This is a genomic window from Streptomyces sp. NPDC004732, from assembly GCF_040609235.1.
Classification (GTDB): Bacteria; Actinomycetota; Actinomycetes; order Streptomycetales; family Streptomycetaceae; genus Streptomyces.
The window spans coordinates 169,498-216,391 of record NZ_JBEXJR010000002.1 but is presented as its reverse complement, the minus strand read 5'-3'; the positions used below and the strand labels follow the sequence as shown (position 1 = coordinate 216,391).

The 46,894-nt window shown below is 68.5% G+C and carries 49 protein-coding genes and 1 pseudogene (1 of these 50 cut by a window edge); 8 read left to right on the top strand and 42 right to left on the bottom strand.

All coding sequences use genetic code 11. The features are described from left to right. The 4 genes and pseudogenes from ABZV77_RS05435 to ABZV77_RS05420 all read right to left on the bottom strand — a co-directional run. A pseudogene (locus ABZV77_RS05435) lies at positions 1–1,059 on the bottom strand (hypothetical protein); the annotation flags it as partial. Beyond that, positions 1,056–1,682 carry a WhiB family transcriptional regulator gene (locus tag ABZV77_RS05430; protein ID WP_356250579.1) on the bottom strand — a complete coding sequence of 209 codons (627 nt, stop codon included), beginning with the start codon at positions 1,680–1,682 and terminating at the stop codon, positions 1,056–1,058. The pseudogene ABZV77_RS05435 and the gene ABZV77_RS05430, both read right to left, overlap by 4 nt. Positions 1,683–1,828: 146 nt before the next feature. Then, a complete protein-coding gene (locus ABZV77_RS05425) occupies positions 1,829–2,518 on the bottom strand; it encodes a hypothetical protein (protein WP_356250577.1) in 690 nt (229 codons plus the stop codon). A gap of 5 nt (positions 2,519–2,523) precedes the next feature. Then, positions 2,524–3,438, bottom strand: coding sequence for a helix-turn-helix domain-containing protein (locus ABZV77_RS05420; protein WP_356250575.1), 915 nt, complete (start codon positions 3,436–3,438; stop codon positions 2,524–2,526). Positions 3,439–4,529: 1,091 nt separating this feature from the next. Between ABZV77_RS05420 and ABZV77_RS05415 the strand changes: the two genes are divergently transcribed. Both ABZV77_RS05415 and ABZV77_RS05410 read left to right on the top strand, forming a co-directional pair. Beyond that, the gene (locus ABZV77_RS05415) at positions 4,530–5,927 is read left to right on the top strand and encodes a helix-turn-helix transcriptional regulator (protein WP_356250573.1); all 1,398 of its coding nucleotides are present in this window, start codon (positions 4,530–4,532) and stop codon (positions 5,925–5,927) included. A gap of 92 nt (positions 5,928–6,019) precedes the next feature. Further along, positions 6,020–6,427 carry a thioesterase family protein gene (locus ABZV77_RS05410; RefSeq protein WP_356250571.1) on the top strand — a complete coding sequence of 136 codons (408 nt, stop codon included), beginning with the start codon at positions 6,020–6,022 and terminating at the stop codon, positions 6,425–6,427. Positions 6,428–6,477: 50 nt separating this feature from the next. Here the strand turns inward: ABZV77_RS05410 and ABZV77_RS05405 are convergent, their stop codons facing one another. From ABZV77_RS05405 to queC, 26 genes are all read right to left on the bottom strand, one after another. Next, complete coding sequence (locus tag ABZV77_RS05405) at positions 6,478–6,846, bottom strand: VOC family protein (RefSeq protein WP_356250569.1); 369 nt, start codon at positions 6,844–6,846, stop codon at positions 6,478–6,480. 123 nt (positions 6,847–6,969) lie between these two features. Continuing rightward, positions 6,970–7,437: an NUDIX domain-containing protein gene (locus ABZV77_RS05400; protein WP_356250567.1), complete on the bottom strand. Its 468-nt coding sequence runs from the start codon at positions 7,435–7,437 to the stop codon at positions 6,970–6,972. A gap of 118 nt (positions 7,438–7,555) precedes the next feature. Then, complete coding sequence (locus ABZV77_RS05395; RefSeq protein WP_356250565.1) at positions 7,556–8,806, bottom strand: MFS transporter; 1,251 nt, start codon at positions 8,804–8,806, stop codon at positions 7,556–7,558. After that, positions 8,803–10,008, bottom strand: coding sequence for an NUDIX domain-containing protein (locus ABZV77_RS05390; RefSeq protein ID WP_356250563.1), 1,206 nt, complete (start codon positions 10,006–10,008; stop codon positions 8,803–8,805). The genes ABZV77_RS05395 and ABZV77_RS05390 overlap by 4 nt, the downstream gene beginning before the upstream one ends. Before the next feature lie 31 nt (positions 10,009–10,039). Next, positions 10,040–10,942, bottom strand: a complete 903-nt coding sequence (locus ABZV77_RS05385) for an NUDIX domain-containing protein (protein ID WP_356250561.1) — start codon at positions 10,940–10,942, stop codon at positions 10,040–10,042. 130 nt (positions 10,943–11,072) lie between these two features. Beyond that, complete coding sequence (locus ABZV77_RS05380) at positions 11,073–12,257, bottom strand: M15 family metallopeptidase (RefSeq protein ID WP_356252303.1); 1,185 nt, start codon at positions 12,255–12,257, stop codon at positions 11,073–11,075. A gap of 74 nt (positions 12,258–12,331) precedes the next feature. Further along, positions 12,332–13,807, bottom strand: coding sequence for an NUDIX domain-containing protein (locus tag ABZV77_RS05375; RefSeq protein ID WP_356250559.1), 1,476 nt, complete (start codon positions 13,805–13,807; stop codon positions 12,332–12,334). 59 nt (positions 13,808–13,866) lie between these two features. Beyond that, complete coding sequence (locus ABZV77_RS05370; RefSeq protein ID WP_356250557.1) at positions 13,867–14,955, bottom strand: NUDIX hydrolase; 1,089 nt, start codon at positions 14,953–14,955, stop codon at positions 13,867–13,869. A gap of 165 nt (positions 14,956–15,120) precedes the next feature. Continuing rightward, a complete protein-coding gene (gene fxlM / locus ABZV77_RS05365) occupies positions 15,121–16,425 on the bottom strand; it encodes a methyltransferase, FxLD system (protein ID WP_356250555.1) in 1,305 nt (434 codons plus the stop codon). After that, positions 16,422–18,386: an ABC transporter ATP-binding protein gene (locus ABZV77_RS05360; protein WP_356250553.1), complete on the bottom strand. Its 1,965-nt coding sequence runs from the start codon at positions 18,384–18,386 to the stop codon at positions 16,422–16,424. Before ABZV77_RS05360 ends, fxlM begins: the two co-directional genes overlap by 4 nt. Positions 18,387–18,409: 23 nt before the next feature. Next, the gene (locus ABZV77_RS05355; protein ID WP_356250551.1) at positions 18,410–18,877 is read right to left on the bottom strand and encodes an NUDIX domain-containing protein; all 468 of its coding nucleotides are present in this window, start codon (positions 18,875–18,877) and stop codon (positions 18,410–18,412) included. 617 nt (positions 18,878–19,494) lie between these two features. Further along, a complete protein-coding gene (locus tag ABZV77_RS05350; RefSeq protein ID WP_356250549.1) occupies positions 19,495–20,127 on the bottom strand; it encodes an HAD family phosphatase in 633 nt (210 codons plus the stop codon). Between the two features lie 14 nt (positions 20,128–20,141). After that, positions 20,142–21,194, bottom strand: coding sequence for a Gfo/Idh/MocA family oxidoreductase (locus ABZV77_RS05345; RefSeq protein WP_356250547.1), 1,053 nt, complete (start codon positions 21,192–21,194; stop codon positions 20,142–20,144). Positions 21,195–21,211: 17 nt separating this feature from the next. Beyond that, positions 21,212–22,327: an aminotransferase class I/II-fold pyridoxal phosphate-dependent enzyme gene (locus ABZV77_RS05340; protein WP_356250545.1), complete on the bottom strand. Its 1,116-nt coding sequence runs from the start codon at positions 22,325–22,327 to the stop codon at positions 21,212–21,214. A gap of 56 nt (positions 22,328–22,383) precedes the next feature. Continuing rightward, positions 22,384–22,965 carry a PIG-L family deacetylase gene (locus tag ABZV77_RS05335; protein ID WP_356250543.1) on the bottom strand — a complete coding sequence of 194 codons (582 nt, stop codon included), beginning with the start codon at positions 22,963–22,965 and terminating at the stop codon, positions 22,384–22,386. 26 nt (positions 22,966–22,991) lie between these two features. After that, positions 22,992–23,867 (bottom strand): 5'-3' exonuclease H3TH domain-containing protein, encoded by an 876-nt coding sequence (locus tag ABZV77_RS05330; protein WP_356250541.1) that lies wholly within the window; start codon positions 23,865–23,867, stop codon positions 22,992–22,994. Further along, entirely contained in the window at positions 23,867–25,003 is a 1,137-nt protein-coding gene (locus ABZV77_RS05325; RefSeq protein ID WP_356250539.1) for a glycosyltransferase family 4 protein, read from the bottom strand. The genes ABZV77_RS05330 and ABZV77_RS05325 overlap by 1 nt, the downstream gene beginning before the upstream one ends. Next, on the bottom strand, positions 25,000–25,548 hold the full coding sequence (locus tag ABZV77_RS05320) for a phosphoribosyltransferase family protein (RefSeq protein WP_356250537.1): 549 nt from the start codon (positions 25,546–25,548) through the stop codon (positions 25,000–25,002). Before ABZV77_RS05320 ends, ABZV77_RS05325 begins: the two co-directional genes overlap by 4 nt. After that, on the bottom strand, positions 25,545–26,495 hold the full coding sequence (locus tag ABZV77_RS05315) for a radical SAM protein (protein ID WP_356250535.1): 951 nt from the start codon (positions 26,493–26,495) through the stop codon (positions 25,545–25,547). Before ABZV77_RS05315 ends, ABZV77_RS05320 begins: the two co-directional genes overlap by 4 nt. After that, a complete protein-coding gene (locus ABZV77_RS05310) occupies positions 26,492–27,526 on the bottom strand; it encodes a glycosyltransferase (protein ID WP_356250533.1) in 1,035 nt (344 codons plus the stop codon). Before ABZV77_RS05310 ends, ABZV77_RS05315 begins: the two co-directional genes overlap by 4 nt. Beyond that, positions 27,523–27,978, bottom strand: coding sequence for a DUF6884 domain-containing protein (locus ABZV77_RS05305; RefSeq protein ID WP_356250531.1), 456 nt, complete (start codon positions 27,976–27,978; stop codon positions 27,523–27,525). Before ABZV77_RS05305 ends, ABZV77_RS05310 begins: the two co-directional genes overlap by 4 nt. Continuing rightward, complete coding sequence (locus ABZV77_RS05300; protein ID WP_356250529.1) at positions 27,975–28,559, bottom strand: formylglycine-generating enzyme family protein; 585 nt, start codon at positions 28,557–28,559, stop codon at positions 27,975–27,977. The genes ABZV77_RS05305 and ABZV77_RS05300 overlap by 4 nt, the downstream gene beginning before the upstream one ends. Positions 28,560–28,564: 5 nt before the next feature. Beyond that, positions 28,565–29,296 carry a reverse transcriptase domain-containing protein gene (locus tag ABZV77_RS05295; protein ID WP_356250527.1) on the bottom strand — a complete coding sequence of 244 codons (732 nt, stop codon included), beginning with the start codon at positions 29,294–29,296 and terminating at the stop codon, positions 28,565–28,567. 202 nt (positions 29,297–29,498) lie between these two features. After that, a complete protein-coding gene (locus tag ABZV77_RS05290) occupies positions 29,499–30,260 on the bottom strand; it encodes a 7-carboxy-7-deazaguanine synthase QueE (protein WP_356250525.1) in 762 nt (253 codons plus the stop codon). After that, positions 30,257–30,652: a 6-carboxytetrahydropterin synthase gene (locus ABZV77_RS05285; RefSeq protein WP_356250524.1), complete on the bottom strand. Its 396-nt coding sequence runs from the start codon at positions 30,650–30,652 to the stop codon at positions 30,257–30,259. Before ABZV77_RS05285 ends, ABZV77_RS05290 begins: the two co-directional genes overlap by 4 nt. After that, entirely contained in the window at positions 30,649–31,347 is a 699-nt protein-coding gene (gene queC, locus ABZV77_RS05280) for a 7-cyano-7-deazaguanine synthase QueC (protein WP_356250522.1), read from the bottom strand. Before queC ends, ABZV77_RS05285 begins: the two co-directional genes overlap by 4 nt. Positions 31,348–31,588: 241 nt before the next feature. Here queC and ABZV77_RS05275 point away from each other — a divergent pair, with 241 nt between their 5' ends. Further along, complete coding sequence (locus ABZV77_RS05275) at positions 31,589–33,058, top strand: peptide deformylase (RefSeq protein WP_356250520.1); 1,470 nt, start codon at positions 31,589–31,591, stop codon at positions 33,056–33,058. A gap of 140 nt (positions 33,059–33,198) precedes the next feature. On the opposite strand, the gene ABZV77_RS05270 is transcribed toward ABZV77_RS05275, so the two are convergent. The 9 genes from ABZV77_RS05270 to ABZV77_RS05230 form a co-directional block, all read right to left on the bottom strand. Beyond that, the gene (locus ABZV77_RS05270; RefSeq protein WP_356250518.1) at positions 33,199–33,402 is read right to left on the bottom strand and encodes a DUF5999 family protein; all 204 of its coding nucleotides are present in this window, start codon (positions 33,400–33,402) and stop codon (positions 33,199–33,201) included. Between the two features lie 65 nt (positions 33,403–33,467). After that, a complete protein-coding gene (locus ABZV77_RS05265; RefSeq protein WP_356250516.1) occupies positions 33,468–33,950 on the bottom strand; it encodes a DUF6082 family protein in 483 nt (160 codons plus the stop codon). A 78-nt stretch (positions 33,951–34,028) separates the two neighbouring features. Further along, a complete protein-coding gene (locus tag ABZV77_RS05260; protein WP_356250514.1) occupies positions 34,029–35,996 on the bottom strand; it encodes a tetratricopeptide repeat protein in 1,968 nt (655 codons plus the stop codon). A 170-nt stretch (positions 35,997–36,166) separates the two neighbouring features. Beyond that, positions 36,167–38,056: a glycoside hydrolase family 15 protein gene (locus ABZV77_RS05255; protein ID WP_356250512.1), complete on the bottom strand. Its 1,890-nt coding sequence runs from the start codon at positions 38,054–38,056 to the stop codon at positions 36,167–36,169. Positions 38,057–38,190: 134 nt separating this feature from the next. Further along, positions 38,191–38,790, bottom strand: a complete 600-nt coding sequence (locus ABZV77_RS05250; protein WP_356250510.1) for a DUF6624 domain-containing protein — start codon at positions 38,788–38,790, stop codon at positions 38,191–38,193. Then, positions 38,787–39,521 carry a DUF6624 domain-containing protein gene (locus tag ABZV77_RS05245; protein ID WP_356250508.1) on the bottom strand — a complete coding sequence of 245 codons (735 nt, stop codon included), beginning with the start codon at positions 39,519–39,521 and terminating at the stop codon, positions 38,787–38,789. The genes ABZV77_RS05250 and ABZV77_RS05245 overlap by 4 nt, the downstream gene beginning before the upstream one ends. A 242-nt stretch (positions 39,522–39,763) precedes the next feature. After that, on the bottom strand, positions 39,764–40,195 hold the full coding sequence (locus ABZV77_RS05240) for a hypothetical protein (RefSeq protein ID WP_356250506.1): 432 nt from the start codon (positions 40,193–40,195) through the stop codon (positions 39,764–39,766). Between the two features lie 199 nt (positions 40,196–40,394). Beyond that, positions 40,395–40,778: a hypothetical protein gene (locus tag ABZV77_RS05235; RefSeq protein WP_356250504.1), complete on the bottom strand. Its 384-nt coding sequence runs from the start codon at positions 40,776–40,778 to the stop codon at positions 40,395–40,397. Next, positions 40,775–41,413 carry a hypothetical protein gene (locus tag ABZV77_RS05230; RefSeq protein ID WP_356250502.1) on the bottom strand — a complete coding sequence of 213 codons (639 nt, stop codon included), beginning with the start codon at positions 41,411–41,413 and terminating at the stop codon, positions 40,775–40,777. Before ABZV77_RS05230 ends, ABZV77_RS05235 begins: the two co-directional genes overlap by 4 nt. Positions 41,414–41,461: 48 nt before the next feature. On the opposite strand from ABZV77_RS05230, the gene ABZV77_RS05225 reads away from it, so the two are divergent. Together ABZV77_RS05225 and ABZV77_RS05220 are read left to right on the top strand one after the other, a co-directional pair. Next, positions 41,462–42,859: a Tat pathway signal protein gene (locus tag ABZV77_RS05225; RefSeq protein WP_356250500.1), complete on the top strand. Its 1,398-nt coding sequence runs from the start codon at positions 41,462–41,464 to the stop codon at positions 42,857–42,859. A gap of 75 nt (positions 42,860–42,934) precedes the next feature. Continuing rightward, positions 42,935–43,420: a TrmO family methyltransferase gene (locus tag ABZV77_RS05220; RefSeq protein WP_356250499.1), complete on the top strand. Its 486-nt coding sequence runs from the start codon at positions 42,935–42,937 to the stop codon at positions 43,418–43,420. Between the two features lie 65 nt (positions 43,421–43,485). On the opposite strand, the gene ABZV77_RS05215 is transcribed toward ABZV77_RS05220, so the two are convergent. Further along, positions 43,486–43,893: an ATP-binding protein gene (locus ABZV77_RS05215; protein WP_356250497.1), complete on the bottom strand. Its 408-nt coding sequence runs from the start codon at positions 43,891–43,893 to the stop codon at positions 43,486–43,488. Between the two features lie 245 nt (positions 43,894–44,138). Between ABZV77_RS05215 and ABZV77_RS05210 the strand changes: the two genes are divergently transcribed. From ABZV77_RS05210 to ABZV77_RS05200, 3 genes are read left to right on the top strand one after another with little or no spacing between them, the layout of a single operon-like run. Further along, positions 44,139–45,017, top strand: a complete 879-nt coding sequence (locus ABZV77_RS05210; protein WP_356250495.1) for a helix-turn-helix transcriptional regulator — start codon at positions 44,139–44,141, stop codon at positions 45,015–45,017. Between the two features lie 14 nt (positions 45,018–45,031). After that, positions 45,032–45,235 (top strand): DUF397 domain-containing protein, encoded by a 204-nt coding sequence (locus ABZV77_RS05205; protein WP_356250493.1) that lies wholly within the window; start codon positions 45,032–45,034, stop codon positions 45,233–45,235. Between the two features lie 7 nt (positions 45,236–45,242). Beyond that, complete coding sequence (locus ABZV77_RS05200) at positions 45,243–45,470, top strand: DUF397 domain-containing protein (RefSeq protein ID WP_356250491.1); 228 nt, start codon at positions 45,243–45,245, stop codon at positions 45,468–45,470. A 73-nt stretch (positions 45,471–45,543) separates the two neighbouring features. On the opposite strand, the gene ABZV77_RS05195 is transcribed toward ABZV77_RS05200, so the two are convergent. After that, positions 45,544–46,692 carry a protein-L-isoaspartate(D-aspartate) O-methyltransferase gene (locus tag ABZV77_RS05195; protein ID WP_356250489.1) on the bottom strand — a complete coding sequence of 383 codons (1,149 nt, stop codon included), beginning with the start codon at positions 46,690–46,692 and terminating at the stop codon, positions 45,544–45,546. Positions 46,693–46,807: 115 nt separating this feature from the next. Then, positions 46,808–46,894, bottom strand: partial view of a DUF5753 domain-containing protein gene (locus tag ABZV77_RS05190; RefSeq protein WP_356250487.1) — the 3' portion only. 729 nt of this gene lie beyond the right edge of the window; 87 of the gene's 816 nt are visible here — the last part of the coding sequence; the start codon falls outside the window, past its right edge; it ends in the stop codon at positions 46,808–46,810.

Sequence of the window (46,894 nt, the reverse complement as noted above, 5' to 3'; positions counted from 1 at the left end):
GGTTTCGGTCCCCGTTTCGAGGTCGGTGTGGGGACGGTCCCCTTCGGGCTCCGTCCCTGTCCCCGATTCCGTACGGTCCCCGTCCCCGTGGTTTTGGAGACCGTCATTGGGGACCGCGCTCCCGCGCAGACCGCCCTGCTCCTCGTCCGCAGGCAGGGGCACCGGGGACGGGACGAGAGGGGACGGCTTCGCGTGACCGGCTTCCTGCCCGAGCACGTCCTGCACCCAGGGCGACGGCAGATCGACGGTGGCCAGGGCTACCGCGTGCCGGCGGGCCGCCAGCTGCTCTAGGAGAGCCTGACGCTGTCGAGGATCGGTGCCGACCCCGGCTCGGGTGAGAGCCGACTGGAGCCGACGCGTGATCCTGGTGGCCTTCTCACGATCCGCCGGCGACATCGCGGCCAGCCGGGAGGCCAGCGCCACTGCCCGCCGCGTCGCGCGGTCCTTGGTGATCTGCGCGGCATCGCGGTTGCGGGTGGCGACGCCCAGGCGGGAGAGGAGCCGCTCCCGTGCTTCTCGTCCGAGTGTGGCCAGGAGCCCCTGCGAGGTGGCGTTCGGCTTGTGCAGCCGCAGCTCGATGCCCATGGCCAGGTGCCAGAGCACGGCCGCCATGACCGGGCCGACGAAGGCCCGCACGGTGCCGCCCACCGAGCCGGACTCGGCGTACGCCGGGATGACCTGCACCCCGGTGATCACCCAGACCAGGGCGCCGGGCAGGCCGGGCGCTCCGGTCGTCTTCAGGTTCTGCCGGGCCATCAGCGCAGTCGCGAACAGCGCCGCTTCACCCGCGCTGAACATCATGGCCCGCTCGACGGTGCCGGCCATGTCGAGATAGTCGGCGGCAAACCGCCAGCTGGTGTCGCCCGAGTAGATGGTGCAGTTGAGGGCGGCGAGGGCCGAAACCCAGACCGCGGGAGTGCCGACGCGCTTGCTGTCTGCCCGGTTCCGGTTACGCCGGATCGACCAGCCGGCCAGCGCGAGGGCGAGCAGCCCCACGACGCCGACCACGTAGACGGGATCTATGCCGTACGGCAAGGACAGGGCGATGGGGTGAGTCATGCTGCCTTTCGGAGGGCGGCGATCAGGGAGTCGGTCTGCACCTGGCGGGGCACCTGTACCGGCGAGGCGACGTCGTCGTCCTCGGCGGTCTCGTCGTCGGCCGACTCGGTCTCTTCGGCCTGGTCCCAGTAGCGGTCGCGGTCGGCGACGGCGTGTGCGGCGTTGCGCATCAGGTCGCGCGCCCAGTCGAGGTCGAGGCGCAGCGTGTGCGCGAGGCGCTCGGGACTCCAGCCGCGGACGTAGGCGTGGCGGGTGACGGCCTCGCGCTCGGCGTCGCTGAGGTGGACGTCGCGCCCCTCAAAGGCAGCCTTCACCCGGCTGTAGTCCAGGCGCTTGGCTACCTTCCGGTGCCAGGGGCGGCGCTCGGTCTCGGTGAGCCCGCCCCACATGCCGTGGCGGATCTCGTTGTCGAGGGCGTAGTCGAAGCACGCCTTCTTCACCGGGCAAGAGCCGCAGATCGACTTGGCCTCGTCGATGGCCGCGCGGTCGCGGGCGGCGTGGAAGAACAGCTCGTCGATGTCCTTGGCCGGCATGTTGTGGCACAGACCGCGGGCCTGCCAGCTGTGGTCGGCGATGCCCCGGAGGGTCGGGGTCGGGGTGTCGTTGGTGGTGATGTGGCGCAAGGCAGTCTCCGGAAGTCGCCTCGGCGGGCACGGGTCGCTCGGCACCGGTGGTGGCTGGGGTGCGGCGGGGCGCTGCGAGGCGGGCTCGGGGTACGGCGGCGGGCCGTACGCAAGGCGGAACGTTTCGGTGGAGAAGCGGGCTGCGGTCAGGCGGCGGGCGCCTGGGCCTGCGCCGCCAGGGCACGGTCGATGCGGCCGGGGTGGGCGGTGCCGCGCGGAGCGTTGCCCCGGGCGGACCCGTCGAGGGTGATGCGCCGGCGGCGGCAGGGCTCACCCGTGTCGGCGTGACACCACTCGCACGGCACAGCCAGGACATCGGGGCCCCCGGCGGCGATGGCGGCTTCACGGGCGGCGCGGGCCGGGCGGTAGGGGGCCAACTCGGCACGGACGGCGGCCGGGATGTACGAGCCGACGGCGGCCAGCTGGTCCTTCAGCCCCGGCCGGTGACGTCCCGCTGTGAGTTCGCGGTGCGCCGAGGGCGCGGCATGCCCGGCCGCCACGGCGTCGCGTGCCGCCAGCAGCTCCGCCCGCCAGGCTTCCGGGTTGTCCGGGTCGGCCCTCGGGGTCGGGTCGGTGTGCCGAGCCAGACGCTCGCGGCGGTGCGCGTGCCACTCACGGGCCACGTCGGCGGGCAGGATCGGGTACGGCGAGGCGACGATGCGCTTGCGGACGGTCTCGCGCACATCCCAGCCCTGACCGGTGGTCAGGGGCACGTCGGCGAGCAGCTCGTGCCACATGGCGAGCTGGTCGCGGGCCTCACCCGCATCGGTGCGGATGGTGCGCGGATCCAGGCGGCCGACGTAGGTGAGCACGGCAGCAACTTCACGGCGGTCCAAGGTAGTTACTCCGTTCCAGTCGGTTCGTCGACGGCGGCCAGCAGGGCGGCCATGTGCAGGTCGGCCTTGGTCATGCCGACCTGTGGGGCGGGGCTGCCGCCGGGCAGGGCGTACAGGTTCGGGCGCTGGGGTGTGGGGGTGTGCTCGCGGGCGATCCAGGACTTCCAGTCGGCAGCCCAGGCCGCGGCGGGCCGAGGGCCGCCGGCAGAGCGGTAGTGGCGCCACTTCGCGTCGGCGGCCTGCAAGCCCTGCTCGCCGAGGCGATCGAGGTGTCCCTGCTGCTGGGCCCAGGCCAGGCTGGCGTCGTCGACCTGCCAGTCGGTGGCGGAGGTGACCCCGGCAGCACTACTGCTGCTGTAGCTACCGTTCACCTTCGGTTCACTACAGTTCTGGGGGTCAGAATCTGCACCGGTAGAGGGTCCATTTCTGACCCGGGAGGGGGGCAGATTCTGACGAGGGGGGTCAGATTTTGCCCCGGTCAGATCCTGGACAGGGGGGTCAGATTCTGACGCGCCCGTGTGTCGGATGCGGTGTGTGCGCAGCCGCTCCTTGTCGATCTTTGGGACGGGGTCGGCGTCCGTGAGGGGCTCGACGTCCTCGGTGCGCAGGTCGGGGTCTGCCTTCTTGGCGGCGGCGACCTTCGCGAGCCAGGCGGCAGGGCGGGGCATGCGGTATACGGCGGCGCCCATAGGCCCCTCGTAGTCTTTGAGCGCCTCCAGGTCATGCGCGTCGCACAGCGAAGCCAGCGCGCTGCGCACCGCGTTGCGGCTGGCATTCGTGCGCTCCATCAGCTCAGCGAGTGAGGCGTAGGCGACGCACTGCGCGTCGGGGATTCGGTCGGCGATCGACAGCAGGACCAGGCGCGCCGTGCCGCGGCTGGTGCTGCTCTCCCACGCCCACTTCCGCGCCTGCCCGCTCATCGGGACACCGCCGTCTTCAGGCGTGTGCCCGCAGAGGGCAGCGCCGCGACGGTGGCCGGCAGCGGGTGGGGCGACGAGTGGCGGGCCGGTTGGGTGGCTGCCGCGCTGGCCGGGGAGACCGGCCTTTTGCGCAGGGCAGGCGGCATGTAAGACTCTCCTCCGTAGTGAAACCCGCTCCGGGGTGCCCGTTGGAAAGGTCCGGTGCGGTGAGGTGGGTAATCTCCGTGCCCTTGCCGGGGCCTGGAGTGCCATCTGGCGGTCGGCGTCCGGGAGTTAGTGGCTCCTTGGGCGCCGTCGCTGTTTTTGGGGCTATGCCACCCGACTGGATCGCGCGTTCTGCATTGGGCTCCCTATGCCTTCTGCTGCCGGGCGGGGTGCCCGGCGGGGGACGACGAACATATGCAGGACCTGCGGCAAGATCCAGACCTTGCTAAAGGACTCTCTACAAGTCGTTGGGGAGGGCGTCGGCACCTGCGCCTGCGGGTGGAGGCGGCGGACCGGGACCCGGGCAGCACCTTGATCGTCTCGACGGACTCAGAGATGATCTTCACGGCGCCCCCTCGTGTCTCACCCGACCACGGTCTGTTGAACCGGCTGGTCACAGCGATTTAAGCCAAGCCTCACTAGGGGCGTCAACGGTGATCTTTTGCCCGATTTACCTGGATAGATCACCCGGATCGTATGCAGTCGCGTGCATACCTACGCCCCCGTAAGTCGCTTGCGGCGTAAGGGAAATGGCGCTGTCCCGTCACTTTGTAAACGCATTACCAAAAGAGGTCTAGACCGGAGTCGGCAGGGGGCAACGAAAACCGGCAACCTTTTGCCGATTTCTCGGATGGGGCGCTAAATGATCAAGTCGGGCGCCCGATTCACGGGCGAACGTTCCTCCGTGTCGGACATAAGTCGTTCGTTATTGAACGAGGGTGCGCGGGGGGTGTTTGTGGCCCAGCCCACACGCGGTCAAGATCATTTAAATATTGCGTATTGTTCCAGTCGGGGGGCTTCGGGCGGGGGATCCGGTACGGAAGGCCGGACCCTTGTTGTGCCCGGGAAGAGTGAAAGGCTTCTCAGAGGCGTAAGGCAGGTTTCTCGTGGTCTCATATGCGCACGACGCCAGCGGTAACGGCGGTGCGGACGAAGGCATTTCAGAAAAGAGCGGGGCGGTCCAGCAGCTCGCCGGCCAGTACATGGGCTTCGGGGCCCTGCTGCTTCAGTGGCGGAAGGCTGCACCCGGTCGCCCCACCCAGGCCCGGACAGCCAAGGCCATGGGTATATCCGTGCGCACCTATTACAAGATCGAAAAGGGTGCGGTGCCGCCAAGGCTCACCCCGGAACAGTTCGAGTCGCTGGTCAAGCTGTTTCGTCTGGACGAGGCGGGGCGCAACGCCCTCATGTACCACAACATCGGCGCATCGCTGAAGCCGCCGCGTGGCTCGAGCCAGCCGCAGCTCCAGAAGGCGCTGCGGCTGCTCATCGACCGGCAGATGCCCAGCCCTGCGTACCTGTGCGACCAGAACTGGAACATCATCGGCTTCAACACGGCCATGGCCGAGTGGTGGCCGTGGGTGATGGAACCGGGGGCGAATCTCATCCTGTGGGCTCTGACGTCGCCCGAAGCGCGCACTCAGTACCAGGACTGGGACATGCACGCCTCGGCCTACGTCAAGATGCTCAAGTTCGCAAAGGCCGCACGCCCTGACGACCTTGAGCTGCGTGCCCTGATCGAGAAGGTCACGAAGGACCCCGACGTCCGCCACGTCTGGGACACCGAGACCGACATGGGCGAGACCCGCGACGGCCACGTGTTTCGCATGAACATTGCGGCGCTCGACTGGGAGACGATCGAGGTGGTCAGCCACGTCCTCTACCCGGCGTCCATGCCGCAGTGCCGGTTCGTGGTGATCACCTGGGTTGAAGGGGGCGAAGAAGAGCACGACGCGCTCGGAGACACCCGCAACGCCTGGGCTGCCACGACGGCGAGCCAGGACGATGTCGAAGCTGCGCAGTGGCACGAGCAGAATCGGGTGGACGAGGACTCCGCCACCCGCTGGCGTCGCGAAGTGGCGGGTCTCGCATCCCGCATGGTCGTCGCGACCCCGGAAGAAGCGGCAGAACTGGCCGGGAGGAACGGCGTTCCGATGCCGGCGATCAGCAAGCTCATGGGCCCTGACGCCCAGCTGACACTCGCGCCCGATCAGAGCACCGTGGTGTGGGCGGTGGAAGAGGCGGTCGGCTATTGGTCCGTTACTCATGTGCGGCCCGCCACCGTCATCGCCCGTGTCCCGCGCGAAGCCGTCCATGGACCATGCCGAACCGAAGTGCTGCAGCTGGTGCGATCTGCCCTGCCGACCGACGCGGACGCGGCCACCACCCGCATCGGACAGCTCCTCGAAGAGCGCGACACTGAGCAGCAAGTGCTGCGCGAGGTCCTGAACAAGATCGAGAATGGCGACGCTGGTGGGGCTGCCGCCCAGGCAGGCCAGTCCTAGCCCCTCAGACATTCGTCGGGGAGCCGTCACGAGTGGTGGCTCCCCGACGTGCGCCTTCCGCTACGCCCCCATCTCTGCACAGGAAGACCCCCATGCCCAAGTTCACCTATCCGATCCCGCTGCGCTGGGCCGACGCCGACAGCTACGGCCACGTCAACAACTCCCGCTACCTGACGTTCCTCGAAGAAGCACGTACGAGGATGGTTCAGGAACTGCTGCCGACGGACGAGACCGAGCGACGACGGCACGCCTTCGTGGTCCAGCAGTCCGTCATCGAATACAAGACGCCCCTGGACTACCGCGACCAGCCCGTACACGTGGATGTCTGGGTCGTCACCTGCCGCGGCGCGCGGCTCGAGCTGGGGTACACGATCAGGGACGGCGAGCACACTTATGCCGAGGCCACCACGAAGATGGCCGCCTACAACCTGGAGACGGGTGCACCCCGGCGCATCTCGGCGGCTGAGACCGACTTCTTCGGGCGCTATACGGCGGAGTGATCCTCGCTTGCGCGATGTGGCGGTCGGAACCCTCGGACCCTTGCCCGGGGTCAGAATCCGTCAATGCCGATCACGGTGCCGAACGGGTCGATGAGCTGGGCGATCTTGCGACCGGTGCCGTCACCGACGTCGAGAGGGCCTCGGTGGTGGAGGCACCCGGCGTCGAGCAGGCGGCGGCGGACGATATCGACGTCGTCGACTCCCCAGTACGGGACCGGGCTGCCGCCACGTCGGTTGCGCTTCTCGTCCAGAGGGTGGAAGCCGAACTCGACACCTCCGACGTCGAGCCAGGCATACACGGCGCCGTTCGCGTCGTCGACGTCGAGGTGAACCTCGGCGTCGAGGACCTCGCTCCACCAACGGGCTGACCTTTCGGGGTCCTCGGCGAAGACCATGATCGTGCGGATGCTGTTGAACACGAAGCTCTCCCTCGTGTAGCGCCCCCAGGGAACGCTGGAGGCAAGGATCATGCGAGGGCCACCGCCCGCGCCCTCAGTTCCTGCTCTGCAGGTAAACCGGGGAAACGGCGAAGGCGTGCGTACTCATTCGGTCTCGCCGACGTAGGGGTTGTCGCCGCCTGCATCCGTGAGCCCAGCGATCTTCGTGGCCAGTGCGCGTGAGTGGAAGGCGAGTTGCGGGACGTGTGCTGGCGCGGCCCACTCGAAGCCGATCTGCGCTTCGTCCTCCGCGTGACCGCCGAGCGTTCCGGGCTTGCCCACCGGGCGGCACAGGAAGATCACGTCGACTCGGTGCGTGTCAGCCTCCTCCTTGTCGCCGGGGTGGCGCGGACCGATGTACTCGCGGACCCACAGCAGCCGGACGACGTCGACATCGAGTCCCGTCTCCTCGCGGACTTCGCGGATCACAGCTTCTTCGAGGGTTTCACCGGGCTTTTGACCGCCCCCGGGCAGGAAGTAGCCGAGGCTGCCGTTCCAGATCGCCTGGAGGAGGAGGACCTGGCCGTTGTGGAGGATCACGGCTTTGGCTGAGTTGCGGATCGCGAGGGACATCAGGAACAGCTCCGTGGCGAGATGTGGGAGGGATGGCCGGTGAGGGAGATGCCGGCCTGGTCGTGGTCGGAACGCGCGGCCGGGGACGCGGTCGGTTCGCAGGACCGGGCCGTGCTTGTCACTGGGCGGCCTCGACTGCCGGACGCATCGACCGCAGTGGGGTGAGCGCGAGCCGGACCGGAGGCACGACGAGCAGACACGTGCCGATCATCAAGATGGTGTGCAGGCTGATGCGAGTGCTGGCGGCTCCGGCGAGGAGGGTGGCGAAGGGGCGCAGGCCGAAGGCGGTCCACTGGCCGGTGGCCTGCATGCGGCCCTGCATCTGGGGATCACAGGCGCGTTGCCGGACGGTGCGTTGTGTCAGGCCGTGCGTCACGGCGCCGAAGATCTGGACGCAGAGGCCGCAGCCGACCGCGAGCTGGCCGCCGAGTCCGGGCCGTGCGAGCAGCAGCGGGAGCTGGCTTGCCGGCGCCAGGGCGAGCGCGCTGACCATGACCGGGCCGGGCCCGAACCGTTCGGTCAGGCGCTCGGCGGTGAGGGAGGCGAGGAAGCCGCCGCTTGCCCCGAACCCCATCACGTAGGCGAACGTCTGCGGGCCCCAGTGGAGTTCGCGGAGCAGGTAGACGGTCCAGATCGCGCTGGTGCCGGCGAGGACGGTCGAGGTGATCGCGTTCGTGCTGACGAGCGGGCCGATCACCGGGTGCCGCCAGGTGTAGGCGAGCCCCTCGCGGATCTCTCGGAGCAGGGAGCGTCCGGCCAATCTCGGCTGAGGCGCCGGCTCGGGCGTGCGGATACGGAAGGCGCTCCAGGCGCTGACGAGGTAGGAGACGGCGTCTAGGGCGACCGCGCGGGCCGCCCCGACGAGTCCGATCAGGACGCCGGCGAGTGCCGGGCCGGCGATGTCGGCCAGGGTGTTAGCGGAGGCCAACTTCGAGTTGGCCTGGAGTAGTTGCTCGCGGGGCACGAGGCGCGGGATGTACGACAGGCTGGCCGCCATGCCGACGACCTGACAGGAACCGACGGCGAAGGCGACCACCCACAGCTGCACCAGCGTGAGCCTGCCTGTCACGGCGGCGAGCGGCACCGTACTCATCGCGGCGGCGCAGCCGAGGTCCGTGGCGATCATCAAGGGCCGTTTACGGAGTCGGTCGGACCACGCCCCGGCGGGGAGCGAGAACAGCAGCGGCGGTGTCTTTTGTGCGGCGGCGAGGACGGCGGCCTGCCAGGCGCTCGCGTGCAGCGTGAGGACCGCGACCAGAGGGATGGCCACGGAGCTGAGCGAGGAGCCCATGACGTCGATGGCCTGCCCGGTCCAGTAGTAGCGGAAGTCGCGGTGCCGCCACAGGCTCGTGCGCGGAGACGGGTTCATGCACCTGCACTTCCCGAGTCGGCCGTTGGTGTCGTACGGCGGGCGTAGGCAGTGAAGTGAGCCGCCTTGTGGTCGATGGGCAAGTCGGGCCGCCAGGCGGTGAGGATCTGGGCGCTGCACTCGAACAGCTCGTCGGGTAGTTCGTCGAGCGGCCACCAGCTCCAGTCTCCGATGCTCTCGCCGACCTGGTCGGCGGGTTCCCCTTCCCAAGCCGTGACGAGGGCGCCCACGGTGAGGCGTACGACGTCGCCGACGTGATCGACGAGGGTGCCCAGGAGCGTGACGTCCTCGGTGCGTGCAGACAGTCCGGTCTCCTCGGCCAGCTCGCGCACCACCGTCTGCTCCAGGGATTCGCCGGCCTCCGCGGACCCGCCGGGAAGTTCGCGAGTGCCACGGCGATGGCGGCCCAGGAGGAGGCCCTGCTGGCCGAGGAGGATGGCGCCAACGCCGATTGCTGCGTGCGGGGCAGGTGGCCGGTTGCTGCGCGGGCGGCTGGTGATCCGGGAGCGCCGATCCGGGACGCGGCGGGCGCGAATCAGCTGGTGGCGGACCGGGTTGTCCTCAGCGGGCGCGGTGAGCAGGTCGTTGGCCTCGACCTGGAAGCCGTACTCGGTCAGCAGGTCTTCCCACAGGAGCGGGGCCAGGACGTACATTTCCACCGTGATCGGCGGATCCTTGCGGAGCAGGAGTTGTTGTTCGCGAGGCGCGACGCTCGTGGAGGGGCCGCGTCCGTGCAGGTCCGTATGCAGGCAGGAGAAGATCAGCGGGGCGTGCGGGGCGAGTCCGTCGCGCAGGGCGGGCAGCAGTTCGTGCGGATCGATGTAGGCGAGGGTGCCGATCGCATACGCGGCGTCGTACGGTTCGGCCGCGCGCAGGTGCTCGATGACATCGCCGTGGACCCATTCGATGCCGGGATGGTTGCCGAAGTGACGGACCGCGCGTTCACGCTGGGTAGCGGACTGCTCGACGGCGGTGACGTGTGCACCATGGTCGCGGGCCAGGTGTACGGCGTGGTGCCCGGCGCCGGAGCCGATGTCCAGGACGCGCTTGCCGGTGAGGACGCCGAGGATCTCGGTGCCTGGGCCGACGCCGTCCCACGGGCCCCAGCCGATCGTCTCGGGCACGGGCGGCACATAGTCGTGCCCGATCTGACGCTGGCCGTAGATCTGCCAGGCCCTGATGTTGGTGTCCTTGGCGGGCACGGTTGCCTCCTGGTGGGCGGGTGTTCAGGGGTCAGGTGTGCGTGATCAGGTAGGCGGGGCCCTCGCCACGCCGGGCTCGTTCGATGGCGTCGAGGCGGGCGAAGGCGCGCGGTGCCATCAGCTCCTGCCAGGTGGCGAGATCGTGGACGGCCCACATGTCGTGCTCAGCAGGATCGAGGCGGATACGACCGAGCTGGTCGGCAGTCAGCTGCCCTGCGTCGAAGATGAATCCGACCTTGTTCAGCGGGAGACGGGGCCCGGAGTGCAGGAAGTGCGTCAGGAGCAGCTTCGGCGTGTCCAGACCGAGTTCGAGGCCGGTCTCCTCGACCGTTTCGCGCCGGGCGGTCTGCAGTGGGTCCTCGCCCGCGGCGTCCAGATTGCCGCCCGGGAACTGCCAGAGTCTCGAGCCGTACACCGACCGGAGCTGGACGGGCCGGTCGTGCTTGTCGCGGATGTACAGGCAGCCGTACACCGTGTGGTGCGGGACGGTCTGTGCGTACTCCTGCGGCGACATCGGCATGGGGTGGCCGGGCCGGGCAGGGCGGTGGTCGAAGGCGAGGGCGAGCACGCCGAGGGCTTCCCTGTCCGGCGGGTAGAGGCTGCGGAGGTTGGCGAGCAGCTCTGCGCGCGGCGCATCCGGGTCGATGCGCGCGGGGGCCTCGGAGTCGAGCAGGTCCTCGAAGGACGCGTACGGGGTGATTCGTTGCACGACGACGTCGAGTTCCCGTTTGGTGTCTCGGTCGTGGAAGACGAGCGTGTCGCCGCCGGCGACGGCGAGCTTGTTCGGGGTGGCCACCCTCACCTCGATCGTCTTGCGGCCAGCTTCCACTTGGCGGTAGTACCGTCCGAGCAGGTGCATATGGTGCTCTTTGGGTTCGCCGCCGGTCGCCGGACTGGGGGCGGCCGGGATCACCTGCTGGGTGTTGTCGGGCATACGTGCCTCCGTTCGATGCATGTCGTCTGTCGCCGGCCCGGGACCGCAACCGGACCAAGGTGTGGTGGCCGCGCTCCGGTGCTTCCGGGTCGACGTGGGTGCCGTGGAAGTGGACACGGCTGCCGGCGTGCTATGGCAGTTCGATCGGTCCGTAACGCGCGTACGGCTCCCGCCGCATCAGCGCGTCGTAGCGGTCCGCTGCCGAGAAGTGCCAGAACTCCGTCGCGTAGTTCGTGAATCCGGCGGCTTCCATTGCGTGGAGCAGCAGCGTGCGGTGGTGGCGCGCGGACTCGCTGAGGTTCGGGGCATGCGTGAAGCAGGCACCATCGCTTTCCTCGGGGGAGGCATTGACACGGGTGCCGAGGTCGAGTTCGTGGCCGTCCTGGTCGACGAGGGTGACGTCCACGGCCGCGCCCGCGGAGTGGGGCGCGATCTCCGGCGGCGACACATACCGGCTCGCGGCCTGGTGGAGCTGCTCAGCTGTCCAGTCGGGCTGAGCGGAGGCCAGTTCGTCCCGGTACTCGGTGAAGTAGCGCTGCTGGAGAGCCAGCGGCCGGTAGCCCTCGATGAACAGCAGGTCGGTGCCGGCAGGCAGGAGCGAGCGGGCGTGCTCCAGCCGGGCCAGGACGCCCTCGCGGATGTGGGCGAACGCGCCCTGCGGATCGTACTTGCGGGGATCGACGCGGAGGCCGTGGTCGCGCACGTCGACGAGCGGCTCCCCGCACTCGCGCACCGGGATCGCGGCGACCTGCGGATCGGACATCAGCACCAGACTGCGCATCGAGTCTCCCTGGGACGGCTTGTATTGAGACGGCGAGGACGTAAGGGCCAGGCCGGTCTCACGCAGGATGCGCGCGACGGTGTCCTGCAACGTGCTGTCGGCCTTGACCACGGCCTCCAGACCGCCGGGCAGCAGATCCAGCTCGCGGTACCAGGAGACGAGGTGGTCGTCGGTGACCTGCTCCAGGTACGCGGCATCCGCCTTCGAGGCGTGCCGCGCCAGCGTCGCTTCCAGCGGCACGTCCAGGTAGTAGCAGCTGGAGACGCCACGGTGGTCGCGTACCAGAGACGCGATCATGTGGCCGTAGCGGTCCGCATAGAGGATCCCTTCGAGCACCACGTGGAAGCCGGCGTCGAGTGCCTCACGCGCGATCCTGCCCAGCAGGGCGATGTTGGCGCCGCGCGCGGTGTCGTGTTCCCTGAGCACGTTCCTGCGGATCACGTCCTGGCCGACGATCGCGACGCCGCGGCCGTAGTGGTCTCGCAGGCCCTGGGCCACGCTCGACTTACCCGACGCCGAGTTCCCGCGAATCACTACGAGGCGGGTGTCGCGACGTCCGGTCGCTGCCGCGGAGGACGCGTGGCAGGATGCGCCAGTCGGTGCGTCGGTCATGCGGGCCACCCCGTCTCGCTGTACAGCTCACCGCTCTGAATCTTCTCGATGGCAAGCCGCGTGTAGGGGACGAGGTCGTCGGGAAGGGCGGCGGGGTCCCAGAATCTCCACTGGATGCACTTGTCCGGCTCGCGCAGCTCAGGCTCGCCGCTCCAGGTACGGGCGCGGAAGAACAGGCCCATGCGGGGCGGGTATTTGGGCTTGCCGATGTGGTGGACGACGTGGACGAGTTCGACGTCCTGGCGCTCGATGTGCAGGCCGGCCTCCTCTTGGGCCTCCCTGAGCAGGGCGGTGATGGCGTTCTCGTTCTCGCAGTGGCCGGCCAGCACATGCCATGTGGATGGCGCGAATGCCGAGTCGGGGTGGCGCAGCCCGAGCAGCACCGTCCCGTCGGGTCGCTCCAGGTAGAGGTGGACGCCGATGATGTTGGGGACCGTGCCGCGGGGCGAGGCCAGACGTTCTTCCTCGGGCTCGGGCCCGCTCTGCGTCGTCGGGAGGGTGGCGGAGTGGCGCCGTACGAGGTCACTGGTGGTGCCCGCGATACGCAGGCGGTGGAGGTCGCCGGGGGCGAACCAGGCCAGCATCACCCCCTCGGTCAGGGCGAGGTCGCGCGGGTCACCGTTCCAGCGGCCGGCGTAGATAGCGATCGGTACGGTCGCGCCGGCGCCGTCACTGGCGTACTCGGTGCCGAACGGCGTCAGGTCGGCGAGGTCGAGGCCGGCTTCCTCGGCCAGCTCACGCCGCGCGGTGTGCTCCAGGGTGGCGTCCTGGGGTTCTCGGCCGCCGCCGAGCAGGGACCACATGCCCGGTTCCCAGATCTGGCCGGGGAAATAGTCGCGCAGATGGAGCAGGTACTCGCCGCGGTCGTTGTAGATCAGGGCGGAGGCGTTGGCCGTCTCCGCCCGGATCTGGAGCGGGAGCTTGAGCAGCTTCTCGCGCAGAGAAGGGGAGGCGGCGCGGTCCGCGGGCCGCCACTCGATGCCGCCGACCTCCTCTTCTTGCAGGACCACCGGCGTCTCGTTCGCGTTGCGCAAGCGGAAGAGGAACCGGAGGTCGTAGTGCTGGTGGCCGGGCTCGCCCTTGCCCGGGTGGGCGTCGACGTCGTGGATGTCGATGTCGAACGGCAACGTCTCGTAGCCGGGCCACGGCGTGACGGCTTGGAGCGGGATCCCGGTCTCTTCCTGCAGTTCCCGCAGCGCCGCTCCCGCCAGGGACTCATCGGAGGGCTCAGCGTGTCCGCCGGGGGCGAGAACTTTCCCGCTGGCCAGATGCAGCACGTGCAGGACGCGGCCGAGATCGTCGAGGACGATCGCACCGCAGGTGACGTGTCCGGTGAAGGTGGAACGGCTGGTGATGCCATCGCCGGTCCGGTCGAGGGCCTCCAGGAGGTCACTGAGCTGCTCGCGCTCGTGCGGGTGGCGGGCGAGGTAGGTCTCGACGGTGGTGCGGACGTGGTCGTGCGACAACGGCATGGGCTACCTCAGAGGTGCATATGGAAGGGGGGGCGTGTCGAGGCGATGCGGGGTTCGGGTCAGCTCAGCCGTATCCCCTCCGCCGGGATTTCCTCGATGGCTGCAGCGCGAGTGGTGGGCAGGCCCCACCGCTCGCGTGCCGTGTCCGCTGCGAGGTGTGCCTGCCGCACGCCGGGCGGGCCCCAGCCCAGCAGGGCGGCTGCCTGAGCGGGGCTAGCGAGCAGGCGGGCGAAGGGGCGGCCGGTCGCGGGGTCGACGGCCGCCGGCCCGATGGCGGTGACCCGGGCGGCCAGGCGCAGCCGGGCATTGGGACCCACACCGCCGTAGACCTCGCCCGTCTCGTCCAGCACCCAGCCCAGTCGCACCGGATCGGCCAGGGTCAACTGGCCTTCCTCTTCGGCCTCGCGGTGCAGGGTCTCTTCGGGCGTCGCATCGGTGCTCTCCACGGTGCCGCCGGGCAGCATCGGCAACGCGCCCCGCGGGCCTGGGTCGGCCACGACGACGACCCGTCCGTCGGGGACGAAGCACCACGCCCACGCTTGCTGCACGGGCAGGAGGTCGGGGACGGGTTCGCGGTGAAGCGGGCTGTCCCACAAGGGCCGGTAACGGACGTGGACGTCGTGCCGGTCCAGCGCCGGGACGTCGAGGATGTGTCGACCGTCGGCGAGGTGCGCGGTGGCAGTATGCCCGAGCCGGGCACGGTAGGCGGCGAGCATGATCCGCCCGTCCACGGGCCGCAGCCGCTGCACCGCGTCCCGGGTCTCCAGGAAGGCGTACGCGGACAGCTCTTCGCGCGGCAGGCGGATCGCCGCCACCTGGTCGGGGGTGAGGCTTCCTCCGTCGAAGACGAACCGGACTTCCCCGGGACAGGTCGTGCCGGGATGGAGGTCGGGGTGGTGCGCGGAGAAGGAGTGGACAGCGAGCACGGCCGACAGCGGCAGATCCAGGCCCAGTTCCTCGGTGATCTCACGCCGGCAGGTGACGTGCGGGTGTTCCCCGGCTTCGACGACGCCACCGGGCAGCAGCCACGAGTCGTCCTTGCGGTAGGTGGGGTGCACCAGCAGGACCCGGCCGACCTCGTCGGTGATGATCGCCGCGGCGCCGAGCCACGCCGCGTGCCGGGATGCGGCGTACTGAGCTGCGGGCACAACAGCACGCGGGGCGACGCGATCCGAAGGGGATCCGGGAGAGGGCACGGGGCCGCGCCTTTCAGGACGATGGGGGTGCAGGCGTGGACGGCGGCTGCCGTCCAGCAGTTACCGAGATGCCAGACTGACCTGTTTGCCGAGCGGGGAGTGGCGCATATAGCAGCCTCAGCCGTTCATGAGGTGCGCAGCGGCCCCGGGGGCGATTGGCCAGTCAACGGTGATGCGGGTGTGCCTCTTGTCGAACACGTGCGGATGATGGATGGGCGCCGCCGAGGTGGGGTTGGTTTGCGGGCGGACGGTGATGCGGGGGCATGCGGCGCCGCGGTGGTTGTGCTGCCAGTGCTGGACGTGTTCGGCCATCTCCTGGGCGGCCAAGTGGCCGTGGGGACCGTATCCGTGGACGACGAACTCATACCTCCCCTTGCCGTCGTCTCCGTCATCGATGCGCTCGGTGTCCAGGCGCGCGAGGGAGTCGCCGCGTACGATCGCGGCGCCGGGCCAGTGCTTGGGCGGCGGGTTCAGGACCCCGTTGTCGCCGTCCGGCTCGACGGACAGGCGGCAGAAGCTGTTGAGGGCGCCGGCCAGGTAGAGGGTGAGGGCGTCGAACGGCTCCTGGCCGCGGACGGTGACGTGGGTGTGCGTGACGGTCGGCTCGAGAGTGAGCGCGGGGGCGAGCTGGTCGACCGGCATGGGTGTGCCGTCCTCCCAGGACAGGTGGACGCCGGTGCCGGGGACGGTGCGCCGGTTCGGGTTCCAGGCGCCGTCGCCCTGCATGGCGACGAAGCCGCAGACGATGAGCGGCTCGTCGCTGTGCAGGGCCCCGTCGCGCTTGGTGAAGCCGATGGCCCAGTGGTACCCGTGTAGACGGAGCGGCGCGACGAGACGTCCGCCCTCGGCGAGAGCGTCGATCCAAGGCAGATCCCAGGTGTCGACGGTGACCAGGATGGCGTCGAAGCCGCCGTCCGGCACGATGCAGGTGGGCAGGTGCTCGGCGTCCGCGGTGACCACCCGGACGCGGTCGTACCCGGTCTGGGTCAGGAAGCGGGTGGCGCGGTCGGTGACAGCCCGGTCGATGTCCACGGTGATGACGCTGCCGTTGGCGCCGACGAGTTCGGCGATGAGGGCGGCGTTGTAGCCGCCGGAACCGATCTCCAGAACATGGTGGCCAGGCCGGATGCGGGCGGCTTCGAGCATGTCGGCCTGCAGCCAGGGCGCGGAGATGGAGCTGATGACGTGGCCATCGTCGTTGTGACGGGTGGCGACGATGTCGTTCGTGTACGCCTTTTGGACCGGGACCTCGGGGGCGAAGGCGTGCCGGGGCACAGTGCGCAGAGCCTCGTCGACCGCGGGGGTGCGGATGTGGCCGGCTTCGGCGAGTTGATCGGCCAGCTGGTGACGCAGGGTACTGGCTTCGTCGAGGTTGGAGGTGGGGGACGTCGTCACGGTGGGCCTTTCGGTCGAGCGGTTCACGCGGGGTCCGAGACGGTGGACGCGGTGGGGTTGGGGATACGGGCGGTGGTGGGGGCGTACTGAGCAGCCTGGGTGTCGAACATGGCGGCGTACCGACCGCCTGCGGCCATGAGGTCGTCGTGGGTGCCGTGCTCGACGAGGCGCCCTTGGTTGAGGACGTAGATGTGATCGGCGTGGCGCACGCCGGACATGCGATGGGTGACCAGGACGACTGCCCGGCGCGGGGCCGCCAGGCGCCGGATGCGGTCGAAGGCAGCGATTTCCGCCTCGGGGTCGAGGGCGGAGGTGGGCTCGTCGACGATGAGGACGCTGTCCGAATGCGATGTTGAGCTGCGCCAGTGGGTGCGGGCCAGACCCACTTTCTGCCATTCCCCGCCGGAGAGTTCGATGGCGCCGCGGAACATGCGGCCCAGCATGCTGTCCAGTCCGTTGGGGAGTTTGGCGGTTACGGCGCCGGCCCCGGCGTAGTCGACGGAAGTCAGCAGGTCGTGCGTCGAGGCATCGTGGCCGGGACGGCCAATGCGGATGTTCATTGCGGCTGTGACGGGCCAGCGCTGGAAGTCCTGAGTGAGCAGGGAGACACGATCGAAGACCTGGGCGCGTTGCAGTCCGGAGATGTCGGCCTCACCCCACTTCACCGTGCCGTCGTGGGGCAGCAGCAGACCGGAGAGGATCTTCATCAGAGTGCTCTTGCCGGAGCCGTTCTCGCCGACGACGGCGATGACCGAACCCATGGGGAAGGTGAGCGTCACATCGTCCAGGGCCGGTTCGTCACGGTCGGGGTACCGGTAGGTGACGTTTTCCAGGGAGACCTGCTTGACCTCGTCGGGGACGGGACTGCCGGTCTGGGGAATGGCGCGTTGGGAAGCCTCGATGAGGAACTGTCCGTGGTCGCGGACGTAGAGGGACTCTTCGTGCAGCTGGTTGATGTTCATCACCAGGGCGCCCAGGCTCGCCGACCCGGTCCGTACGGCAATCACGGCGGTGCCTGCGACGGCGAGGCTCATGTGGCCGGCCATGATGAGCCAGATCATGGAGCCGTAGGTGGCGGCCATCGCCAGGCCGGATAGCGCGGACGCGACCCATTCGGTGACGGCCTTGCTGGAGGCCAGGCGCTCCTGCTCCGCCTCCGCGCTGGCGGCCATGTGCCGGTACCGGTCGAGGAGGAAGGGACCGACGGCGTGGATCCGGACTTCCTGTGAGGCGGTGCGCTCGGTGAGGAGATTGCCGATGAGACGGCTGGCCCGCAGGTGCTCGATCCAGCTCATCATCGACACATAGCGTTCCTGCGCCACCCGCATGGCGCCCCACCCGCGGGGAGCCGCGATAACCAGCAGCATCGGCAACAGCGCCGGGTGCAGGACGGTGAGTACACCGGCCGTGGCGATCAGCGAGATGCTGCTGTTCAGCGCGGAGACACAGGCGCCGATCATGCGGCGCGCGGAGGCGGGCCCGTACTGGGCGATGTCGATCAGACGGCGGAAGTCCGGGTCGTCGATGGCTTCGAGTTCGACGGCGGTGGCCGCGGCCAGGTACTGCGTGGTGGCGATTCGCTCGACCTTCGGCTCCAGTCGGCCGGCCCGAGAGGTCGACCAACCGGCCAGTGCGCCGTTCACGACGGCGACGCCTGCGGCGGCGAGAAGACCCGGCACCAAGGCGTGCAGCCGCTCGACAGCGTCCCCGGATCCCAACAGTGCGTGCATGACCGCGTTGATGGCCAGCAGACCAATGGCTGCGGCGATGCCCTGACCGAGTTCGCTGATTGCTACCGCCACCAAAGCGCGGCGATCCGCGCTCCAGGCCATCCGCAGGGCGGCTCCGACAAGGCGGGGCATCTGCCGCAACGCGGAACGCATGGTCAAGTCCAGGCCCGCGTGCTCGTGTTGGGACCAGCCCATGTCGTAGCGCAAGGGGCCGCCGAAGAGTTCGCGCTCCGCCTCGGAAACCTGGGGCTCCGCCATGCGGACCTTCCCGAAGAACCGCTTCACTCGCTGCCTCCCTTTGACGGCCAGTTCAAAGCCCGATAGGACGGGCCGTGGGTGAGCATGTGGAAGATGGCGACGGTGTAGGCGTGGCAGTCGGAGGGGGGATGTGCGATCGACACCCAGAACAGCCCCTCGTGCATGTCCGGTTCCGCGTTGTGCGGCTCGCCGGTCCAGGTCTGTGTCACGAAGACCGCAGTGATCCGATCCGTGCCGCCGGGCTCGTGATGATGGACGAGTCCGCAGAACTCCTGTTGGTCGGCGCGGATGAGGACTCCGGCTTCCTCCTCCGTTTCGCGTCGAGCCGCGCGGTCCAGGGGCTCGCCGGTCTTGAGATGGCCTCCCACAACGGTGAGTTGCCCCGGTGCGAGTGCGGCGTCAGGCTTGCGGCGCACGCACAGGGCGGCGCCGTTGGCCCGGAGGAGGATCTGTGCCACATCCGCGATCAGTAGGTGGGGAGTTTCGATCAACGCCGCTCCTCCCGCATGAGTCGTTCGACCGTGCGTCGGCCGCGGGCGGTGACGAACGGATCGCCGTGGCAGGGGCCGTATGCGAGGGCGGCCGGGAGGGTTGGCGACTCGGTCATGCCAGGTACCTCGTATCCGGACTCGCCCCGTTGGCGAGAGTGGTGACGACGCGTGCGGGGTTACCCCACGCCGCACCAGTGCGTTCGAACGCAGGATGAAGGGTGGCAGGGCGGCGTACGGGATTCACGGCGATTCCTCCTACTGGGATCCGGACAGGTGATCGGGTAACGGGGTGGATGCCGCCCCCGTCACGGGCCTACGGGGGCGAAATGTAGGACAGGATTTCGAATACTGGTGTCGCGCCTTTCCGTGTCTGTATGCGGAGTCCGTGATGCTGTGTTCGATCACTCTTGTGGGTTCCAGTACCTCCTCTGGGGGATTGCGGGCCGCCGCCAGGGCTCCACAAGAAGTGCGACGCGAGAACCCCCTGCCGCGTGTCGACGCCCCTGCCAACGGCCTCGTAGTGCTCCCCGCCGGCGAATGAGCGCGGTCCGCAGATCGCACGCCCCCTCGCTGAAGGGCGAGCGGCCCTGGAGCGTCGGGCCCATTCGGTTCTGCGGCTACACGCCGAAAGCGGCATTCAGAGGCAGGCTGAGCAGCGCTTGGAGGCGGCGTGTGGTGGCCTCGGGGTCCTGGGCGTGGATGGGCGTGATTCCGAGGGCCTGTGCGGGCTGGAGATTGGCTTCGATGTCGTCCACGAAGATGCACGCTTGGCCGGTGCACCCGAGCATGTCCAGCGCGAGCCGATAGATCTCCGGGTCTGGCTTGCGCATGCCGACCTTTTCGGAGAGCACGACCACGTCATGCGATTCGTCCAAGCGCCAGGGCTCGTACGGATTGAATGGGGTCATGCCCATGCTGTTGGACAGGACGGCGGTCTTCAGTCCGGCGGCCCGGATTGCCTTCGCGACGCCGATGATGCGTGGCTCCGGCCTGAGTGTGGCGAGTGCGCGGCGCATGAGATCCGTGCCGTCGATGCCGAGGAGGCCGGCAATCCCTTCGTTCCAGGTCTCCTGAGTGATGTCACCGCGCTCAAGTTCGGCGTAAAGGCGACGACCGGCAGGGTTCACGGCGACGGCGTGCAGGTAGGCGTTCTCGGCGAGTCCGCACTCCCGGGCGAAGGCGCGAGCGCAGTCGTCCAGGCTGGTGGTGAGGACTCCGCCGAAGTCGAATATGACGGCCTCGTAAGGCACGGTGGCTCCCTGGTTCATCGGCTGACTGGCGAGGTGGCGGGCGAGATTGTTTGATCTGGGATGACCACGTTGGCGGTGCGAAGGATGACGTCCATGAGCCGCACCGTCCGCTCGCCGCGTTGGGGGGAGCACTGCGGCTCCCGGCCTTCGCGTACGGCGGCGGCGAGGTCGAGGACGCCGAGGCCGCGACCCAGCGGTCCGATGGCGCGGTCTGTATCGATGGCGGTCCACTCGCGAGCGCCGTAACTTCGGTGCAGAACCGGGCCGTCGTGGAAGTTCGGGTCGGGCAGCACGAGGGTGCCGGTGCTGCCGTGGATCTCCAAGTGCGGGGCGTGGGTGCCGGCGGCGTCGAAGCTGGTGGTCAGCGTCACCGGGGCTCCCGTGTTGGTCTCAAGGAGTGCGGCTACATAGGTGGGTGCGTCGGCAGTGAAGTTGCTGCCGGCTCGGGGACCGGAGCGGATCGTCCGCGCGGGGCGGGTGTGAGCGGTTGCCGCGCGTACATGAAGCGGGCCGAGTAGGAAGTCGAGGGCCGTGAGGTAGTAGGGGCCCATGTCTCCAAGGGGGCCGGCGTGCTCGGCGTAGAAAGGCTCCGGAGAGGGGTGCCAGCGCTCGGGTCCGGTGCTGAGCAACGTGGCGCTGGCGGAGCGGATCTCTCCGATGAGGTCCTGATCGAGGGCCTTCTTCGCAGATTGCAGGGCGGGGCCGAGCAGGGTGTCAGGGGCGGATCCGAGCAGCACGTTCGCACGTTGCGCGCGGGAGATCAGTTCGGCTGCACGGTGGGGATCGATGGCAAGAGGCTTCTCGACCCAGACAGCCAACAGACCTGCAGTAATTGCCCGTTCGCCAAAATCGGCGTGCGTGTGTGGCGGGGTGAGAATGAGGGCGAGGTCGACGACTTCTGGGGCGAGGAGGCGGTCGACCGGCATCACGGGGATGGCGTACCGGTCGGCGAGGTCCTGCGCGCGGTCGCTGTCCAGGTCGGCGCAGGCGACGAGTCGCACGCGGTCCTCGGCGGCCAGTGTGGCTGCGTACTCGCTGGCGACCATGCCGCAGCCGACGACTCCCACGCGGACAGGGTCCGCGGTCACCGGTGCTCCGCCAGAATCTCCTCGATGCGCTGGGCCAAGTCGCCTGCCCAGAGCGATCGTTCGGCCGGCGGAAGCCAGGGGATCTGGATGTCCAGATAGCGCCGGGGGTCGGTGAGAGTGCTCTCAGGCTGTACGGGCCAGGCAGCTGCGGTGTGCAGATCGCCGGGGCCGGGCCACCAACTGCGGTAGCCGGCGTGGAAGAGCGATCCCGCGAGGTGCTCAGCCGCGGCGGGATCGGCTAGACGTAGACCCACCTGGGAACCGTTGCCGACCGGAGCGGTTCCGTTGGGTACGAGGGAAACAGGAAGGGGCTCCAGGGCCTCCAGTACCTTGTGCTGCAGGGAGCGCAGGTCGGCCACGAGGGTGGGCAAGTAGTCGAGTTGGGGCAACGCGAGACCGGCGGCCAGTTCCGTCATGCGGGCCTTGGAGCGCCACACGGCATGCGGTGTCGGCTGGCGGGTGTCGCCCCCTATGGCGCGCATCAAGCCCATGGCGTCGGGGTCGTCCCCGACGATGAGTCCGCCCTCGCCGGTGGCGATGAGCTTGAAGGTGTGGGTGGAGAAGGTTGAGAGCATCCCCCAGGCGCCGGCCGGATACCCGTCGACCTCCACGCCCCAGGCTTGAGCGCAGTCCTCGATGAGGGGGATCTCGATGTCGAGAAGGTGTTGGGCGATCTCGGCTGTTCCGGGTGCCGGCCTGCCCCGAAGGTGGACAAGGACCACGGCACGGGTGGCGCGGGTGATCAGGGGTTTGATCTGCTCCCAAGTCGGCGTCAAGGAATCGGTGGCGGGTGCTACTCGCACAGTGGCGCCGAGCATGTCGGCTGCGGCTCCGATGGACACCCAGCCGAGTTCGGGGATGATCACTTCGTCGCCGGGTCCAACTCCCAGGCCGCGCATGGCCAGTCGCAGAGCGGAGGAGCCCGAGTCGACGGCGAGAGCTTGCTCGCGGCCGAGGAGGCTCGCGACGCGGCGTTCGAGAGCGGGAAGGTGATTCCCGTCGTGCGTGGCGATCGCGCCGGACAGTATTCCACCGCCCACGATCACGTTCTGCTGATCGGCTGTCAGCTGACTGTATTGGTACAAGGGTGCGGTCTGGACGGTGCTGCGCATGTCGGCGCATCCCTTCGCGTGGGGAGACCGTCGCCAGGACGACGCGGTCGAGGGGGTCAGAGGCGGGAAGCGGCCGGCAGGCGTCCCAGGATGGGGACGGGGGTGAAGGCTTCCGCGCGTTCAACCCCGATCCGGCTGCCCCACAACGCGCTCAAGTTCTGGGCCATGGGGCCGAAGTGCGCGTCGATCGGCTGTGATCGGTGCTCGGCGAGTGCGCGCATCTTCTGGTCGTACGTCGTGGTGACGTCGACGATGACCGAGGCGTTGACTGGCCCGCCTAGCGTCAGGGAGTTGTAGCTGTCGCAGGTGTAGAGCCTGTTCGGACAGCCGGTGTGGATGTGTGCCTCGGGTAGGCCGGCCAGTACGGCTGCCGCTGTTGCGCGGTGATCGGGATGGACGTCGTCGAGCGGGTGCGTAATGAGGATGTCCGGCCGGTGCTGGCGTATCAAGTCACCGACCGTGGTGGCATCCAGGGACTCCAGGATTTCGACGTCAATGCCGAGGGTCTTTGCGCTAGCGGCGGCCTCGGCATTGCGTATGTGATCGTGTGACCGGACCACGCCGACGACGCGTGCGTGCTGGGCATGGAGGGCGAGAGTGCCGCCAGCCCACAATTCGAGGTCGTCGGGGTGTGCCATGACGGCTAAGACGGATCCGGGCATGTTCACCACATCCCCAGCTTCTCGATCACATCTGCCGGCTTCGGCAGGGCGGGGCTCGGCCGGCCAGTGGCCTGCCAGGTGATGGGGACGTCGAGGCGCATCCGGCTCAGTGCGCGCCAGCGCAGCACGTCCTGCCACGCCGCCTCGACGGCGGCGCCCTTCGTGCCGGCGAGTCGGCCGCTGGAGGCCAGGTCGTCGAGGGTGAGACCGTCGGCGAGTAGGCCGGCGGCGGTCTTGGCGCCGATGCCCTTGACTCCGGGCATGTTGTCCGACTTGTCGCCGGTCAGGGCGCGGTAGTCGGGCCACTGGGCGGGGGTGACGCCGTAGCGTTCGTGGACCTCGGTATCGGTGATGATCCGCTTGGCGGCGTGGCGTGCCCGGTTGATGATGCGGACACGCTCGCCCTGTAGGAGCTGGTAGTAGTCCTGGTCGGCGCTCATGATGCGGATGGTCCGGTCCGGGTAGCGGTTCACGAGGGTGCCGACGACGTCGTCGGCCTCAGCGTCGTCGATCTCCACCCAGGCGATCCCGTACGCGGTCAGCGCTTCCTTCATCGGCGCCAGGAACTGCAGCGGCTCCAAGGCGGCCGGGGTCTCTTCCCGGTTCGCCTTGTATCCCGCGTCGGCTTCCTTGCGCTCGGCGCTGCCGTGCTCCCCGTCGAGGACGACGCACACCTCGGCAGGTCCCGTGTCCAGGTCGTCGCGAAGGGTCACCCGCAGCAGGGCGAAGAACGCGAAGAGGCCGGTGAGGTTGCGTTGCTTGTCCCGCGAGTAGATCGGGGCGGGGAAGCCGAAGTGACCGCGCCACAGCACGTTGAAGCCGTCGACGAGGAAGAGGGGGGCTACTGAGGAGCGAGACGGGGTGGCTACAGCACCCATCACGACACCGCCTTAGAAAATTGCAGGGCGATTCGGTCGGGCCTGTAGTCCTGAGCCAGGTGGTACATGGCCTTTGCAGTTCGCCCGTAGGCTATCGGATCGCCCAGGAGTACATCGGCAGCTTCGAGGAGCGTGTTGGGGTCGCGCCGTGCGTCGCCCGTCAACTGCCGCTCCGGGGAACTCTGTTCGAGGAGTGCGGGGAGGTTCCCAACCGGGTAGCTCACCACGGGCGTGCCCACGCTCATCGCTTCCAGGGCGACCAGGCCGAAGGTCTCCTTCTCCGAAGGAACGATTACCACGGCGGCGCCGGCGAGCCAGCCGGGTACTTCGTGCCAGGCCAGGCCCTGCTCGAACAGGGTGATGTTCGGCGCGGCTGCCACGAGGCGACGGCATTCCTTCAGGAGCCGGACTTGGGATCCGCGCGCGTCCTCGAACCCGGCGTGCGCGACCATCACCTCCAGGCGCCGGCTCCAGCCAGCCGCAGCTGTCAGCAGCGGGACGAGTCCCTTCTCGTGGCCGAGGCGGGCCAGGATCCGCACCGGTGAGGATCGGCGTTGCTCGATGATGGCGTCGTCCGGAGGCTCGGGCAGCGGATGAAGGAGCGCGTTGGGTACTACGCGCCAACCGCGGGTCGGCCACCCCGCCACGTCGGCTTCGGCCTGCACCACCGGCGACGGAATGATCACCCTGTCCGCGCGGGACAGTGCAGCGGGCGCGTCCTCTACGTTGGGCAGGACATGCGCGGCGAGCACTCGGCGGACACCGTCGGGCAGGTCAGCGGCCAGCCTTCCGAGTCCCCACAGAGCGTCGGTGAAGACGACGGTATCGGCGCGATGCCGGGCGATGATCTCCCACAGCCGGGCCTGGAGCTTGTCCTCGCCCTTCACGATGGCCTCGCGCAGGACATCGTCGTCGCACGGGAACGTCACCGGAAGATCGAGCAGTTCAACGGCAACACCGCCGAGGGCAGGCTCGCCCTCTTGGGGCACCGCGGTGGCGATAGCCACGCGGTGCCCAGTCTGGGCCAGGCCGGTGGCGAGCGCCGCCGTGGCGCGTTCGATGCCGGCAGGAGCATCCATCCGCCAGGAGGCGAGGACGAAGACGACGCCGCGCGGTGTCGAGGGGGCCTCGGTCATGGCGTGCGGATCCTCTCGGGAGAAGGCAGCGGATAGACCGCAATTTCGGGACGGGGCTCCCACGGGAAGACCACCCAGTCGTCCACGTCCCAGACCCACCAGTCGGGGCGCACAGGACTGCCCACGTTGCGGCACAGGGCGACCGTTTCCACGTGGGCGCCCCGTGCCAGGCGAGGACCGAGTGCGCCGGTGACGGCGGTGAAGGTGGCTCCGGTGCCACAGATGTCGTCGACCAGGAGGATGCGACCGCCCAGGGCGTCGGGAAATCCGTCCGGGATGCTCACCGCCACCGTGCCGGTGGCTTGGGTATAGAGCGCGTCGGAGCTGTTGTGCCTCGCCTCGACATGGCACACGGGAACGTCGAGCCGAGCGGCTATCTCCTCGGCCGGCGTCCTTCCGCCGCCCGCGATCCCGATCACAGCAGCGGTCGTCCCGGCATCGACGACAGCCTCGGTGAGGAGCGTGAGCGCCGCCTGGTGCGCCTGGGAAGTCAGGAGGTAGGTGGTGCGGTGACGGAATACTCGTTGCGCCTGCGCGGCCGTCATGAGTGGGCCCCCTCGGAGACGGGCAGGTGCAGATCAGCGGCGAACACCAGGGGGTGCGTGGGCTGGATGTCGGTGGCGCCGTGCACATTGCGGTACACCTGGCCGTCGGCACGCACCACGGTGAAGCCCTCGGCCAGTTCTCGGGTCCGAAGCCGCACGCGCACCCCGTCCGGCGCCTGTACTGACGCCACGATGCGCTCGGCGTCAGCGTCGTTGATCATCTCAGTCGCGGCGAGGTTGGCCCCGTCCCCGATCGGCAGCATCTGCAGGAAGGTGACGCCGACAGCACCGAGTTCGGCGGCTAGGTCAGCGACCGATTGGGCGCGGTGGGCGGTGGACTGCATCAGGACCGCGTGCAGCTGTACCGGCACATTGAGAGCGACCGCAGCCCGGACGCCGGCCACCGCCCGATCGAAGCTGCCGCTGCCCCGCCAGTGGTCGTGGGAGGCGGCGTCGGGCCCGTCAAAGCTGACGCGCACTGCGTCCACGGCCGGGGCGAGCTCGCCTGCTCGGCGCTGCAGGTGCCAGCCGTTGGTCGTACAACTGACCGCGGCTCCCTGGCTGGCACAGGACTTCAGCAGGTCGGGCAGGCGACGCAGTAGCAGCGCTTCTCCCCCCGAGATGTCGATGCCGAGGGTGCCGCACGTGGCGAGGATGTGAGCGATCCGCTCGCGGTCGGCGCCGCCGCTCTCGGTGAGCGTCTTGTCGTCGAGGCACTGCGGGCACTCCAGATTGCAGCGGACGAGCGGTGACCAGCAGATGTTGAAGGGGAGGTGGGTGGCCACCTGCCGCTGAGAGGTGGTGGGCCATGCGGCCACCTCCGCGTCGTCCAGCAGCAGTCGCCCGGTGGCGAGGTGGCGGCCGGGCACGTGGGTGAGTTCCGTGGCCGGGTCGTACACCAGGGGTGTGCCACCCAAGACGTCCGCCGCGAAGATCCTGACAGTCATCGTGTGATCACCTCGGACTGGGCCAGGACCTGCTCGGTGGAGTTCTGGAAGGACGCGGCTCGGCCCGAAGGGGCGGGGCCGTCGAGCAGCATGCGGTAGTAGGCGAGCGTGTCCGGCCAGCTGGCGAGCTTGCTGCGCCACTGGTCGCTGGCGTCTGGTGGGTCGAGGTGGAAACCGACGCACTGCCGCAGCGGCACGACCAGGGTTCCTGCTGCGATCAGGGCGGCGCCGATGTGGGTGTCCTCCATTCCCCAGCCGATGCGGCCGAAGGCCGGATCAAAGCCGCCGACCTCAAGCACTTTGGCGCGCGGCACGGCCAGCAGGGCGGTGACGACCATGCGCGGGAGGTCCCAGTCCAGATATGTGGCCCCGTAGCCGAGCTTCTGGAAGTCCTCGGTTTCCTCCAGCGGATGGCCGGTGGTGGGGCCGTCCAGGACGACACCGGTGTACAGCTGCGGACCGCCCGAGCTGCGCCAGGTGACACGGTGGTCGGCGGTCAAGTCTGCAGTTCCAGCAGGTACTTGGCTGCTGCCGTCGAGGGCGGGTGTGTAGGGCGCGTTGTGCCGAAAGCCCACGAGTACGGTGTCCGGTCCGCTGCGGGCGGCCATGTCGGCAAGGACATGAGGCGCGATCACCATGTCCGCGTCCAAGAAGACGACGGTGTCGGCGGTCGCGAGTGCGGTGCCCGCGTTCCGTGCCGCAGCGGCGCCGCACGGCTCGGGGAGCCGGGCTAGCACGTCGACGGCGGGGTGGCCCGCGGCGATTTCGGCAGTCGCGTCACTGGAGGCGTCATCGACGACGATGATCTCCACGGAGCCGCTGGTGTCCTGCACGGCGAGCGCGTCGAGCACGGGGCGCAGTGAGTGTTCGGTGTTGCGAGCGGGGATGACGACCGACACGGCCCGGCCGGCTGCCAGAGCAGCGGGGGTGGGGGCGTGCCAGGACAGACCGCTGCGCGCTTCGAACTCGGCGCGCAGCGTGCTGTGGTCGTTGGGGCGGGTGGCCAGGGTTTCGGCAAGGGTGATGGTCACGGCCAGTTCCATTCGTCGAGTACGGCGGCGGCCTGCGACCAGCCGCGTGGGTCGGGGATCCAGTGCACGAGCGGGCGGTCTTCGTCGGCGAGCAGGTCGGCGACCAGGACCAGGTAGAGCGGCTCCGCGACGACCAGGAGCCGGGCCGGGACACCGAGCGCATCAATGCGCCAACGCAGCTTGCGGTGCACCTCTGGTCGCAGAGCTGCGGCCTGCTCGGCGGTGAGCGGCTGGTCGTAGGGCAGCAGGGGGGTGTCGGCGCTGACCAGGCCGTGCCGGGCGGACAGAAAGAAGACGCGCTGGCGCAGGGCAGGGTGCGCACCAACGCGTTTCCGCAGCTGTGGCGCGATGCCGCCGGCGTACAGGTTCAGAGCGGGAAGGGGGATGTGCGCGTCCGTCTTCCGGCGCGAGCATCCGGCAAGGACCATGGTCCCGGGCAGCGGCGTGCTCACGGTTCACGCACCACCCGGAACCCGATGCCGTCCGACTCGAGTTCGGCCGGGGCGGCGTTGAGGAAGGTCGACCTGGCGTACAGGGCTGGGGAACCGTGGGAGCCGCCTCGAATGATGGACCCGTTACCGAGGGTGCTGCTGCTGGTCCACTCCCAGACGTTGCCGGCCATATCCAGCAGCCCCTCCGGTGTCGCGCCGGCGGGGTACGCCCCGACGGGCGTCGTATCGCCTGGACCGTCACGCAGGTTGGCTCGCTGCGGCGTGGGCTCCTCATCACCCCAGGGGTAGATGCGGCACGTGTGGCCGGAGGCCGCCCACTCCCATTCGACCGAGCGGGGCAGACGCCCGCCCATCGCTCGGGCAAGGGCCGCAGCGTCCTGTTGGGTGAAGCCCGTCAGGGGCCTCTCGTCCCATCCGCAGGCGAGTTGGGCGGGGGTGAGTACGGTCCGCGTCCATTCCAGGGTGCGCACCCGGATGGGGCGCTGCTGATCGCCGAAGCGGCACACGCCGCCCTCGACCCGAACCCAGCGGACCGTGGCTCCCGCCGAGTCGACGAGAGCGGTCATCGAGGTCTGGGGCATGCCGGTCACCCACTGATCAGGAACAGGTCCTCGGCGTGGGCCGAGGAGCGGATGCGGCTCTTCTCCGGGTGTGGGCGCAGGCCCACAGCGGCGAGCGAGGTCACCAGCACGCCGTACGCGTACTCGGCGTCGCTACGGCTCTCGGCGAAGAGGCAGAAGTTGTCGGCGAAACGGACCACCGTGAGCCCCTGCAACTGTGCGTCCACCTGGGACAGCCGCAGATTGAGGAGGAGCGGGCTCAGCCCGCACCCCGGCACGATCGGGTCAGGCAATACCTCAAGGGCGGTGCGTACCCGAGAGAGGAACGTGCCGTCGTGGACGTGTGCAGACAGCCAGTCGACGACCTCTTCCGACCGCGCGCCGGCCGACGCCTGTTGAACATCGACGTCGACCACCCACGTCCGCCCCTGGGCGAGGTGCACGGCGGACTGGCGCAGCGAAGTGAGCCGATTGCGGCCCCGGCGGAAGCCCGAGACCCACGGCGCGAACGCGGTCTGGTCGAGTACCGGCTCGACGGCGCGGCGCATCGCCCGGTGAACCACCCGGTCGCGGACCGTCGGGATCACCGTGTCGATGTGCTTGCCCGTGTACGCCACCACGTGCGACGCCCTCAGCGGACCGGGCTGCCAGGTGCCGTGGTGCAACTGCTCGCCCAGTTCGTCGAGGCGCTCTCTCAGCCCGGTGCGGAACCCTGCCCAGCTCAGCCCGTCGGCCCCCGGAGAGGAAGCCCGACGCATGCATTCCCTTGCCGCCCGCTTGAGGTGTGCCGGCTCGATCAGGAACGGCATCAGTGAATGAGCAGACGCAGAAGGCGAGTTGGGCGCTACAGTGGGGGAAGCCTGGGTGGCTGGAACGATCCCGCCCTCCCCTTGGTGGCCGCTTCCCAACACGCGCGGCCGGGGAGAGTGGGAACGACGGCCCCACCCAGGCGTTGTCGTTTCAGCGGCCACGCTCGTCCTCCCACAGTTCCACGTGCAGCCGAGGGCTGAGATTCCAGCCACGCGCCAGCGTCTCCTTCGCGATCGTCCGCAGCCCTTGGCGCACAGCATCGGAGGACGTGCCCTCGGGCATCACCCAGACTTCGTCCATCGCGAACCGCTCGACGAGCTGGGCGATCTCCATGAACTCCGCTACGTCGCACACCACGAACTTGAAGCGGGCTTTGCCCGACGCGACGAATGCGTCGAGCGCCGCAGGGACTATGCGCATCACCTCGCGACCACCGGCAGCGGCCAGCTTCGGGGACACGTTGAACGCGTCCACGGCCGCGACGACCGCCTCGTTCGGGATCAGCGTTCCGTTCGTCTCGATCTCGACCTCCCGGCCCGCCGCGTGCAGGCCGGCCACCAGACGCTCCAGCGCCACGCCCTGGACGAACGGCTCGCCTCCGGTGATCACAACGAGCGCGCCCGGATGGGCCAGGACCCACGCGATCAGCTCGTCCAGCGTGACGCGGCGCCTGATCTTCGGATCCTGCGGGTTATATGTCTTGAAGTCCCAGGTGTACGCGGTGTCGCAGGACCACCGGGCCCCCCGGCCCTGACCGCAGGACAGATTGCAGTGGCTCAGCCGAATGAACACAGCCTGACGCCCGATCGACGGGCCCTCGCCCTGGAACGTCGGCCCAAATGTCTCGGCTATGAACAGTCCCCGGTCGTCGACAGCCGCTTGGCCCAGTAAGTGCAGCGCGCCCGCGTTCATCCCCGGATCACCTCGAACTCCGCCCACGACGACGGGGTTTCCGACACCCGCACCTTCTCCAGGTGGCCAGCGACCGCCGTCTCGACGTGCTCGATGAACCACTCGGCGAAGAAGCGCGCGAGGTTCTCCGACGTCGGCTCGACGGGCAGGACCTCGTTCAGCACCCGGTGGTCTAGGACGTCGTCGATGAACGTCTTCACCGGGGCGAGGTCTCCGAAGTCGGTGACGAAGCCAGGGCTACTCAATCCGTCGGAGGTCAGGACGATCTCGACTGTGTACGTATGGCCGTGCATCCGGGCGCACTTGTGCTCCTCGGGCAGGCCCGCCAGCTGGTGGGCGGCATCGAAGGAGAACTGCTTTCCGATCCGGTACCGGCCTGCGAGCGCGGTCACCGGGCCACCCCCGCGGCGTACGCGGTCGGATCGGGGACTTCCGCGAGGGCGAACGCCTCACGCCGCTCGGTGCATGTGCCGCACGTGCCGCAGTGGACCTCGCCGCCCTTGTAGCAGGACCATGTCAGCTCGAATGGCACCTGCAGTTCCGCGGCCGTCTCCACGATGTCTGCCTTGGTGACATTGAGGAACGGCGCCACCAGCTGGAAACCTTCTGCCAGGAAGCCCTCGTTGCCGGCCCTGATCGAGGCGGCCAGCTTCTCGAAGAACTCCGGGCGGCAGTCCGGATAGATGAAGTGGTCGCCCGCATGCGCCCCGAAGGCCACCGCGTCCGCCTTGGATGCGACGGCCACTCCAGCGGCCACCTCCAGCATGATCGCGTTGCGGTTCGGCACGACTGTGATCCGCATGGATTCGTCGCTGTAGTGGCCATCCGGCACCGCGACCCCGGTGTCCGTCAGGGCAGACCCGCCCAGCAGGCGCCCGACGCTGGTCAAGTCGACCACCTCATGTGCGGCGTCCAGCAGGGCGGCGATACGGGCCGCGCTCTCCAGCTCCTTGCGGTGGCGCTGGCCGTAGTCGAAGGACAGCAAGCTCACGCTGGACCCCTGTGAGGCCAGCAGGTACGCCGCGGCGGTGCTGTCCAGCCCGCCGGAAGCAATCACGACCGCGTGACGCGGCACATGCCCAGTCATCTCCGAACCCTTCGAGATCCCCCACGCGATCCAGCGCGAGGAAGTGGAGTGAGTCCGCCCTCGGTGAGGGGCGGCTGTCGGACGAGGTCGCCGCAGCGACAGGTGGAGGCGGCGGGCGCGGCGCCCACGAGTGCGACCGGGGCCGCCGCCTAGCACCATTGGGCTCCTGGCGGGCAGGATGAGGCGACCATGAGGAGCACTCACTCACGATCTTCCTCAACTCCCGGAAAGGACTGCCGCCTTGGAGAGCGAGGAGCGGGGCACCTTCGCTGCCGAACTCACGCACTGGCGCACGGTGCGAGGTCTGTCGAAGGCAGCCCTCGCGGGCCGTCTCAGCATCGACCCCTCGTACGTCAGTCACATGGAGGCCGGCCGTGAACACGGCAGTTCCCAGCTCGCCCGCCGAGCCGACGCCGAACTCGACGCCGGCGGTGCTCTGTGGCAGGCATGGCAGCGCACCGACGCTTCGCCGCATGCGGCCGAGCAGACCGACCCTCCGTCCGGCACGGGGCTGCTGGTCCTGGAGGACGAGGCGGCACTGAGCTACGACGGCCGCGTCTTCCACCTGAAGATGCGCAGGCTCCTGCGCAATCACGGAAGCGAGCCGGTCACCCGCTACCTTGTCCGCATCGCCGTGGACCGCTTCCCCGCCGAACCGGAGCGCTCCAACGCGCTGTACCGGCGCAACCCGCTCACGTGGGAGGAGCTGGGCCTCACGGCGCACTGTGGAACCGAGCCAATGGGCTGGACCGTGAAGCATGACCGCGACGCGTTCAAAGAGGTCTGGCTCCAGTTCCAGAGCCCCACCAGCCGATTCCCGTTGTACCCGGGCCAGGAGGCGGAGATCACCTACTCGTACTCCGTCGGTGCCGAGAAATGGGGCCCCTGGTTCCAGAGAGCCGTCAGGCTTCCCACCCGCCGCCTCGCCGTGGAACTTGCCTTCCCGCGCGATGCCGAGCCGACCGTATGGGGCACCGAGACGTCCATGAGCGCGGATTTCGCGCCGCTGCGCACACCGCCCCAACGTACAGAGAGGGGAGGCCAGTCGGTCTTCTCCTGGGCCACGGTCGATCCACCCCTGCACGCCCGTTTCCGCCTGGAATGGCGCCTCAAGAACGTCACAGACACGGAAGTGAACGACCCAGTGAACACGCTCTCCGCGAGCCAGGCGATGGCCAACGCCGGCATCGTCCAAGAAGGCAACCCAGTCCTCGCCCGCGCTGCCCGCCCCTTCGACCTGCCTGCCGAAGCCGACGAGGCCCGGCGCGTCTTGCGTGAACTGCACGCAGCCGTCGACCGTGTCCGCCAGCTGCACACGTTCGGCAAGGGAATGGGTATTGCGGCTCCGCAGATCGGCATCGACCGGTCCGCAGCCCTGGTGTTCCCCCCGGAGGCCGGTGCCGCGCCCATCGAGCTGCTGAACGCCACCGTCACGGAGGTATCCGAAGAGGAGGACGAGCAGTACGAAGGGTGCTTGTCCTTCTTCGATGTCCGCGGGCTTGTTCCCAGGGCCCTGAGCATCGTCGTCGCGCACACCGACGTTGACGGAGCGACGCGGCTGTCCCGCTTCTCCCGTGGCATGAGCCGCCTGGTCCGCCACGAGATCGACCACCTCGACGGTGTCCTGTACCGCGAGCGCATGCGCGCCGGCGTAGTCCCGATTCCTGTTGAGGAATACCGCGGCACCGGCCAGCAGTGGTCCTACGAGTGATCTCGGGGCGGCGGCCGGAGCCAGCAGCCCTCGACGACTTCGCACGCGTTCGTCGGCGCCACCTGACCTCGGCTGCGAGCGGCCCATGTCAGGCCGCGCGAGCAGATGGAGGCAAGGGCGCCGGACCCTCTGTTCGTCCTTCACGCGGCCATCACCTGACCGGCAACGGGGGCACGGTTCGGGGCGATGATCTGCCCGTCGGGGAGCAGCTCTCCGGTGTCCTCAAAGCGCAGGATGCCGTTGCAAAGCAGGCTCCAGCCCTGCTCGTGCCAGGCTGCAGCGACGTGTGCGGCGTCGCGGTCAGGTCTGCTGGCGGGTGGACAAGTCGGGGAGTGTTGGCACATGTCAGACCTCGTGGATGACGTTGGTCGGAATTCGGGGATGGGCGGCAGAGGCTCGGCGGCGGGGACTAGAGCGCCGAGGCCGGCTTGAGCTCGCTGTCGGGGTACTGGCCGGGGCCGCCGGCCTCTTCGTAGGCAGCGTTGAGCAGCCCGACGTGGATCCGGTCGCGCCGGTTCCGGGACTGCCCAGCACGCCTGTGGCGGGTCAAGGCCCATGCCTTGAGGCCGGTGGGGTCAGTCATGAAGCTCGTGGCGTTCTCGCGGAGTACGTTGGGCGTGTGTACGCCGAGATTGAGGCCCGTGCGCCAGAACTCGAGCCACCACTGGCACATCAGGAGTGCCCCCGATTCCTCCTGCTTGACGTGCTCGGGGTAGTTGCGTACCCAGATCGGGTCCAAATCCGGATGAGTCGTGGCGACTTGAAGCATGCGGCCGTGGGCTTTGTGTATTTCCAGCTCCAGCAGCTGCCTGTGCTGGCGGTGCTGTTGGATCGTGCGCACGGTCGTGGCGGCTGCGATGGTGGCGGCCAGCGCGAGAATTGAACGACTCATTGTGGTACCTCACTTGCTCGCTGGGGCGGAGGGGTGGCGCGTGGGATGCCGCGCGCCGACGTGGACGTCGGTGACAGATCAGGCGAGGGTGCGGAGCCTCTCGCGCAGCCGGTCGGCATCGTGAGCGCTTAGCGGCACGTAGAGGTCGAGTGCTTGGGCGTACAGGGCCTGCGCGTCCTGGGGGCGCCGGTCCTGTTGGGCTGCCTCGCCGAGCCATTCGATGGTGTGTGCCAGCCACGAGGGAGCCTCCGCCTCGGCGAACTCGGCATTTGCGGTGCGAAGGTCGTGCTCGGCGGCACTGATGTCGCCGGCGAGCATGCTCGTACGGCCTCGCCAGGCCAGCGCGCGGGCGGCGTCGTGCTCGTCTCTGGCGTCGAGCAGCAGATCACGCGCGTGCGAGAAGACGGTGCCGGCCTTCTGGTAGTCACCGCTGCTGACGGCGATCTGGCCGAGGAGGATCTCGGTGAGGGCGACCCCGCGGCTGTAGCCCAGATCAAGCCGCTGCTCGACGGCCTCCTCTAGGTACGGCACAGCTTCCTGCGGCTGTTTCGCATCGACGTAGGTGGCGCCGATTTCGTGCAGCGCCTGGGCGACGCCGAGCCCCTCGTCGACGCGGGTTGCCATCTCGCGCACCCGGGCGAACACGCCGATGGCTTCGTCGAAGGCGCCCGTGCCGCGCAGCGCGAGCCCGAGAGTGTTGAGGAGGCGCCACTCGGCGTGCGGCTCCTGGCAGCGTTGCACGGCGTCCAGGGCGAGCCGGTGGATCTCGATCCATTCGCCGTACCGGCGGTCGGACCGCCACCACGGCCAGAGGGCGTACGTGATCCGCCAGGCGAACGAGTACTCCGTGCTGGAGTGGGCGGCACGGATCAGGGCCAGGACGCTGTCGGCCTGTGCCTTCAACCAGGACATGGCCATGCGCTTCGTCTCGAAGGTGACCGGGTGCGCGGGGCGGTGGCGTGAATCGGGCACGGACAGGCAGTGCGTGGGCGTAATGAGAGTGTCGGCGGCGGAGGTCGCGGCCAGCGCCCAGCCCAGGGCCCGACGTAGAACTTCGTCTGTCTCACCGTCGGTTGCTTCGGCCAAGGCGTGCTGCCGAGCGTGCTGACGAACCTCCGCAGAAGGCCAGCGGTAGACCGGGCCACGCAGGTCGTGTGGGGTGGCCTGCTCCAGCAGCTGGACTGCCTGCAAGGACTCCAGGGCGTAGGCCGCGTCGTCGGGCGGGACATCGAGAATGGTGGCGGTCAACGAAGCGTCGATGTCGAGAACGGGCAGCAGCCCCATCCGGCGATAGGCGCGTGCGGCATCGCGCGACAGGCCGGCGTAAGCGGTGTCGAGGTGGGTGGTCACGATCGCTCCGGGAAGGCGAAGAGGCGGATGTACGAGAGCCGTGCGCCGTTGGCTGTCGAGCAGCGAACGGACCACGCTGGACACAGGCCGGTCGGGGTGGCGGACGAGCTGGGCGACGGTCAGGTGAAGGGCCTGCGGCACACCGGCCGAGAGCTGCACGAGGTGCGCCGTCGGCTGTGGCTCGGCACGAAGCCGCTCTTCGCCAACACATCGGATCAGGTAGGCGCGCGCGGCGTCCGGGGGCAGCGGGCCCAGCCCGTGCAGGCTCGCCCCGTCGCCGGCGAGTTCGACGAGGGGGTCATGGCTCGTGACGACGACCAGGTGGCCGTTGCCGCCCGGCAGGAGGAGCCGCACGGTGGCGGCATCGGCGACGTTGTCGAGAAGCAGACACAGGGGCTCTCTGGAAGCAGTCGCGGACCTCCACCAGGCGATCAGTTCAGGCTCGACCGCGGGCAAGGGGCCGGATCGTAGGGCCCGTAGGAGTTGGCCGAGAGCATCGGTGGTGGAGCGCGCGCCCTCGGGTTCGTAGCTGCGTACGTCCAGGTGGAGCTGTCCGCCGGGATAGCGCTCGTGAAGGTCATGGAGGACCCGGGAAGCCAAGGCGCTCTTGCCGATGCCGTGCGGTCCTGCCAGACCGATGACCTGGGTCCCGCCGCGCTCGCGCGAGGCGACGATGAGCCGGTGCAAGTCGCGCAAGTCGCTGTCACGGTCAACCCAAGCCGCAGGGACCGGCGGCAGCTGGCGGGGTGACGGAGGCTCGTGGCGTGCCTCGTGAATCGTGATCCCACCCGCTATGTACCCGGCTTGGATGGCGCTGCCGCCCACGTTGCCGCTCAAGGTGTTGTTGGAAGTGTTCGCGGCGCCCGTCATTGGGCTCGCCCCGCGAGCGCGGGCTCTTCGGTGCGTGTGGCCGAGCCCGCGTCGTCCAATGCCACGGCACCGTCACGCGGATTATCCGAGGCGGGCGACACGAGACGGAGCGCGGCCCCGATCAGGGCGAAGTGACTGAATGCCTGTGGGAAATTGCCGAGCTGCCGACCGCCGACAGGGTCGTACTCCTCAGCGAGCAGACCGACGTCATTACGCAAAGCGAGCAGCTGCTCGAACAGATCGCGGGCTTCCTCGCGACGCCCGATCATGGTCAGGGCCTCGACGAGCCAGAACGAGCAGGCCAGGAAGGCGCCCTCGTCACCTGTCAATCCATCCACGCCGGCTTCCGCGCCCGCGGTCGGGTACCGCAGGACGAGGCCGTGCTCGGTGGACAGCTCCCGCTGGACTGCCTCGATGGTTCCGATGACCCGCCTGTCGGTGGGCGGCAGGAATCCGGTCTGAGGGATCAGCAGGAGCGAGGCATCGAGTTCACTCGAGCCGTAGGACTGGGTGAACGTGTTGCGCTCCGGGTCGTAGCCGTGTTCGCACACCTCTTTGTGAATGGTCGTGCGCAACCGGCGCCAGCGCGGGAGCGGGGCGGTGTCGCCACGGGACTCGGCGTGCTGGATCATCCGGTCGACTGCCACCCAGGCCATGATCTTCGAATGCACGAAGTGACGGTCGGGTCCGCGGACCTCCCAGAGCCCCTTGTCGGGCTCTCGCCAGTGCGCGGCCAAGTAGTTGAGGAGGTCGACCTGTAGCTGGTACGCGTCGTCGTCGTGATCGAGGCCGGACTCGTGGGCCAGGTGCAGTGTCTCGATGACCTCGCCGTACACGTCCAACTGCCGTTGGGTCGCAGCGGCGTTGCCGATCCGGACGGGCTTTGACCCTTCGAATCCGGGCAGGTTGAGGACGCTCTCGGTCAGCTCCCGGCGACCGGTGATGCTGTACATGATCTGCAGGCGCTCCGGGTCGCCGGCCGCAGCGCGCAGGAGCCACTCCCGCCACGCGCTGGCCTCCTCGCGGTAGCCGGTGCGCAGGAAGCTCGACAGGGTAATCGCGGAGTCACGCAGCCAGGTGTACCGGTAGTCCCAGTTACGGTTGCCGCCCAGCCACTCCGGCAGCGAGGTCGTCGGCGCGGCGACGATTCCTCCGGTCGGGGCGTAGATGCTGGCCTTGAGGGTTATGAGCGACCTGATCACCGCCTCCCGGTAGGAACCGAGGTACGTGCAGCGGTCTATCCAGTCCTCCCAGAACCCGGTGGTGGCGGCGAGGGCCTGGTCCGGGTCGGGGCAGGGTGGGGCCGGCAGGTGGGACTCCCGCCAGGTCAAGGCGAAGGCGACGCTCTCGCCGGCTCGGACGGTGAAGTCCGCGATCGTGCTCCCGTCCGGGCGGTCGGTGGTCTCCACGGCGCTGTCGAGCCAGACGGCGTCTGGGCCAGCGACGGCCACCCCGCGTGTTTCGCCGAACGCTTGCCGTACTCGGTCACGTCGAGGCACAACCTGCCCGTAGCTGAAGCGCAATCGCAGCGTCGAGGCCATGCGGACCCTGCCGCGGATTCCCTGCACGATGCGGATGAGCTGTGGCTGGCCCGGCGTGCCTGTGGGGTGAGGCGGCATGAAGTCGAGGACACGGACTGCCCCGTGCGGAAGCGCCCAGGTCGTCTCGGCGATCAGGGAGTCCCCGCGGTAGCGGCGTTCCGGTACAGCGTCCTGGTCCTGGGGCGCGATCTGCCAGGCACCGTGCTTTTGGGTTCCGAGCAGGCTGGTGAAGACCGCTGGGGACTCGAATGTGGGCAGGCATAACCACGCGGCGGTGCCGGTGCGGTCGATGAGGCAGGCGGTCTGCAGGTCTCCCACGAGGATGTGGTCCTCGATCAGCGACACGGGCGATCCTTCGGTATGCGGGTGAGGTGAGTGATGCGGGGGTGGAGACGGAGAGGCCCGTGGATCGCCGCGTGCGAGCGGGTCGACCGAGTGGACGGCCTCGGTACGCGGCGGGGTGAGGATTCGCGCCGGTCTCACTGGGGGCTTCGAAGCGCGAGGAGGTGGCGCGTGATCTCTTCGCCCAGGGGTGGAAGTCCGACCGCGCGACGTCGTTCGGTGACGTGTTCTGGGTCGTCGATCGGATACGGGCGCAGCAGCTTCTCGTTGATCTTCGTTCCGAACGTCTGCCTGTCGCCCTGGCTCACAGCGCAGTGGTCTTCGACGTAGGCGCCTTGAATGGCAGGCACCGTGCCGGCCAGGACTGCCGCCCGGATCAGCTCCCGGCACGAAAGCTGAAGATTGAGGTCGTCCGCGTGCAGGAGGACTTTGAGCGCCGCGGTTGATGCTTCTTCGCCGACATCGTCGAAGGTGGGCCAGCCGGCCTCTCCCACGATGACCTTCAGCGCCTGACCGTGTGCGGCCCTGGCCTCCAGTACCGCATGGCGACGGTGTGCCGCTCCGGGCATGGCGATGGCTTCACGGGTCAGAGCCTCGTCCTCGGCAGACATCCGGATCAGCCGGCTGGCCAGTGAATGGACGAGCACGGTGGCCGGGTCCGCCACATGCGCCTCGGCCGCCCGAACTTGCCCGCAGGCGACGCCGTGCTCGGCCTGGTCTCTTGTACTCAGCGTCATTCCGACCGCCTCCTTGGTTCCTCTGAGGACCCGGCCACGTGAATTGCATTCGCTGCAGCACCCAGCGCCGGCGGCAGCCCGAGGTCTGCCCGTCGCTCGTCCAGGCCCGCCGGGTCGGCGACCGGATACATTCCTCCTCGACCCGGCCCGCTCAGGTACTGGGTGCCGTACGCCTGCGGAACTCCTTGCAGGACACAGAGACGGTCATACAGCTGGGCCCAGTGAGCCCAGGGCACGTCACTCCGTTCTGCTGCTCGGCCGAGCAATTGCAGGAGGGTGTGGACGAAGGGCACTGCGGTCGGCTCGTCGCCGGATATCCGAAGGGCGATGCAGAGCGCGGCTTCCCCGCCTTCGACCCCGACGAGCTGGCTCCCCGGCCACCCGTGCACCGCCACGATTCTGTGGAGGGCGCGGGTGTTGGATGCGTCGAGCAGTTCGTGCGGTAAGGAGTCAGGGACTCCCTGCACTCGGGGAAGGCGCTCCGCCCATCGTTCTTGGGCCGCTTCGGCCCGCCTGCACAGGTCGTGGGCTATGTCCGCCCGCTCGACTCCGTACTCGGCGGTGCTGGCACCGTCGCCCGCGGGGAAGGCTGCCTCGACCATGAGAAGTTCACTCCGCTTGCGGCGCGCATCGATGCCGCGTGCGAGCTGATCCAGCGGCCGGTCCTCAGCGTCCGGGACGAGGAATAGCTCGGTGAGGGAATCAGCGCCGGCGTCGATTGTGATGGACACGGGGGTCTCCTTGAAGACTGCGAACGGATCGGTGGCGAAGGGCTTCGGGAAGCTGGTCCTCCCGGCCCGACGCTCGCCGTAGCGGGGGATGAACGGCTCGTGTCGCAGCCGGGAGGACCGCGGGCCCTGCCCTGCACGGAGGCATGCGGGCAGGGTGTGCTCGGCCGCCGCTACCCCGCCCCGCTGGGGGGTCGGGCGGTACCGAGGGCGATGGGGCGCAGCAGGAATCCGGTGCCGGCCGGTCATGAACCCCCGGCGTTGAAGGTCACGTGCAGCGGATCGTCGGCTGTCAGCACCTGCATCTGGTGAGCCCGCAGCACCGCCTGCTGGTCGCCGGATGCCTGCAATCGGATGTGGAGGAACACCGCCCGTTCCCAGGCGTCGACTCGTTCCAACCCGGCCTCGTAGGCGTACGTGTCGAGTGACAGTCCCTTCGCCCACGCGCGCAGAAGGTCGAGCTGGAATTCGGAGACCCAGATGCGGGGCCTGCTCTCGACGGCTATCGCCCCGCTTGTGGCGGCGCGGTGGACGATCGCCGTCCACCTGATCGGCACCCCGTCGTTCAGGCGCCGCCCCAGGGCTGCCACCCCTTGCAGCGCGCTCCGCGATGTTCGGTAGTGACCCAAGTCGCGCAGGGCCCCCTCGCCGGCGCCCTCCGCCACCGCCTGGAGCACGGCAGTCTCGGCGGGAGAGACACCGCCCGCACCCCTTGCGGGCTGGGGGAACTCGTCCGCAGACAGGAGATTTCTGCCTTGCCTGACAGAAGGCGGGAGCGGCGGCGCAGCGTGGGGGGACGGTGAGTGAACGGCGATCGTGTCCATCGAAGCTCCGAGCGAGGGGGGTGGCTTGGCCGGTGCGCGAGAGAGGTGCGCCCTACGGCGGTTCTGCGAGATGCCCGGTGAGCGCTACCTGCCGCTCGCCCTTGCGCCAGCTGACGCACATCTCCGCCAGCGGGAGGCGTGACACGGGGTAGACCGTCCACGTCCAGAAGTCGGCGCCGGCCTTCAAGGCGAACTGGTAGGGCTTGCCCCGCCTCAATTCGCGAACCGCAGCGTGGACAGCGGGGTGGTTCCCCAACCAGCTCCATGCGACGTCAAAGGTCTCCGGGGCGAGCGTGGGCACCAGATCCCGGACGGATTCGCGGATCCACGACACTGCCTCGCCGGGGGCCTCGGTGGACAGCCCTTGCACGTCCGGCTGAGGCGCCCCCTTGTGCGCATGGTCGAAGTGGCACCAGTACGTTCGGGGAAGCGTCATCTCGAACCTCGACCTTCTGAACTGCCGAGCCCTGCACTTGCGTTGACTCGCTCACCGCTCGCCGCTAGGTCCCGGAAGTCCCTGACGGCCCCTGCCAGCCGACGCGCGAAGGGGTCCGTCGGCTCGAACCCGGTGGCGTACGACTCGGCGTCCAAGCAGCAGGCCAGGGTGATCGTGATCTTGAGGTTGGGGTCTGGGTACCCGTTCGCTTGACGCAAGGCATCGCTCATGAGCGACCACAGGCATGCCTGGAGGCGAGGGACGATCTTCCCGAACTCGTAGGTGGACAGTGGCTCGTCCCTCGTCTCACCGAAGAGCCGCTCCAGGTAGTGATCCACGTCCACGATGAGCGATCGGGTCATCGTGCCCAGCGCGCGGCGCAATGCCTCCGGCGATGAGCGAGGATGATCACCTTCGGTGTCCTGCCGTGCCGGCACCGCCGGAGCAGGTCCGGGCGTGATGGTCGGCAGTTCGGCTATGCCCGATGGAGACATCCGGATGCCAGCGACATCGGTCATCTCTCGCGCGTTCACCGAATTCCTCCCAAGGGCCTGCCAGTTGGTGGTTTCGTTGACCTTGAGCGAACCGCGTATTGGCAGCGGCAGGTATCCCCGAGTGCTGGACGATGCCGCCAAACTTGCCGAACCCGCCAAACTTTGTGCCCTTGTGAATTGGGGGGAGTCATGCGCACGACCGCGCTGGTCCGCAACGAGCCGCTGGCTGCCGTTGTGCAGGAAACCGGCTGGACGCAGCAGCAGCTGGCTGCCGCCTTCGTTCGAGTTGCGGCAGAGGTCGGCGCAGAGGAACTGCTGAGTACCGGACGGTCGCAGGTCTCCATGTGGATCGCCGGCACGTACCCCAAGGGCCGAGTGCCGCTTATCTTGTGCGAGACGTTGTCCCGTCGGCTCCAACGCCCCATCACCACCGCTGACATTGGCCTCGGTGGGCCGATGTCGGGCGCGGTCACGGCATCCGAATGGCACGTCGATACCTTGACCGGCCTGGTGGATCTCGGGAGTAGCAACGTGGACCTGGAACGACGCCAACTGCTGGCGGGCGCTGCCTACTCGGTGAGCGGCCTGGCGCTGCCCGGCGAGGAATGGTGGGACCGGGCCCCCGCTCGAGCCGCATCCCGACACTCGACCGCGAATCGAGAGGTGGGGGCGGCCGAGGTCAGCGCCGTGCGCGAGATGACCACGTTCTACCAACGTCGCGACCAGCGAGCAGGCGGGCTGGACGGGAGAACAGCCCTGTACCAGTACGTCGGAGACGACGTGGCGACCTACGTCGGTGGCCGATTCCGGAGCGAGAAGGCCCTGCGGGAGATGCTCTCCGCTGCCGCCGAAGCGGTATACGTGGCGGGATGGATGAGCTTCGACGCTTCGCACCATGAAGTTGCGCGAAGGAGCTTCACGCTGGCCACCAAGCTGGCCGCGGAGGCTGCCGACGGACCCTTGGTCGGCCACATCCTGCGGGCTATGGCGCACCAAGCGACGGATCTTGGCCACCCGAAGCAAGGGGCGGACTTGGCCATGGAGTCGGTGGCACGCAAGCGCTACATGCACGCGGCGCCCCGGGAGCGTGCTCTGCTGGGCGTGGTCCAGGCGCGCAGCCTCGCGGCGAACGGGCAGAGGCGTGATGCTGTTGCCGCGTTGCTCCGGGCCGAGGGTGATCTCCGCGCCGCCGAGCCCGGTGACGATGAGCCCTCCCGCGTCTGGTTCTTCCGCGAAGCCTCGCTTGCGCACGAATCCGCTCGGACGCTGTGGGCGCTCGGTGACCTTGACGGAGCACTGAGGGAGTTCAAGCGAAGCGTGCTGACCAGGAAGACTGACACCTTCAGCAGGACCCACGCCGTCACCCTGGGGTACATGGGTGCGGTACAGGTACGTCAGGGCAACGTCGAGGCTGCCTGCGCTACTTGGGAACGGGCACTCGAAGCGATGGACGGCATCCACTCCGGCCGGGCACGCGAGACCGTCGTGACCATGCGCCGGCTCCTGTCCCCGTACCGCCGCCGCGGCGTCACCGCCGCAGCCGAGATCGACGAGCGGGCCAGGATGATCCTGGGGCGAGTAGCCTGACTGTGCGATGGCGACACGGGATGTCGGCACCAGCTCGTCGGCTAGCCGTTGCTGCGAACGAATAGGGGGGCGACCATGTCCATCAATGGCATCGAAGTGCCTGTTGTCGCTGACGTGGTCGGTGGCCACACAGGGCGTCTCGACGACTTCAAGGGTGGGGTGGAGTCGATCATCAGGCTCCGGCCCGAGTACCCCCTGGTCACGCTTCAGGGCATCGAGGAGTTCAGCCACCTCATGGTCACCTGGTACTTCCATGAGGGAAGCCCCGACGACGTGGCACTCCATGCCCGAAGCCCGCGCGACAATCCGGCTTGGCCGGCTACCGGGACCTGGCTGCACCACAACCATCGGCGCCCCGCCCGCATTGCGACGAGTTTCCCCAGGCTGCTGCGAGTGAACGGACGAGACCTTCACGTCCTGGACCTGGATGCCGACGACGGGACGCCCGTCATCGACTTCGTGGTGTGCTTCCAGGAGATGCTTCCGCGCGGCCCCGTTACACAGCCGAAGTGGCCCAGCGAGATGCTCCAGAACTACTGGCGCGACGCCAAGGAGCGCTAACTCCGTCGACCTGCGCCGCCCACGGGGCAGCGGGATGACCGAGCGCTCGGCGGGAAGACCGGCCGTCATGACGCTAACGCCCCTTTCACCACGCGCAGTTCGAACCAGACGTCCTTGCCTGTGGGGCTCGGCTCGGCTCCCCATCTGTCGGCGAGAGCGGCGACTGCCGCCAGCCCGCGTCCGTCCACGGCGCCGAAGTCCTGGGGGCGAAGGCGCGGCAGAGTCGTGCTCGCGTCGCTGACCACGACGCGGACGGTGTCGCCTATGCGGATCATGGTCAGCTCACATTCAGCGGAGCCGGTGTGCTGAGGGACGTTCGTTAGCAGCTCGTTCGCGGCCCACTTGGCCTCGTCGGCCACGGACCCCAAGCCCCAGCAGTCCATCCGGACTTGGATCCGGTCGCGGATGCCTGCCAGCGTGTCGGCTCCGACGAGCAGCTGCTCTTGATACTTCGCAGTGCGTTCTTCTGCCATGAGGGCCATGGCTCCTCCAGCGCCCCGACGAGCGCATAGCGAACGGCCGACGCTCTGTGACCCCCCAAGCGCCATCTGTAGTGCACAACAGAGTGGACCTACCTATGCTTAGGTCGCAACCGGTTCATCTCCAAAATTGCAGATTCGCAAGAAGAGGCTTAGCCCATCGGCATATGCCAACTGTTGGAGGTCTTGTGGCTGCGTACGACACACTGGTGCCCAACGCGTCATGGGAAGGAGCCAAGTTGCCAAGCCCAGCACACCCGCGGCCGACAGTGCGCCGGCGCAAGGTAGGTAGCGAGTTCAGGCGCCTACGGGAGGCGGCGGGAGTCAAGTCCGAGGAGGCGGCGGAGCGGATCGGCGGCGATAAGTCGAAGATTTCCCGCCAAGAGAATGGCCGCCAGGGCATCAGCAAGCTGGAGGCCGAAGCGCTCCTCACCCTCTACGGGGTGGAGGACCAACGGCTACGAACTGCCCTGATCACGATGGCTCGTGAAGGGCGACGCAAGGGGTGGTGGGCGCAGTACGGCGACGTTCTGCCCGTGGGCTTCCAGGAGCGGCTCGCGATCGAGTCGGACGCTGTGCGCATCCTTGCGTTCCAGCCGTTGCTCGTTCCTGGCTTGCTGCAGACGCGTGAGTACGCCGAAGTCTCGATCCGCGGCGTAGAGAAGAAGAATGCCAGCGAGGACGAGATCAAGGTGCTCTTGGCGGTTCGACAGACCCGCCAGGAGATCCTGAAGGGGGAGGCCGCTCCGCAGTACGTCTGCGTCCTCGACGAGGCCGTGATCCGGCGTGAAGTTGGCGGCCCAGCGGTGATGGCCCGGCAGCTGGAGCAGTTGATCGAGATAAGCGATCCACCGCGGTTGACGATCCAGATCATCCCGTTCAGCCAGGGCTGGCATGCAGGGCTAGACGGGGCCTTCAGTGTGTATACGTATCCGGACCCCATGGACCTCGACGTAGTGAACCTGGACTACCTCGACGGGGCGCTCTATCTAGAGGAGGATGGGCCCGTCGAGCGGTACCAACTAGCCTTTGATGAGATCAGAGCCGCCGCTCTGGCGTCTCGGCAGTCCATCGAAGTGATCTCGAGCGCGTTGCAAGACTTCAAGAAGAGAATCTGAGGCAGGTACACCACATGATGCGGCACAACCTCCCCGAGGACGAGTGGCAGCGGTCCTCCTTCAGTGGCGACAACGGGGGGACGTGCGTCGAGAAGCAGGCCACCGAAGACGGCCTAGTCGCCGTCGGTGACAGCACTCGCCGCGAACTTGGAGCGCACACGTTTCGTCCGGGCCAGTGGCTGACCTTCGTCACGGCTGTTGTTGATGGCACGGTCTGACTCGGACATGGACACACAGGACAAGGAAGCGCTCTACGCGATCGACTTGAGTGGCGCCGAGTGGCGTGGTGCTCCCGAGAGCGATCCCCGCGATCGGGTGGAGATCGCCTATCTCCCTGGGGGCGCCGTCGCATTGCGGAACGCCGCCTGCCCGGATGATCCGGCTCTCGTCTACTCCGAGGCTGAGTGGGTTGCGTTCGTGCAGGGCGCCCGCAACGGTGAGTTCGCCCGGTAGCTCATCAGCAGGCCCTGGCCTGCTGAGGGGGCATGGGGCGCTTTGCGCTGCCATGAATCAGCCTCCTTGAACGTCAGCCTGCTCCCAGTGCGTCGTACGCGTCGCGCAGTAGCCAGCTGTCCGCTGCTGCTGCGTGGTTGACTGCACGCAGCCCTTCTTGATCCATCTCCAACCCCATTGCGACGAGGGCCGGTTGCCCGTGTGCGTTCCAGCGGGCAAGCTCAGTCTCAGCTTCCGACCACAGGCTTCGCGGCCCCCACTGATACACAGCGTAGGGCGGCTTACAGAAGATCACTGCTCGTGACTCGGCCCCGTCGTCTAGATGGATCCGGTCGGCAACGCCTTGCTCGAAAGAGTCCCTGCGCCAACGGTGTTGCATCCGGACGAGGGGCAGCCGGAGCCCGACGTAGGTCTGGGCTCCGCGGTTCTCCGCGATGAGCACCGGGTCGTGCACCGCCGTGCTCGTACGAGGGGCTTCGCCCTCGTCGATCGCCAGGGACAGTCCTGCTTGACGATGGCCCTGGAGCCACATGAAGCGCGCCGGCTTCCGGAACCTGCCTTCGGCGCGCAGGCCGTCCTGCGGAACCGTGAGGGTAACCAGGCCGCAGTGCGCGAAGTCAGTCTGGAACGGCGCCACGATCAGTGCCCCGGGTGCGGCCTGCTGTACCCAGCTCCCGGGGATCGTGCGGACAGCGCAGTTGACGAGGATCCGGTCGAAGGGGGCGCGGCCCGGAGCGCCGTGGAGGCCGTCACCGCAGATGATCTGGGGTTGGTAGCCCTGGGCGGCGAGGAGGCCCCGGTGGGCGTCGGCGGTCTGCTGGTTGATCTCCATGGAGACCACGTTGTGGTCTCCTGTCATCTCGCAGAGCAGGGCGGTTGTCCAACCGGGTCCGATCTCCAGCACGGTCATTCCCGGCTGGAGGGAGAGCAGATCGAGCTGTGTGGCCACGATCGTGGGTTGTGAGCCCGACGAGGTGACTTCGCCGGGCCCGCCGCTCGCGCCGTCGTCGAGCTGCGTGACGACCACTTTGTCGGAGTGGACGAGCGGGTGCCAGCGGCTCGGGTGCTGGAAGCGATCGACCCTCCTCCACCGCCCGTCCCTCTGGTCCCAGATCTGCTGAGGTACGAACCGGTGCCGCGGAGCCTTCTCGAAGACCGGTCGCCACTGCTTGGTCAGGACCCCTCGACCGGACAGGTCGTCGAGCAACTCCTCGTAGTCCATCGCGTGTTCTCCTCGGCGCGGCATCGCGAGGCGATTCGCCTTCCTGCCGCGCGAGTTGGGACGCTAGATCTGGAGGAGAGCGGGCGTCTACGAAATTGCATTTCGTTGCACGAATTCACTCCAGGGCCTGGATCGCGCGTCGTACGCGCTCCCTCGCGGCCGTGCCGAAGATAGCGCTGGCGGCGAGCTGCTCGAAGGCGTC

What these genes read in the sequence shown, in the direction of transcription:
- ABZV77_RS05420 (WP_356250575.1), bottom strand. Translation starts at nt 3,438, where the DNA reads ATGAGCGGGCAGGCGCGGAAGTGGGCGTGGGAGAGCAGCACCAGCCGC.
- ABZV77_RS05215 (WP_356250497.1), bottom strand. Translation starts at nt 43,893, where the DNA reads ATGGCAGAAGAACGCACTGCGAAGTATCAAGAGCAGCTGCTCGTCGGA.
- ABZV77_RS05385 (WP_356250561.1), bottom strand. Translation starts at nt 10,942, where the DNA reads ATGCCCGACAACACCCAGCAGGTGATCCCGGCCGCCCCCAGTCCGGCG.
- ABZV77_RS05325 (WP_356250539.1), bottom strand. Translation starts at nt 25,003, where the DNA reads ATGACCGAGGCCCCCTCGACACCGCGCGGCGTCGTCTTCGTCCTCGCC.
- ABZV77_RS05320 (WP_356250537.1), bottom strand. Translation starts at nt 25,548, where the DNA reads ATGACGGCCGCGCAGGCGCAACGAGTATTCCGTCACCGCACCACCTAC.
- ABZV77_RS05375 (WP_356250559.1), bottom strand. Translation starts at nt 13,807, where the DNA reads ATGCCGTTGTCGCACGACCACGTCCGCACCACCGTCGAGACCTACCTC.
- queC (WP_356250522.1), bottom strand. Translation starts at nt 31,347, where the DNA reads ATGACTGGGCATGTGCCGCGTCACGCGGTCGTGATTGCTTCCGGCGGG.
- ABZV77_RS05410 (WP_356250571.1), top strand. Translation starts at nt 6,020, where the DNA reads ATGCCCAAGTTCACCTATCCGATCCCGCTGCGCTGGGCCGACGCCGAC.
- ABZV77_RS05235 (WP_356250504.1), bottom strand. Translation starts at nt 40,778, where the DNA reads ATGACGCTTCCCCGAACGTACTGGTGCCACTTCGACCATGCGCACAAG.
- ABZV77_RS05225 (WP_356250500.1), top strand. Translation starts at nt 41,462, where the DNA reads ATGCGCACGACCGCGCTGGTCCGCAACGAGCCGCTGGCTGCCGTTGTG.
- ABZV77_RS05270 (WP_356250518.1), bottom strand. Translation starts at nt 33,402, where the DNA reads ATGTGCCAACACTCCCCGACTTGTCCACCCGCCAGCAGACCTGACCGC.
- ABZV77_RS05395 (WP_356250565.1), bottom strand. Translation starts at nt 8,806, where the DNA reads ATGAACCCGTCTCCGCGCACGAGCCTGTGGCGGCACCGCGACTTCCGC.
- ABZV77_RS05400 (WP_356250567.1), bottom strand. Translation starts at nt 7,437, where the DNA reads ATGTCCCTCGCGATCCGCAACTCAGCCAAAGCCGTGATCCTCCACAAC.
- ABZV77_RS05300 (WP_356250529.1), bottom strand. Translation starts at nt 28,559, where the DNA reads ATGCCCCAGACCTCGATGACCGCTCTCGTCGACTCGGCGGGAGCCACG.
- ABZV77_RS05335 (WP_356250543.1), bottom strand. Translation starts at nt 22,965, where the DNA reads ATGGCACACCCCGACGACCTCGAATTGTGGGCTGGCGGCACTCTCGCC.
- ABZV77_RS05220 (WP_356250499.1), top strand. Translation starts at nt 42,935, where the DNA reads ATGTCCATCAATGGCATCGAAGTGCCTGTTGTCGCTGACGTGGTCGGT.
- ABZV77_RS05250 (WP_356250510.1), bottom strand. Translation starts at nt 38,790, where the DNA reads ATGACGCTGAGTACAAGAGACCAGGCCGAGCACGGCGTCGCCTGCGGG.
- ABZV77_RS05265 (WP_356250516.1), bottom strand. Translation starts at nt 33,950, where the DNA reads ATGAGTCGTTCAATTCTCGCGCTGGCCGCCACCATCGCAGCCGCCACG.
- ABZV77_RS05295 (WP_356250527.1), bottom strand. Translation starts at nt 29,296, where the DNA reads ATGCGTCGGGCTTCCTCTCCGGGGGCCGACGGGCTGAGCTGGGCAGGG.
- ABZV77_RS05290 (WP_356250525.1), bottom strand. Translation starts at nt 30,260, where the DNA reads ATGAACGCGGGCGCGCTGCACTTACTGGGCCAAGCGGCTGTCGACGAC.
- ABZV77_RS05195 (WP_356250489.1), bottom strand. Translation starts at nt 46,692, where the DNA reads ATGGACTACGAGGAGTTGCTCGACGACCTGTCCGGTCGAGGGGTCCTG.
- ABZV77_RS05205 (WP_356250493.1), top strand. Translation starts at nt 45,032, where the DNA reads ATGATGCGGCACAACCTCCCCGAGGACGAGTGGCAGCGGTCCTCCTTC.
- ABZV77_RS05330 (WP_356250541.1), bottom strand. Translation starts at nt 23,867, where the DNA reads ATGGGTGCTGTAGCCACCCCGTCTCGCTCCTCAGTAGCCCCCCTCTTC.
- ABZV77_RS05360 (WP_356250553.1), bottom strand. Translation starts at nt 18,386, where the DNA reads ATGGCGGAGCCCCAGGTTTCCGAGGCGGAGCGCGAACTCTTCGGCGGC.
- ABZV77_RS05315 (WP_356250535.1), bottom strand. Translation starts at nt 26,495, where the DNA reads ATGACTGTCAGGATCTTCGCGGCGGACGTCTTGGGTGGCACACCCCTG.
- ABZV77_RS05200 (WP_356250491.1), top strand. Translation starts at nt 45,243, where the DNA reads ATGGACACACAGGACAAGGAAGCGCTCTACGCGATCGACTTGAGTGGC.
- ABZV77_RS05340 (WP_356250545.1), bottom strand. Translation starts at nt 22,327, where the DNA reads ATGCGCAGCACCGTCCAGACCGCACCCTTGTACCAATACAGTCAGCTG.